At 62.2% G+C, this 53,720-nt stretch carries 50 protein-coding genes and 1 pseudogene (1 of these 51 running past the window's edge); 31 read left to right on the top strand and 20 right to left on the bottom strand.

Translation table 11 applies throughout. The annotated features are described in order from the left end of the window. Nucleotides 1–686: pseudogene (locus VM94_RS29070) on the top strand (MFS transporter); the annotation flags it as partial. 54 nt (nucleotides 687–740) lie between these two features. Here the strand turns inward: VM94_RS29070 and bfr are convergent. Next, nucleotides 741–1,217, bottom strand: coding sequence for a bacterioferritin (bfr, locus tag VM94_RS17450; protein WP_010401839.1), 477 nt, complete (start codon nucleotides 1,215–1,217; stop codon nucleotides 741–743). 422 nt (nucleotides 1,218–1,639) lie between these two features. Between bfr and VM94_RS17445 the strand changes: the two genes are divergently transcribed. After that, nucleotides 1,640–2,320 carry a Fe2+-dependent dioxygenase gene (locus VM94_RS17445; protein WP_046684505.1) on the top strand — a complete coding sequence of 227 codons (681 nt, stop codon included), beginning with the start codon at nucleotides 1,640–1,642 and terminating at the stop codon, nucleotides 2,318–2,320. Nucleotides 2,321–2,534: 214 nt separating this feature from the next. Here the strand turns inward: VM94_RS17445 and VM94_RS17440 are convergent, their stop codons facing one another. Both VM94_RS17440 and VM94_RS17435 read right to left on the bottom strand, forming a co-directional pair. Further along, nucleotides 2,535–3,236 (bottom strand): energy transducer TonB, encoded by a 702-nt coding sequence (locus VM94_RS17440; protein WP_046684673.1) that lies wholly within the window; start codon nucleotides 3,234–3,236, stop codon nucleotides 2,535–2,537. Between the two features lie 17 nt (nucleotides 3,237–3,253). Next, nucleotides 3,254–3,469 (bottom strand): (2Fe-2S)-binding protein, encoded by a 216-nt coding sequence (locus VM94_RS17435; protein WP_034745611.1) that lies wholly within the window; start codon nucleotides 3,467–3,469, stop codon nucleotides 3,254–3,256. 413 nt (nucleotides 3,470–3,882) lie between these two features. Between VM94_RS17435 and VM94_RS17430 the strand changes: the two genes are divergently transcribed. From VM94_RS17430 to VM94_RS28555, 4 genes are all read left to right on the top strand, one after another. Continuing rightward, nucleotides 3,883–4,167: a FeoA family protein gene (locus tag VM94_RS17430; protein ID WP_046684504.1), complete on the top strand. Its 285-nt coding sequence runs from the start codon at nucleotides 3,883–3,885 to the stop codon at nucleotides 4,165–4,167. A 2-nt stretch (nucleotides 4,168–4,169) separates the two neighbouring features. Then, nucleotides 4,170–6,071, top strand: coding sequence for a ferrous iron transporter B (feoB, locus tag VM94_RS17425; protein ID WP_046684672.1), 1,902 nt, complete (start codon nucleotides 4,170–4,172; stop codon nucleotides 6,069–6,071). 9 nt (nucleotides 6,072–6,080) lie between these two features. Next, nucleotides 6,081–6,356: a hypothetical protein gene (locus VM94_RS17420; RefSeq protein WP_046684503.1), complete on the top strand. Its 276-nt coding sequence runs from the start codon at nucleotides 6,081–6,083 to the stop codon at nucleotides 6,354–6,356. Between the two features lie 64 nt (nucleotides 6,357–6,420). Further along, nucleotides 6,421–6,582 (top strand): hypothetical protein, encoded by a 162-nt coding sequence (locus tag VM94_RS28555; protein ID WP_157814699.1) that lies wholly within the window; start codon nucleotides 6,421–6,423, stop codon nucleotides 6,580–6,582. A gap of 49 nt (nucleotides 6,583–6,631) precedes the next feature. Here the strand turns inward: VM94_RS28555 and nagZ are convergent, their stop codons facing one another. The 4 genes from nagZ to VM94_RS17400 all read right to left on the bottom strand — a co-directional run bounded on the left by nagZ (nucleotide 6,632) and on the right by VM94_RS17400 (nucleotide 12,125). Continuing rightward, nucleotides 6,632–8,173, bottom strand: a complete 1,542-nt coding sequence (gene nagZ / locus VM94_RS17415; protein WP_046684502.1) for a beta-N-acetylhexosaminidase — start codon at nucleotides 8,171–8,173, stop codon at nucleotides 6,632–6,634. A 170-nt stretch (nucleotides 8,174–8,343) separates the two neighbouring features. Then, nucleotides 8,344–9,954 (bottom strand): FMN-binding glutamate synthase family protein, encoded by a 1,611-nt coding sequence (locus VM94_RS17410; protein ID WP_046684501.1) that lies wholly within the window; start codon nucleotides 9,952–9,954, stop codon nucleotides 8,344–8,346. A 103-nt stretch (nucleotides 9,955–10,057) separates the two neighbouring features. Continuing rightward, nucleotides 10,058–11,071, bottom strand: coding sequence for a M48 family metallopeptidase (locus VM94_RS17405; protein WP_046684500.1), 1,014 nt, complete (start codon nucleotides 11,069–11,071; stop codon nucleotides 10,058–10,060). 1 nt (nucleotide 11,072) lies between these two features. Then, nucleotides 11,073–12,125, bottom strand: coding sequence for a YjgN family protein (locus tag VM94_RS17400; protein ID WP_046684499.1), 1,053 nt, complete (start codon nucleotides 12,123–12,125; stop codon nucleotides 11,073–11,075). A gap of 165 nt (nucleotides 12,126–12,290) precedes the next feature. On the opposite strand from VM94_RS17400, the gene VM94_RS17395 reads away from it, so the two are divergent. The 3 genes from VM94_RS17395 (at nucleotide 12,291) to VM94_RS17385 (ending at nucleotide 14,507) form a co-directional block, all read left to right on the top strand. Continuing rightward, nucleotides 12,291–12,962 carry a glutathione S-transferase gene (locus tag VM94_RS17395; RefSeq protein WP_046684498.1) on the top strand — a complete coding sequence of 224 codons (672 nt, stop codon included), beginning with the start codon at nucleotides 12,291–12,293 and terminating at the stop codon, nucleotides 12,960–12,962. Nucleotides 12,963–13,178: 216 nt separating this feature from the next. Continuing rightward, nucleotides 13,179–13,952, top strand: a complete 774-nt coding sequence (locus VM94_RS17390) for a 5'-3' exonuclease (RefSeq protein ID WP_034778849.1) — start codon at nucleotides 13,179–13,181, stop codon at nucleotides 13,950–13,952. 147 nt (nucleotides 13,953–14,099) lie between these two features. Beyond that, nucleotides 14,100–14,507: a response regulator gene (locus tag VM94_RS17385; RefSeq protein WP_046684671.1), complete on the top strand. Its 408-nt coding sequence runs from the start codon at nucleotides 14,100–14,102 to the stop codon at nucleotides 14,505–14,507. A gap of 155 nt (nucleotides 14,508–14,662) precedes the next feature. Here the strand turns inward: VM94_RS17385 and mnmA are convergent, their stop codons facing one another. Further along, on the bottom strand, nucleotides 14,663–15,778 hold the full coding sequence (gene mnmA / locus VM94_RS17380; protein ID WP_046684497.1) for a tRNA 2-thiouridine(34) synthase MnmA: 1,116 nt from the start codon (nucleotides 15,776–15,778) through the stop codon (nucleotides 14,663–14,665). Nucleotides 15,779–15,820: 42 nt separating this feature from the next. Further along, a complete protein-coding gene (locus VM94_RS17375) occupies nucleotides 15,821–16,300 on the bottom strand; it encodes an NUDIX hydrolase (protein WP_034745637.1) in 480 nt (159 codons plus the stop codon). Nucleotides 16,301–16,712: 412 nt separating this feature from the next. On the opposite strand from VM94_RS17375, the gene VM94_RS17370 reads away from it, so the two are divergent. From VM94_RS17370 to VM94_RS17360, 3 genes are read left to right on the top strand one after another with little or no spacing between them, the layout of a single operon-like run. Next, nucleotides 16,713–17,825, top strand: coding sequence for a Re/Si-specific NAD(P)(+) transhydrogenase subunit alpha (locus tag VM94_RS17370; protein ID WP_046684496.1), 1,113 nt, complete (start codon nucleotides 16,713–16,715; stop codon nucleotides 17,823–17,825). A gap of 24 nt (nucleotides 17,826–17,849) precedes the next feature. Beyond that, nucleotides 17,850–18,164: an NAD(P) transhydrogenase subunit alpha gene (locus VM94_RS17365; RefSeq protein ID WP_034745644.1), complete on the top strand. Its 315-nt coding sequence runs from the start codon at nucleotides 17,850–17,852 to the stop codon at nucleotides 18,162–18,164. 8 nt (nucleotides 18,165–18,172) lie between these two features. Then, nucleotides 18,173–19,627: an NAD(P)(+) transhydrogenase (Re/Si-specific) subunit beta gene (locus tag VM94_RS17360; RefSeq protein WP_046684495.1), complete on the top strand. Its 1,455-nt coding sequence runs from the start codon at nucleotides 18,173–18,175 to the stop codon at nucleotides 19,625–19,627. Between the two features lie 45 nt (nucleotides 19,628–19,672). Here the strand turns inward: VM94_RS17360 and VM94_RS17355 are convergent, their stop codons facing one another. From VM94_RS17355 to ltrA, 6 genes are all read right to left on the bottom strand, one after another. Beyond that, the gene (locus tag VM94_RS17355; protein ID WP_082127759.1) at nucleotides 19,673–20,626 is read right to left on the bottom strand and encodes a GGDEF domain-containing protein; all 954 of its coding nucleotides are present in this window, start codon (nucleotides 20,624–20,626) and stop codon (nucleotides 19,673–19,675) included. A 115-nt stretch (nucleotides 20,627–20,741) separates the two neighbouring features. After that, a complete protein-coding gene (locus VM94_RS17350) occupies nucleotides 20,742–21,884 on the bottom strand; it encodes a UbiH/UbiF/VisC/COQ6 family ubiquinone biosynthesis hydroxylase (RefSeq protein WP_046684494.1) in 1,143 nt (380 codons plus the stop codon). A 9-nt stretch (nucleotides 21,885–21,893) separates the two neighbouring features. Then, on the bottom strand, nucleotides 21,894–23,216 hold the full coding sequence (locus VM94_RS17345) for an aminopeptidase P N-terminal domain-containing protein (protein ID WP_046684669.1): 1,323 nt from the start codon (nucleotides 23,214–23,216) through the stop codon (nucleotides 21,894–21,896). After that, nucleotides 23,216–23,935 carry an N-acetylmuramate alpha-1-phosphate uridylyltransferase MurU gene (gene murU, locus VM94_RS17340; protein WP_046684493.1) on the bottom strand — a complete coding sequence of 240 codons (720 nt, stop codon included), beginning with the start codon at nucleotides 23,933–23,935 and terminating at the stop codon, nucleotides 23,216–23,218. The genes VM94_RS17345 and murU overlap by 1 nt, the downstream gene beginning before the upstream one ends. Before the next feature lie 62 nt (nucleotides 23,936–23,997). Next, nucleotides 23,998–25,065: an aminoglycoside phosphotransferase family protein gene (locus VM94_RS17335; protein ID WP_046684492.1), complete on the bottom strand. Its 1,068-nt coding sequence runs from the start codon at nucleotides 25,063–25,065 to the stop codon at nucleotides 23,998–24,000. A 124-nt stretch (nucleotides 25,066–25,189) separates the two neighbouring features. After that, the gene (ltrA, locus tag VM94_RS17330) at nucleotides 25,190–26,893 is read right to left on the bottom strand and encodes a group II intron reverse transcriptase/maturase (RefSeq protein WP_046684668.1); all 1,704 of its coding nucleotides are present in this window, start codon (nucleotides 26,891–26,893) and stop codon (nucleotides 25,190–25,192) included. 1,145 nt (nucleotides 26,894–28,038) lie between these two features. Between ltrA and VM94_RS17325 the strand changes: the two genes are divergently transcribed. The 4 genes from VM94_RS17325 (at nucleotide 28,039) to rsmA (ending at nucleotide 33,729) form a co-directional block, all read left to right on the top strand. After that, on the top strand, nucleotides 28,039–30,276 hold the full coding sequence (locus tag VM94_RS17325; RefSeq protein ID WP_046684491.1) for an LPS-assembly protein LptD: 2,238 nt from the start codon (nucleotides 28,039–28,041) through the stop codon (nucleotides 30,274–30,276). A gap of 103 nt (nucleotides 30,277–30,379) precedes the next feature. Continuing rightward, nucleotides 30,380–31,774 (top strand): peptidylprolyl isomerase, encoded by a 1,395-nt coding sequence (locus VM94_RS17320; RefSeq protein WP_235432933.1) that lies wholly within the window; start codon nucleotides 30,380–30,382, stop codon nucleotides 31,772–31,774. Nucleotides 31,775–31,793: 19 nt separating this feature from the next. Further along, entirely contained in the window at nucleotides 31,794–32,849 is a 1,056-nt protein-coding gene (gene pdxA / locus VM94_RS17315) for a 4-hydroxythreonine-4-phosphate dehydrogenase PdxA (RefSeq protein ID WP_046684489.1), read from the top strand. A gap of 100 nt (nucleotides 32,850–32,949) precedes the next feature. Further along, nucleotides 32,950–33,729 carry a 16S rRNA (adenine(1518)-N(6)/adenine(1519)-N(6))-dimethyltransferase RsmA gene (gene rsmA / locus VM94_RS17310; protein ID WP_046684488.1) on the top strand — a complete coding sequence of 260 codons (780 nt, stop codon included), beginning with the start codon at nucleotides 32,950–32,952 and terminating at the stop codon, nucleotides 33,727–33,729. Between the two features lie 86 nt (nucleotides 33,730–33,815). Here the strand turns inward: rsmA and VM94_RS17305 are convergent, their stop codons facing one another. Next, complete coding sequence (locus VM94_RS17305; protein WP_034745670.1) at nucleotides 33,816–34,733, bottom strand: LysR family transcriptional regulator; 918 nt, start codon at nucleotides 34,731–34,733, stop codon at nucleotides 33,816–33,818. 225 nt (nucleotides 34,734–34,958) lie between these two features. Between VM94_RS17305 and VM94_RS17300 the strand changes: the two genes are divergently transcribed. Genes VM94_RS17300 through VM94_RS17270 form a run of 7 tightly spaced genes read left to right on the top strand, consistent with a single transcriptional unit; the run spans nucleotide 34,959 to nucleotide 41,879 of the window. Further along, nucleotides 34,959–36,074 (top strand): porin, encoded by a 1,116-nt coding sequence (locus VM94_RS17300; protein WP_235432932.1) that lies wholly within the window; start codon nucleotides 34,959–34,961, stop codon nucleotides 36,072–36,074. 56 nt (nucleotides 36,075–36,130) lie between these two features. Further along, the gene (locus VM94_RS17295) at nucleotides 36,131–37,153 is read left to right on the top strand and encodes an ABC transporter substrate-binding protein (protein WP_235432931.1); all 1,023 of its coding nucleotides are present in this window, start codon (nucleotides 36,131–36,133) and stop codon (nucleotides 37,151–37,153) included. 21 nt (nucleotides 37,154–37,174) lie between these two features. Continuing rightward, a complete protein-coding gene (locus VM94_RS17290; RefSeq protein WP_046684486.1) occupies nucleotides 37,175–38,014 on the top strand; it encodes an ABC transporter permease in 840 nt (279 codons plus the stop codon). After that, the gene (locus VM94_RS17285; RefSeq protein ID WP_034778814.1) at nucleotides 38,011–38,790 is read left to right on the top strand and encodes an ABC transporter permease; all 780 of its coding nucleotides are present in this window, start codon (nucleotides 38,011–38,013) and stop codon (nucleotides 38,788–38,790) included. The genes VM94_RS17290 and VM94_RS17285 overlap by 4 nt, the downstream gene beginning before the upstream one ends. Before the next feature lie 13 nt (nucleotides 38,791–38,803). Next, the gene (locus tag VM94_RS17280) at nucleotides 38,804–39,835 is read left to right on the top strand and encodes an ABC transporter ATP-binding protein (protein WP_034745685.1); all 1,032 of its coding nucleotides are present in this window, start codon (nucleotides 38,804–38,806) and stop codon (nucleotides 39,833–39,835) included. An 18-nt stretch (nucleotides 39,836–39,853) separates the two neighbouring features. Further along, nucleotides 39,854–40,798, top strand: a complete 945-nt coding sequence (locus VM94_RS17275) for a nucleoside hydrolase (RefSeq protein ID WP_046684485.1) — start codon at nucleotides 39,854–39,856, stop codon at nucleotides 40,796–40,798. Nucleotides 40,799–40,823: 25 nt separating this feature from the next. Beyond that, nucleotides 40,824–41,879, top strand: a complete 1,056-nt coding sequence (locus VM94_RS17270; RefSeq protein ID WP_046684484.1) for an adenosine deaminase family protein — start codon at nucleotides 40,824–40,826, stop codon at nucleotides 41,877–41,879. Between the two features lies 1 nt (nucleotide 41,880). Here VM94_RS17270 and VM94_RS17265 read toward each other — a convergent pair whose 3' ends face one another. Then, nucleotides 41,881–43,263, bottom strand: coding sequence for a short-chain fatty acyl-CoA regulator family protein (locus tag VM94_RS17265; RefSeq protein ID WP_046684483.1), 1,383 nt, complete (start codon nucleotides 43,261–43,263; stop codon nucleotides 41,881–41,883). A gap of 157 nt (nucleotides 43,264–43,420) precedes the next feature. On the opposite strand from VM94_RS17265, the gene VM94_RS17260 reads away from it, so the two are divergent. The 5 genes from VM94_RS17260 to mmsB are packed head-to-tail and all read left to right on the top strand — an operon-like array spanning nucleotide 43,421 to nucleotide 48,942. Further along, nucleotides 43,421–44,929, top strand: a complete 1,509-nt coding sequence (locus tag VM94_RS17260; protein ID WP_046684482.1) for a CoA-acylating methylmalonate-semialdehyde dehydrogenase — start codon at nucleotides 43,421–43,423, stop codon at nucleotides 44,927–44,929. A gap of 9 nt (nucleotides 44,930–44,938) precedes the next feature. Next, nucleotides 44,939–46,099, top strand: a complete 1,161-nt coding sequence (locus VM94_RS17255; protein ID WP_046684481.1) for an acyl-CoA dehydrogenase family protein — start codon at nucleotides 44,939–44,941, stop codon at nucleotides 46,097–46,099. Beyond that, the gene (locus VM94_RS17250; RefSeq protein ID WP_046684480.1) at nucleotides 46,096–46,881 is read left to right on the top strand and encodes an enoyl-CoA hydratase; all 786 of its coding nucleotides are present in this window, start codon (nucleotides 46,096–46,098) and stop codon (nucleotides 46,879–46,881) included. The genes VM94_RS17255 and VM94_RS17250 overlap by 4 nt, the downstream gene beginning before the upstream one ends. Further along, a complete protein-coding gene (locus tag VM94_RS17245) occupies nucleotides 46,874–48,016 on the top strand; it encodes an enoyl-CoA hydratase/isomerase family protein (RefSeq protein WP_082127756.1) in 1,143 nt (380 codons plus the stop codon). Before VM94_RS17250 ends, VM94_RS17245 begins: the two co-directional genes overlap by 8 nt. 23 nt (nucleotides 48,017–48,039) lie before the next feature. Continuing rightward, nucleotides 48,040–48,942, top strand: coding sequence for a 3-hydroxyisobutyrate dehydrogenase (gene mmsB / locus VM94_RS17240; protein WP_034778800.1), 903 nt, complete (start codon nucleotides 48,040–48,042; stop codon nucleotides 48,940–48,942). A 187-nt stretch (nucleotides 48,943–49,129) separates the two neighbouring features. On the opposite strand, the gene VM94_RS17235 is transcribed toward mmsB, so the two are convergent. Both VM94_RS17235 and VM94_RS17230 read right to left on the bottom strand, forming a co-directional pair. Further along, entirely contained in the window at nucleotides 49,130–49,711 is a 582-nt protein-coding gene (locus tag VM94_RS17235; protein WP_046684478.1) for a hypothetical protein, read from the bottom strand. A gap of 41 nt (nucleotides 49,712–49,752) precedes the next feature. Then, the gene (locus VM94_RS17230; protein ID WP_046684477.1) at nucleotides 49,753–50,352 is read right to left on the bottom strand and encodes a hypothetical protein; all 600 of its coding nucleotides are present in this window, start codon (nucleotides 50,350–50,352) and stop codon (nucleotides 49,753–49,755) included. A 244-nt stretch (nucleotides 50,353–50,596) separates the two neighbouring features. Between VM94_RS17230 and VM94_RS17225 the strand changes: the two genes are divergently transcribed. Together VM94_RS17225 and hrcA are read left to right on the top strand one after the other, a co-directional pair. Beyond that, nucleotides 50,597–51,322 (top strand): HAD family hydrolase, encoded by a 726-nt coding sequence (locus tag VM94_RS17225; RefSeq protein ID WP_046684476.1) that lies wholly within the window; start codon nucleotides 50,597–50,599, stop codon nucleotides 51,320–51,322. 101 nt (nucleotides 51,323–51,423) lie between these two features. Continuing rightward, on the top strand, nucleotides 51,424–52,440 hold the full coding sequence (gene hrcA, locus VM94_RS17220) for a heat-inducible transcriptional repressor HrcA (RefSeq protein ID WP_034745713.1): 1,017 nt from the start codon (nucleotides 51,424–51,426) through the stop codon (nucleotides 52,438–52,440). Nucleotides 52,441–52,491: 51 nt separating this feature from the next. Here hrcA and fur read toward each other — a convergent pair whose 3' ends face one another. Beyond that, nucleotides 52,492–52,923 carry a ferric iron uptake transcriptional regulator gene (gene fur / locus VM94_RS17215; protein ID WP_034745717.1) on the bottom strand — a complete coding sequence of 144 codons (432 nt, stop codon included), beginning with the start codon at nucleotides 52,921–52,923 and terminating at the stop codon, nucleotides 52,492–52,494. Between the two features lie 196 nt (nucleotides 52,924–53,119). Here fur and VM94_RS17210 point away from each other — a divergent pair, with 196 nt between their 5' ends. After that, on the top strand, nucleotides 53,120–53,720 hold the 5' portion of the coding sequence (locus tag VM94_RS17210; RefSeq protein ID WP_235432943.1) for an outer membrane protein assembly factor BamE. Its footprint extends 35 nt past the window's final position; the window shows 601 of its 636 coding nt (coding positions 1–601); it begins with the start codon at nucleotides 53,120–53,122; its stop codon lies beyond the right edge, outside the window.

Here is a 53,720-nt window from a genome sequence, read left to right as displayed (position 1 = left end):
CCGAACTGGCGGCCATCCGCAGCCGCCCGCCGGGCTGGCGCCACACGCTGGCCGATATCGGCGCGGCCCTGCGCGACATGCCGCCGACGATGAAGCAGCTGGCCCTCGTCAACCTGTTCCAGTGGTACGCCATGTTCTGCTACTGGCAATACATCGCGCTGTCGCTGGCGGCGACCCTGTTTCACACGACGGACCCCGCGTCGCAAGGCTTTCGCGACGCGGCCCTGCTGAACGGGCAGGTGGGCGCCTTCTACAATTTCGTCGCCTTTGTCGCCGCCTTTGCGCTGGTGCCGTTCACGCGCCGCTTCGGTCCCAAGCGCATGCATAGCCTGTGCCTGTGCGCCGCCGGCGTGGGCATGCTGAGCATCCCGCTGATCCACAGCCCGGCGCTGCTGTTGCTGCCGATGCTGGGCGTGGGCCTGGCCTGGGCCAGCATCATGGGCAATCCCTACATCATGCTGGCCGGCTGCATTCCGCCAGAGCGCACGGGCGTCTACATGGGCATTTTTAACATGTTCATCGTCATCCCGATGATCATCCAGATCTTCACCTTGCCCCTGTATTACCGCAGCTGGCTGGGCGGCAATCCGGAGAACGTCATCCGCCTGGCCGGCGCCCTGCTGCTGTGCGCGGCGGTGGCCGTGCTGTTCGTCAAGCTGCGCCCGCCGCAGACCGGCAAGGCTTGACGGCAGGCGTAAAAAAACCGGCAAGCCTGCCGGTTTTTTGTTGGGTGCTGCAGATTATTCTTCCACGGCCATTTGGCTCTGGAGATAATTCTGGATGCCGACTTTGGCGATCAGGTCGATCTGCGTTTCGAGCCAGTCGATATGCTCTTCCGTGTCTTCCAGGATCATCAGGAACAGGTCGCGCGAGACGTAGTCGCCCGCTTTTTCGCTGATGGCGATGCCTTCCTTGACGGTGGCGTGCGCGGCGCGTTCCAGCTTCAAGTCGCATTCCAGCATTTCCGGCGTGTTCTCGCCGATCAGCAGCTTGTGTAGTGCTTGCAGGTTCGGCAGGCCGTCGAGCATCAGGATGCGGTCGATCAGCTTGTCGGCGTGTTTCATTTCGCCGATCGATTCTTCGTATTCCTTCTTGCCCAGCTTTTCCAGGCCCCAGTGCTTGTACATGCGCGCATGCAGGAAGTACTGGTTGATGGCCGACAGTTCGTTGGTGAGCTGTGCGTTGAGCATGCGGATGACTTCTTTATCGCCCTTCATGGGATTTCCTTTGTTCTGTGTCGCGTTCGATGATGAAACCGCAGGCTGCTGGCGTTCACTGCCGGGTGGCGTTGGCTGCCTGGTGGCGCGCAGGTTGCCGGTTTCGCTATGCCCGCATGATAGCGCAAAATGCCGGCGATTTCCGGTGCTAAACGGCATTTTTCCGTCTTTTTAACGTAAATATCGTGCGAATAAAACCCATTCTCAAGTGGATTGCCCACTTGCGCCGTTTTTTATTTGTTAAGGAAAATGAAGGCCATTCTCATTCGCGTTCCCGGCGCTGTTTTGCCGCTGCTGGCACGCGTGCATGGCCGCGCTGAAAAGGCGGGAAATGTTTGGTCGTTCTTGCTTTTGTATCTTCTTGGCCGCTGCCCGCGATGCGATAATCGGGCAGCGATATTTACGGAAAAAAGGATAGCAAGATGATGCTGCATATACCCGGCGTGCTGACGCCGGAACAGGTGACGCAGTTTCGCCAGCGCCTGGCGCAGACGGACTGGGTCGACGGACGCGCCAGCGTCGGGGCGCAAGGCGCGCAAGTCAAGCGCAACCGCCAGCTGGCCGAAGGTTCGCCGCTGGCGCTGGAGCTGGGCGAAATCGTCAGCCGCGCGCTGATGGCCAATCCGCTGTTCTTTGCCGCCGTGCTGCCGCTGCGCATCCTGCCGCCATTCTTCAACAGCTATGCGGGCGGCGAGCACTATGGCCTGCACATCGACGGCGCCATCCGCACGCCGAAAAACGGCATGCAGTCGATGCGCGCCGACGTCTCGTCGACCGTCTTCCTCAGCGAGCCGGACGAATACGAAGGCGGCGAGCTGGTGGTGGTGGACTCCTACGGCACGCATGAAGTGAAACTGCCGGCCGGCGACGTGATCGTGTACCCGTCGAGCAGCGTGCATCAGGTGCTGCCCGTCACCAGCGGCGAGCGTATCTGCTCCTTCCTGTGGACGCAAAGCATGGTGCGCGAGGACTGGAAACGCAGCATGCTGTTCGAGCTCGATCAGAACATCCAGAGCGTGCGCGCGGAGCATGGCGATTCACCGGCGACGGTGGGGCTGACGGGGCATTATCACAACCTGCTCAGAATGTGGGCGGAGATGTAAAAAGGGTCAGTCGCTGCGCGAGCGGAATGGGCCCCATTGGGGCCCATTCCCCCCTCGGGTCTGCCCCCCCCAAAAAAAAAGTCTGCCTGGCCCGGGGATGTAGGCTGGCAGACTGAAACAAGCAAATCGCTTGACTAAAACGGGCGCAAAAAAGCAAGCAGGGCACATGGTGCGGTGCTTGCGGGCTGGCAGCGGCGAAAGGGCCGCCGGAAGGCTAGCTCAGTTGGAAGGTCAGCGGTACTAAAACGTACACGGGTACGGGCTTGCCGTTTTCGATCATCGGCTTGAACAGCGCGCGCTGCGCGGCCTGGCGGCCCGCTTCATCGAGGTTGGTGTAGCCGGTCGATTTCTGGATCAGGATTTGCTCGGGCAAACCCTTTTCATTGATCAGGATGCGCAACACCACGGTGCCGCTTTCGCCCAGGCGGCGCGACAGATTCGGGTAGATCAGTTGCGGCGCCTTGATGTATTCGACGCTGCTGACGGTGCGCGGCGTCGACGGTGCCGGTGGCGTCGGCGACGGTGCTGCTGGCGCCGTTGGCGAGGCGGTGGCGACAGGCGCCGCTTCGGCGCGCGTCGGCTGCGGCGGCGTGATCGTCGGTTCGCTCGGCGCCACGGCGATCAGCGGCAGCGGCGGGATCACGGCGCGCGGCACGGGCGCGCTCAGTTCCACGGTTTTCGGTACGGACGGTGCCGGCGGTTTCGGCGGCGCCGGCGGGGCGATGATGCTGATGGTCGTGATGGTCGGCATGGCCGCCGTGACGACGCGGCTCAGCAGGCCGCTCTGGATGGCGTAAAAGCCGGCGATATGCAGGACGACGATGGCCATCAGCGGCGCGAATTTGCTGCGCTTCTTGTCGAAGTCGGCAAATTGCTGCACGGCCTGCACCGTTACGGGCGGGGGCATCATCGTCATGGCATTCATCGCTTTCTTTAGTTTGTCAGTACAGCTCGCATCAATACGGTTTCTTGCAGCGCCACGGTGGCGTTCAGGTGATCGTTCAGCACTTCCCGTGCGCAGGTGTGGCATTTGCCGCAGCAGGTGGCCACGCCCAGGTCGCGGCGCAGTTCGGCCATGCTGGACAGGCCAAGATCGACGGCTTGACGGATTTCACGATCAGATATGTTGTTGCAGACACATACAATCATTGATACACCTTCTGGCTGGAGGATGAACAGACACTAGTGCTTGGAAGCATTGTTGCTAGTGTTTTAATGAGAATCATTATCATTAAGTTTCATTGTCGCGCAAAGTGCGGGACAATGCAAGCGATTTTGATCAAGTGTGCGGCAGTTGGCGGCATGGCGCGGCGCCTCGATATGCCGTTTTTTCGGATGGCGCAGCCCTTGACGGGGGCGGCTCTCCGGGCTAAATAAAAACTATTCGCATTCATGTTTATAATGCTGGTATTGTCTCGGACGGTCACCGTCCGGACAGTTTGAAAGGCCGCTTGTCGGTAATGCGCAACAGTTGCGTTTTACCTCACAACATCCAGGTCAAAGGCGATGCGCCACGCGCAGCAGTCTGTCCCCGGTGTTCTTAATTTGAACGGAATTTGCTCATGACTCTAGTTCCACCCATGATGACGCTCGACGCGCTGGCAGTCGGCCAGAGCGGCACGGTGTTGCATATCACGCCCCACGCGGCAGGACAGACGGAGGACGGCGTCGACCTCGTCCGCCGCTTGATGGAGCTGGGATTCGTTCCCGGCGAACGCATCCGCATGCTCAAGCGCGGCATTCCCGGCGGCGATCCGCTGGCCGTCAAGGTGGGCAATGCCACGTTCGCGCTGCGCCGCTTCGAAGCGGCGCTGATTACGATTCAACCGCTGCTTCAACCGGAATGACCATGGGTGCTGTCGAAACAATCATCGATGCGGGCGTGCACAAGCCGCTGCATCAGCCACAAATTGCCTTGCTGGGCAATCCGAACTGCGGCAAGACCGCCCTGTTCAACCGTTTGACGGGCGCGCGCCAGAAAGTGGCGAACTACGCCGGCGTGACCATCGAGCGCAAGGAAGGCCATTTCACGTCGCCCGCCGGCAAGCCCGTGCGCGTGCTCGACCTGCCGGGCGCCTACAGCCTGTCGGCCACCACGCCCGATGAAGCCATCACGCGCGACGTGGTGGGCGGGCTGCGCCGCGGCGACCCGCGCCCGGACGCCATCATCTGCGTCGTCGACGCCACCAATTTGCGCCTGAACCTGCGCTTGGTGCTGGAAGTCAAGCGCCTGGGCCTGCCCATGCTGCTGGCGCTGAACATGACGGACGTGGCGCGCAAGCGCGGCATGCTGATCGACACGGCCAGGCTGTCGGCCGAACTGGGCATGCCCGTGGTGGAAACCATCGCGGTGCAGCACGATGGCGAAAAAGCCCTGCTTGACGCCATCGACGCCATGCTGCCGCTGCCGGTGGTGGAAGCGAAACCGCTGGCGGCCATCGATGCCGTCACCGTTGAAGAAACGCAGCGCGAAGTGCGCCGCATCTTGGCCGCCGTCAGCAACGACACGCGCGACAGCGGCAACCTGACGGAAAAGATCGACGACGTGGTGCTGCATCCCGTCTTCGGCCCCATCATCCTGGCCGTGCTGATGTTCCTGATTTTCCAGGCCGTGTTTGCCTGGGCCGCCACGCCGATGGAAATGATCACCGATGGCGTGGGCCACCTGGGCGCCGTGCTGACGGCGAACATGCCCGACGGTCACCTGAAAAGCTTGCTGGTGGAAGGCATCATCGGCGGCGTCGGCAGCGTGCTGGTCTTCCTGCCGCAAATCCTGATCCTGTTCTTCTTCATTCTGAGCCTGGAAGACTGCGGCTACCTGCCGCGCGCGGCCTTTTTGCTGGACCGCCTGATGGGCGGCGTGGGCCTGTCGGGCCGCGCCTTCATTCCGCTGCTGTCGAGCTTTGCCTGCGCCATTCCCGGCGTGATGGCGGCGCGCACCATCCAGAATCCGCGCGACCGCCTCGTCACCATCATGATCGCGCCGCTGATGACGTGTTCGGCGCGCCTGCCCGTGTATGCGCTGATCATCGCCGCCTTCATCCCCGAACGTCAGGTGTGGGGCTACCTGAGCCTGCAAGGCCTGGTGCTGTTCGTCCTGTACTTTGCCGGCATCATCTCGGCCATGGCCGTGGCCTGGGTCATGAAGCGCAGCATGGGCGTGCGCGGCAACCAGCCGCTGCTGCTGGAACTGCCTGCCTATCACTGGCCGCACCTGCGCAACCTGGCCGTCAGCCTGTGGGAGCGCGCGAAGATCTTCCTCACGCGCGTCGGTACCATCATCCTGAGCCTGATGATCATCCTGTGGTTCCTCAGCACCTTCCCCGGCCCGCCGGACAACGCGATCCATCCGCCGATTTATTACAGCCTGGCCGGCATCCTGGGCCGCGGCCTGGAAGTGATCTTCGCGCCGATCGGTTTCAACTGGCAGATCTGCATCGCGCTGGTGCCGGGCATGGCGGCGCGCGAAGTGGCCGTCGGCGCCCTGGGCACCGTGTACGCGCTGTCGCAAACGGGCGATGCGCTCGCTTCCACCCTGGAGCCGCTGATCGCCCATTCGTGGTCGATGGCCACGGCGCTGTCCCTGCTGGCCTGGTATGTGTTCGCGCCGCAGTGCCTGTCGACCCTCTCCGTCGTGAAACGCGAGACGGGCGGCTGGCGCTATCCGTTGCTGATGGCCGGCTACATGTTCGCCCTGGCGTATGCCGCCTCGTTCATCACATACCGCGTCGCCCTGATGCTGGGCGCTTAGGAGAAAATCATGTGGCAAACCCTCATCGTCGCCCTGATCGTCGCAGCCGCGCTGCTGCATTTTTCGACCAAGTACCTGCCGGCCGGCCTGCGCCGCGCCATCGTGCGTGGCCTCGTGCGCTGCGGCCTCGATGAGGCGAAGATGTCGACCTTCTTCAAGGTGGCGCCCGGTTGCGGCAGCGGCTGCGGTTCCTGCGGCTCCTGCGACAGCCCGCCGCCCCCGTCCGCCACGCCGCCGGCCGACGGCAGCAGCAAGCGCGTGATCCTGATGCAGGTGCAGCGCTGATTTCAGTGTAGTCACGGGCGCGCCCGTGGGCTACACTGGGCTTTCCGCATGGCAAGGAGTGGCAATGGCGATACTGTTGATCTTCATGTTTCTGTTTGCGGTCGCCACCTGGCTGCTGGCCAGCCGGCGCGGCCGCCACGGGGGACTCTGGTTCGGCATCGGCCTGTTCCTCGGACCGTTTGCCTTGCTGGCGGTGGCGGCGTTGCCGCCCGTTGCACCAAGCTGAATGAAAAAAACCCGCGCATGCGGGTTTTTTTACGTCTGTAGCGCTGCGCTTACGCTTTGCCGGCCAGCTTGTCGACCACCGGCACCAGCGCGGCCGGGCGGCAGCCGAAGGCGGCCAGGCGGCCTTGCGCGTCGGGCGCCAGATCCAGGTCGTAGGGCAGACGGCCCGCCACCAGCCACAGTTTATCCTGTGGCAGGGCGTCCACCAGGCGGCGCTGGCCGTCGACGAACATGGCGTTATACGTTTGCAGCACGATCTGCCGCGCGCCTTGCGCAAAGGCGATGGCCTCGTTGACTTCGTCGTCCAGCGCCTCGGCCGACAAGGCGTACTCGCGCACGTCCAGGCCCGCTTCGAGTAGCGCCGGCAGCATCGAGCTGCGCGCTTCCTTGTTGCGGCCCAGCGCCACTTCGTCGATTTCGCTGCGCGAGCGCACTTCCACCGTCAGCAGGACCACGGGCAGGCTGGCGTCGAGCGGGCGGTAGTCTCCCTGCACGCGCAAGGCCGCTTTTTGCAGCAGCTGCGACAGGGCCATGGCGGCCGGCTGCATCAGCGCCGGCGGATTGACCGGGCGCTTGCGCCAGTCGCGCACGGCGCGGTTGCGTTTGAGTTCAGCCACGCGCGCACAAGCCGCGTCGATGCGCGAGACCGCAATGTCGCCGCGCTCCACTGCGGCGAGGACGGCGTCGATGGCCGCCGTCTGCTGCGCTTCGCGGTGCGAGATGAGGACGATGTCGGCGCCAGCCTGCAAGGTGGCGATGGCGCCCTGGGCGATGCCGACGCCGTCGGCAATCGCCGCCATTTCCAGGCAATCGGTGATGACGACACCCTGGTATTTCAACTCGCCGCGCAGCAGGTCCGTCAGCACGCCTTTCGACAGGGTAGCCGGCACACTGGTATCGGCCTCGAAGGCGGGGAAGACCACGTGCGCCGTCATGATGGCATCCACGCCGCCGGCAATGGCCGCGCGGAAGGGCGCCAGTTCCACGGCGCGCAGGCGTTCCTTGTCGTGCGGGACTAGGGCCATGGCGTAATGCGTGTCGGTGGCCGTGTCACCGTGGCCGGGGAAGTGCTTGGCCGTGACGGCCACGCCGCTGGCGCGCTGGCCGCGCATGGCCGCCATGCCGTAGTCGATGACGGTGGCGGCATCCTCGCCATATGCGCGCACGCCGATGACGGGATTGTTGCGGTTGTTGTTTACGTCCAGCACGGGCGCGAGCAGCATATTGATGCCCACCTGACGCATTTCATCGCCGCTGATCTGGTTCATGCGTTCGCAGTCGTCGATGGAACCGGCCGCCTGGAAGGCCATCGCCGCGGGAATCGGGGTGACGCCCTGTTCGATGCGCATCACCATGCCGCCTTCCTGGTCGATGGAGATCAGCAGTGGAATGTCGGATACTTCCGCATTGATTTCCTGCAGTTCGCGGCACAGGGCCGACACTTGCGCGGGCGTGTGCACGTTGCGGCGGAACAGGATTACGCCGCCCACCTTCTTTTCGCGTATCAAGGTCTTGATATGCTCGTCCGCCTGCAGGGCATCGAAGCCCACCATGAATAGCTGTCCTACTTTTTCGCGCAAACCCTGCTCCATGCTGCCACTCCTCCGGTATTCATTCTGATGACGACAAGTCCGTATTCTGGCCCCTGGTGACGCATCTGGACAATCACCGGAAAAGCTGCCTTTTTTTGGTATTGTATTGGATTTGTATTTTTGCGCAAGTGGTTATTAAGTGGTATTGCTCCACTTGCACAATGCCCGCATCAGTCCAGGCGCTGGAACGAGGCCGATTGCGCCTTCGGCCAGTACAGGCCGAACACGGGCGGCAGTTGCGGCAGCTGGCTCGGGTCGAGCAGCTGGCCCGCTTCCAGGAAGGGCAGCAGGGCCGAGGCCAGTTTCACCTGGTTCGGCGAGATTCTGCGCACCAGGTGGTGCGGGCGCAGTTCCTGCGGATGCGCCAGGCCGGCTGCGGCGATCAGTTCGGCCAGCGCCTTCATGGTGTTCTGGTGGAAGTGCGCCACGCGGGCGATCTTGTCGGGCACCACCAGCGCGCGCTGGCGCTGCGGGTCTTGCGTGGCTACGCCCGTGGGGCAGCGGTCCGTGTGGCAGCTTTGCGACTGGATGCAGCCCAGCGCGAACATGAAGCCGCGCGCCGAATTGCACCAGTCGGCGCCCAGCGCCAGCAGGCGGGCGATGTCGAAGGCCGTGATGATCTTGCCCGAGCAGCCGATCTTGATCTTCGCGCGCAGGTTGGCGCCCACGAGCGTGTTATGCACGAGCACCAGCGCTTCCTGCAGCGGCGTGCCGACATGGTCCGTGAATTCCAGAGGCGCGGCGCCCGTGCCCCCTTCGCTGCCGTCGACGACGATGAAGTCGGGCGTGATGCCCGTTTCCAGCATGGCTTTCACGATGGCGAAGAATTCCCACGGATGGCCGATGGCCAGCTTGAAACCCGTCGGCTTGCCGCCGGAGAGCGTGCGCAGGCGGTCGATAAAGTGCAGCATTTCCAACGGCGTGGAAAAGGCGCTGTGCGCGGCCGGCGAGACGCAATCCTCGCCCACCATCACGCCGCGCGTGGTGGCGATCTCGATCGTCACTTTCGGGCCCGGCAGCACGCCGCCGTGGCCTGGTTTCGCGCCCTGCGACATCTTCAGCTCGATCATTTTCACCTGCTCCGAGCTGGCGTTGGCGATGAAGCGTTCTTCCGAAAACGTGCCGTCCTGGTTGCGGCAGCCGAAGTAGCCGGAACCGATTTCCCATACCAAGTCGCCGCCGTTTTCGCGGTGGTAGGGACTGATGCTGCCTTCGCCCGTGTCGTGCATGAAGCCGCCGCTGCGCGCGCCGCCGTTCAGGGCCAGGATGGCGTTGGCCGACAGGGCGCCAAAGCTCATCGCCGAAATATTGAAGACGCTGGCCGAATACGGTTTTGTGCGCGGGCAGTCCGGATGGTTGCCGATCTCGATGCGGAAGTCGTGGCCCGTGACCTTGGCGGGAGCGATGGAATGGTTGATCCATTCATAGCCTGCTTCATACACGTCGAGCTGGGTGCCGAACGGGCGCTTGTCCGTCTGTTCCTTGGCGCGCTGGTAGACGATGCTGCGCTGGCTGCGCGAAAACGGCGTCGCCTCGCTGTCGCTTTCCAGGAAATACTGGCGGATTTCGGGGCGGATGCTCTCGAAGAAAAAGCGGAAATGCGCGAGGATGGGGTAGTTGCGGCGCAGGGCGCGCTTCGTTTGCAGCAGGTCGCTGATGCCGACCAGGGTCAGCGCACCGGCCAGCACGGGCAGCCAGTAATGATCGTAGTAAAACAGGGACAGGACAAAGATGGCTGCCGTCGCAATGAAGGTCAGGTAGCGAAATGGTACTAGGTGCATGGGCACTCCGGTAAAGTCAGACTGGTAACTGTCGAGTCTACCTTCGATTCGCCGAACGTGCTGGAGGGAAAGAACGCGGCGCCCGCTGGACGCCGCGTGAGGGTTATCGCTGCGCTGCGCGGATGCGCTCGACCCGTTCAGTGCTGGCCGGATGGCTCGATAGGTAAGGCGTACCCTGGTCCAGCTTGCCCAAGGCGACAAACACTTGCGCCAGGTGTTCCAGCGCGATGCCGTTCTGGCGCAGCATGGCAATGGCGTAGTCGTCCGCTTCGCGCTCGACGTCGCGCGAATACTTCAAGTCCAGCAGCAGCGGCGGCAGGGTCGCCACCACGGTCGACACGTCGCCGAACAGCAGCGCCGCGCCGGCACCCACGGCTGAAGTCTGGATCAGGCGGCGCGTCAGGTGGCGCTGCTGCAGATGCCCCAGTTCATGCGCCAGCACGCCCATGATGGCGTCGTCGTCCGGCATCAGTGCCACCATTTCATCGGTCAGCACGATGTCGCCGGACGGCAGGGCGAACGCGTTCGGACCGATCTTGCTCTTGCGGAAAACGATGCGGTGCTCGGGCGTGCTGTCGCCGGGCGTGGCCAGGCGCGCGAACCGGGTGCGCAAGGCTTGCTGGCGCGCGCCAGCGAGCTTGCTTGCCTCAAACACGTGCTCGTCGAGGAAATCAAGCACACCCTGGCCCAGCTGGCGCTCGACGGACTGGGGAATCGCATACGCGACGCCCTTCGCCACCACGGGCAGCAGGTACTGATAGCTGAGCCACAGGGCCAGCACGGTGGCGACCGTGGCCAGCAGGGCGCCGCGCCAGCTTTGCTGCAGCCGCACCACCCAGCCGTCGCGGTGTCCCGTGTCGTGCAGCAGGCTGTTGAAGGCCGCCTGGTCGGCGATTTCCAGGTAGGCGCCATCAGTAAAACTGACCTTGCGCACGGCGTGGCTGCTGCGTTCGGACACGTGCAGCTCGCCCAGCGGGCAGCTGCGCTCGATGTCGCCGGCCAGCACGGCCACGCCATCGCGCACGCTGAGCGTGACGTGGTACAGGCGCGAGGTCTGGCCGTCGAAATAGCGCGCGGGCACGGGAGCCGCGCCCGGCGCTTGATGGTCGAGCGTCATGCTACAGCGACAGGTCGAAGTCCAGCAGGTCGACCATGCCTTCGCCCGTGGCAGACACTTGCTCTCCGGTGGCGGCGACAAAGGCATCCAGGCTGCCATGCACCAGCATCGAAGTCGCTTCCAGGCGGTATTTCAGCCAGCGCACCTGGGCGAATGGCGAAAACAGGCCCAGGGTGACGACGATGCCCAGCAGGTTGGTCAGCATGATGAAGGTGGTGCGGCCCCACGTCAGCTGCGACTGGAACTGGTGCTGCTGCAGGCGCGTGTGATTCCAGATCAGGTTCTGGATCATGGTCAGGAACAGCGGCAGCACGATAAAGGCCCAGGCATACAGGGCGGCCACGGCGCCGAAGATGCTGCCGGCCTTGGTGACATCGTTGGCATCGGTGGCAAACGTGGCGAAGACGCTGGCGAAGACGACAAAGATCAGGACGAGGAAACCGGCCAGCAGCAGGGCGAAGAACAGCAAATAGGTTTTGTAGAAGCTGCCGACCGAGGCGTCGAAGCTGAAGTTGCTGCTGCCGAAGCGGCTTTGCGTGTGCTGGAAGCGCTTCAGGCGCTGGTGCAGGAACGGCGTCATCAGGCCAGCCGTGAAGGTGTTCAGGATGGGCAGCCACAGGAAGTATTTGTAGGCTTGCTTGGCGCTGCCGTCAAAGCCGAAGCGGATGCCGCGGTAGCTGGTGTTGTACAGCTTGAATTGCAGGCTTTTCCAGACCAGCCATGGCAGCACGGCCATCATCAGCACGAGCATGACCAGGCCGACGATGGGCGAGACCTGAAAGGCGATGTTGTAGCCGCCGATCAATACCACGGCCGCGATGCGGCCCTTCAGGATGGCGACGGCATTGCCGTGGTATTCGAAGCTGCTGCCAGCCAGGTGGGTGCTGGAATAGAAATAGCGGTTGCGGCGCACCTTGGCCCAGGCGGAATAAATGCCCAAGGTGACGATGCTCAGCAGCAGGTTGACGATCCAGATACGGAAGTATTCGCTGCCCGTGGCGCTGAAGGTAATGGCTTCGCGCTGGGGCGTGGTGTTGTTGGTGTCGAAATCCACAGGGGGTTTCCTTACTTATTGGAAACAAAACAAGATAAGGGAATACTGAAAAGTTATCAATTGAAAATACTGTTTTTCGCAATTATTTTTGCCGATTCCCTTGCGCCGCCCCGATCCGGCCGTCCCGGCTATACTGGAACTCAACCATCGCCTAACGGGAAAACCATGATCGTCGTCCACCATCTGAACAATTCGCGCTCGCAGCGCGTACTCTGGCTGCTCGAGGAACTGGGCCTCGACTACGAGGTCAAGCGCTACCAGCGTGACCCGAAAACCATGCTGGCGCCCGCCTCGCTGAAGGCCGTCCATCCGCTGGGCAAGTCGCCCGTGATCACGGATGGCGCCAACACCATCGCCGAATCGGGCGCCATCATCGAGTACCTGGTCGAGCGCTACGGCAATGGCCGCTTGATCCCGGCGGCGGGCACGCCGGAGAAGCTGCGCTGGACCTACTGGCTGCATTTCGCGGAAGGCTCGGCCATGCCGCCGCTGCTGATGAAGCTGGTATTCGACAAGGTCGAATCGTCGCCGATGCCGTTTTTCGTCAAACCGATCGCGCGCGGCATCGCCAGCAAGGTCAAGAGCAGCTTCATCCTGCCCAATATCAACAGCCAGCTGGCCTATATGGAAGCGGAACTGGAGAACAGCAAATGGTTTGCCGGCAATGAATTCACGGCGGCGGACATCCAGATGAGCTTTCCGCTGGAAGCGGCCGCCATGCGCGGCGGACTCGATGAGCGCCAGCCGAAGCTGACGGCGTTCCTGCAGCGCATCCATGCGCGGCCTGCCTACCAGCGGGCGCTCGAACGGGGCGGGCCCTACGATTTCGCCAAATGAGAACGCCTAACCAAACCTACTGCGCGTCGCGACTTGCGGCCTGCGATGCTCACCGTACTTGAGTACGGTTGCGCTTCTTAGCCACAATTCACTTCCGCTCGCTACGGTTTTGTTAGGCGTTGTTACGCCGCGTAAAACCTGCCAAGCGGAATTCGCGGGGAATAGTGCTTGCTCCATACGGTAAAATGATCAATTCAATCAGTATCCATTTACCGCATGGCCAGACTCCTCGCTATCGACGGCTTGAATATCGTACGCCGCGTCTACGAAGCCAGTCCTGAACCCGATTCCGACCTGAAGGCGGAGATCGCGCTGCGCCATGCGCTGTCGTCGTTCCGCACCCTCATCAACGACCACGAGCCGACGCACATCCTGCCGGCCTTCGACTTTGGCGGCCCGACCTGGCGCCACGCCCTGTATGCCGGTTACCGCGAGGGCCGCCAGCCGATGCCGCAGGTGCTGCGCGATGCCTTGCCGGGCTTCTATGCCACGTTGGCCAGCTTCGGCATGCACGTGGTCAGCATTCCCGAGGTCGAGGCCGACGACGTGATCGGCACGGCCGTCATGCGCTGGCTGCACGAGGGGCGCGGCGCGGCCGTCATCGCCACCACCGACAAGGATTTGCATGGCTTGATCGCCCACGGCGCGCTGGTATGGGACCACTTCAAGGGCGTCTGGCACGACCACGCCTGGGTCGAGAAAAAGTTCGGCGTGCCGCCGGAACTGCTGCCCGACCTCTTGGCGCTGATGGGCGACGTCACCGACAGCATCCCCGGCGTATCGAAGATCGGCCTGAAGACGGGGGCGAAACTGTTGCGCGCCTACGGCAATATCGACGCCGTGATGGCCGGCGCGGGCATTTTGCCCGGTGCGCTGGGCGAAAGCCTGCGAAAAGAGCGGGAAATACTGTATCTTTCAAGAAAGTTAGTTGCGCTGAAAACGGATGTCACGTTGGGCGTCACCTGGAACAAGCTGGTGTGGGAAAAGTAGAGCGCCCCAAAAAAGCTCATGGCGTTGTTGCCTTGCCTCGTCGTACATTCGTACTGCCTTCGGCAACGCGCCTAGCCCTGAGCATTTTGATGGGCGCTCTCTGAGTGGAACTCGCAATAGAAAATCAAGCAAGGGAAGTAAATCATGATGTTAAAGACAGTCCTGATCGATAGCAGCGCCGTGGCGCGCGGCCTGCTGAACACGGTCCTGACCGATGGCGGCTACGATGTCTGCGGGCAGACGCATACGAGCGCGCTGGGGCTGGCGCTGCTGGTCAAGCACCATCCGCATTTCGTCTGCATCGCGCGCGAGCAGGTGGAAGACGGGACCAATGTGGTGCAAACCATCCGCGCCCAGTATCCGAAGACGCTCATTTTCATGGTCTCGGGCGGCATCGACGCCGCCTCGCTGCAGGCGGCCCTCGCCATGGGGGTGTCGGGTTTTATCGTGAAACCGTTCATGGCCGACACGGTCCTGAAAACCGTGCGCAATACGGTGATTGCCATGGTGCGCAAGCAGCAGCAGGCGCTTGCCGCCGCCGCGAAAGACACCTGATAAAATCTACTGCGCGTCGCGATTTGCGGCCGGCGATGCTCACTGTACTAAAGTACAGTTGCGCTTCTCGGCCACAACTCACTGCCGCTCGCTACGATTTTCTCAGGTGTTGTTATTGAGTTGGATTAGTAAAAATCAACTTAACCAAGCTAACTTTAGGCCAGGCCCGTCGCGCTGGCGATGATGCCGCCGCCGAGGCACACGTCGCCGTCGTACAGCACGGCCGACTGGCCTGGTGTGACGGCCCATTGCGCCTGGTCGAAGGCCAGGCCGAAGTGCTCATTCCCATCCGGCAGCAGCTGGCAAGCCACGTCGGCCTGGCGGTAGCGCGTCTTGGCGCTCAAGGCGCCCGCCTGCGGCGCCACACCCGCGACCCAGCTGGCCTGGTCGGCGCTCAAGGCGGGCGACAGCAGCCACGGGTGGTCATGGCCCTGCACCACCCACAGGGTATTGTTGGCGATATCCTTGCGCGCCACATACCAGGCGTCGCTGCTGCCGTCCGCGTTCTGGTACGACTTCACGCCGCCGATGCCGATGCCCTTGCGCTGGCCCAGGGTATAAAAACTCAGTCCCACGTGTTCGCCCACGGTCTTGCCATCGGCCGTTTTCATCTGCCCCGGCTTGTACGACAGGTAGCGGTTCAAGAATTCGCGGAACGGGCGCTCGCCGATAAAGCAGATGCCCGTCGAATCCTTCTTTTGCGCGTTCGGCAGCGCCAGTTTTTCGGCGATCTTGCGCACTTCCGTTTTCGGGATTTCACCCAAGGGGAACAAAGTCTTGGACAACTGCGCCTGGTTCAATCGATGCAGGAAATAGCTTTGATCCTTGCTGGCGTCGACGGCTTTCAGCAGTTCATAGCGGCCCGCATCGGTGGGCGCCTGGCGCACGCGCGCATAGTGGCCGGTGGCGATCAGGTCGGCGCCCAGGGTCATGGCGTGGTCGAGAAAGGCCTTGAACTTGATTTCGGCGTTGCACAGCACGTCCGGGTTCGGCGTGCGGCCGGCCTGGTATTCGCGCAGGAAATCGGCGAACACGCGGTCCTTGTATTCGGAGGCGAAATTGACGGCTTCGATGTCGACGCCGATGACATCGGCCACGCTGGCCGCGTCGATCCAGTCCTGGCGCGTGGAGCAGTATTCCGAATCGTCGTCATCTTCCCAGTTTTTCATGAACAGGCCGATGACTTCATAGCCTTGTTCCTTCAGCATCCATGCCGCGACCGAGGAATCGACCCCGCCGGACATGCCGATAACGACTTTCTTCTTGCTCATCTTGCTTTCCAGTGTACTTTAATAATATGGCAATGCGTATTGCTATGCGCTATTGAAAACGGACGCATGCGTGTGCAGCAGGGCCAGCGGCGCACGCCGGCCAGCCAGGTATTCGTCCACGCACTGCAGCACCAGCGGGCTGCGGTGGCGCTCTTGGCACGCGGCCAGCTCGTCGCGCGTCATCCACAGGGTGCGGATGATGCCCTCGTCCAGCGGACGGTCATGTTCGGCGCCGGCCGTGCCGCAAAAGGTGAAGCGCAAATAGGTCACGTCCTCGCCCGTGCGCAACGACTGATAGCGCGACATGTACATGCCGACCAGTGCCGTGGGGATGAAATCGTAGGCCGCTTCTTCCAGCGTTTCGCGGATCACCGCCTGTTCCAGCGACTCGAACGGGTCGAGGTGGCCGGCCGGTTGATTGATTTTGATGCCTTCGCTGGTCTCTTCTTCAATCAGTAAAAACAGGCCATCGCGCTCGACGATGGCGGCAACGGTGACAGAGGGTTTCCAGATTCTCGGCATGATTCCATCCTTGAAAGAGCCGACATTTTATCTTGTTCTGCGCGCGCGGTTTGAAGCCGGCCTTTTGTTGCGCGGACATATTGATAAATGACAACGTTTTAGCAAATAGCGGTGGGAGGTACTTACGTCTTTCCCGGGGAGCGCACTAGCATGGGGGCTTAGTCAGCAAGATGGCAGGAAGCGCCCGCTAATATAGGCTTTCCCTGTGGTCAAAACAAGCGCGCACACGTGCTCGACTGTGGTGAGATTGACACACCTTTCCCACAATATGGTCGCCGCGCCGCATGGTGAAACAAATCATGGGATGCTGATGAAATTAGTGTCGTACGACTAAAAGTTGCTGGTTCACAAACGTTTAACGCGCTGCTTTCCGTGTTAGATTCTAGTCAGTTTATCAATTAGCGGAGGCATCATGAGGATAGGCATACCGGCCGAAACACGGCCTGGTGAAACGCGGGTGGCAGCCACGCCCGAGACAGTCAAGAAGCTGGCAGCCAAGCACCAGATCGTCGTGCAGTCGGGAGCGGGCTTGCAAGCGTCGATTCCCGACGACGCCTATGCCGCCGCCGGCGCGCAGATCGGCAGCGCCCAGGAAGCCTATGGCTGCGCCATCGTGCTCAAGGTGCGCGCGCCCGATGCCGAAGAACGAACCCTGATGGCCAGCGGCACCGTGCTGATCGGCATGCTCAATCCGTTTGATGCCGACAATATCGCCGCCATGGCCACGGCCGGCCTGTCCGCCTTCGCCCTGGAAGCCGTGCCGCGCATCACGCGCGCGCAGTCGATGGACGTGCTGTCCTCGCAAGCGAACATCGCCGGCTACAAGGCCGTGCTGGTGGCCGCGAATACCTACCAGCGCTTCATGCCGATGCTGATGACGGCGGCCGGCACCGTCAAGGCGGCCCGCGTGCTGATCATGGGCGTGGGCGTGGCAGGGCTGCAGGCGATCGCCACGGCCAAGCGCCTGGGCGCCGTTATCGAGGCGTCCGACGTGCGCCCGCCCGTGAAGGAACAAGTGGAGTCGCTGGGCGCCAAGTTCCTCGACGTGCCTTTCCTCACCGATGAAGAAAAAGAGATCGCCAAGGGCTCGGGCGGCTATGCGCGCGCCATGCCGGCCGACTGGATGCGCCGCCAGGCCGAACTCGTGCACGAACGGGCGAAACTGGCCGACATCATCATCACCACCGCGCTGATTCCCGGCCGCGCCGCGCCCGTGCTCATTTCCGAAGAAACGGTGAAAGCCATGAAACCCGGCTCCGTCATCGTCGACCTGGCCGTGGAGCAGGGCGGCAATTGCCCGCTGTCGGAGCTGGGCAAGACCGTGGTCAAGCACGGCGTCTACATCGTGGGCGAGCCGAACCTGGCGACTTTGGTGGCGGCCGACGCCTCGGCCCTGTATGCGCGCAACGTGCTGGACTTCTTAAAGCTCATCATCGACAAGGACGATCAATTGCTGATCGACCGCGAGGATGAAATCATCAAGGCCAGCCTGGTTTGCACTGGCAATGACATCCTCAGAAAATAACGCGGCGCCGGAGAGAACAACATCATGGAAATCAGTCATACCATCACCAACCTGATCATCTTCGTGCTGGCCATTTATGTCGGCTACCACGTCGTCTGGACCGTCACGCCGGCGCTGCATACGCCGCTGATGGCCGTCACCAATGCCATTTCCGCCATCATCATCGTCGGCGCCATGCTGGCGGCCGGCCTGACCGATGGCCCGCTGGCGCAAGTGGCCGGCACCCTGGCCGTCGCGCTGGCCGCCGTCAACGTGTTCGGCGGCTTCCTCGTCACGCAGCGCATGCTCGAGATGTTCCGTAAAAAAGAACCGAAGGCCAAGCAAGGAGCAAAAGAATGAGTCACGCCATGAGCTTCGTCACCATGAACCTGGTGACGATGATGTACCTGATCGCCTCGGTGTGCTTCATCCAGGCCCTGAAAGGCCTGTCGTCGCCATCGACGGCGCGCCGCGGCAATGCCTTCGGCATGAGCGGCATGGCCATTGCCGCCGTCACCACCGTGGCGCTGATCCTGAAACTGAAGGAACAGCAGACGGGCGGCATGGGCCTGAGCCTCGTCATCATCGGCATCGTCACGGGCGGCGCCATCGGCGCCTACCTGGCGAAAACCGTGGAAATGACGAAGATGCCGGAACTGGTGGCGGCCATGCACTCGCTGATCGGCCTGGCGGCCGTCTGCATCGCCGTGGCGGCCGTATCGGAACCGTGGGCTTTTAACATTGCCAAGCATGGCGAGGCGCTGCCCATCGGTAACCGCTTCGAGCTGTTCATCGGTACCTTCGTCGGCGCCATCACCTTCTCCGGTTCGGTGATCGCCTTCGGCAAGCTGTCGGGAAAATACAAGTTCCGCCTGTTCCAGGGCGCGCCCGTCAGCTTCAAGGGCCAGCACATGCTCAACCTGGTGCTGGCGCTGGTGATGGTGGGCCTGGGCCTGGCGTTTTGCTTCGCCGACGGCGTCGAACCGGCATGGACGCCGTTCATCGTCATGACCCTGATCGCCTTTGCGCTGGGCGTGCTGATCATCATCCCCATCGGCGGCGCCGACATGCCGGTGGTGGTGTCAATGCTCAACAGTTACTCGGGCTGGGCCGCGGCCGGCATCGGTTTTTCGCTGAATAACTCGATGCTGATCATCGCCGGGTCATTGGTCGGTTCGTCCGGCGCGATCCTGTCGTACATCATGTGCAAGGCCATGAACCGCTCGTTCTTCAACGTCATCCTGGGCGGTTTCGGCGGCGATGCACCGGCGGCCGGCGTGGCCGGTGCGCAGGAACAGCGTCCCGTGAAATCGGGTTCGGCCGACGACGCCGCCTTCATCATGAGCAATGCGGAAACCGTCATCATCGTGCCCGGCTACGGCCTGGCCGTGGCGCGCGCGCAGCACTCGCTCAAGGAACTGGTGGAAAAGCTCACGCACAAGGGCATCACCGTCAAGTATGCGATCCACCCCGTGGCGGGGCGCATGCCGGGCCACATGAACGTGCTGCTGGCCGAGGCGGAAGTGCCGTACGATCAGGTCTTCGAGATGGAAGACATCAACGGCGAATTCGGCCAGACGGACGTGGTGCTGGTGCTGGGCGCGAACGACGTCGTCAACCCGGCGGCGAAGGACCCGAAATCGCCGATCGCCGGCATGCCGATTCTGGAAGCCTATAAAGCCAAGAGCATCATCGTCAACAAGCGCTCAATGGCGTCCGGCTATGCGGGCCTGGACAACGACCTGTTCTATCAGCCGAACACGATGATGGTGTTTGGCGATGCGAAGAAGGTGATCGAGGATATGCTCAAGGCCGTCGAATAACCGCCGTTTGCTGCGACCGGACGGCCCGCCTTGCGCGGGCCGTTTTTATTCGGCTGCCGCTGCCGCCACGACTTTATTGCGCCCCTGGTGCTTGGCCGCGTACAGGGCCTTGTCGGCATCGGACATGGCCGCGTCCAGCGTGGCGCCGGCCGTCAGGGAGGCCACGCCGATGCTGATGGTCACCTGCAGCTGTCCGCCATCGGGCAACGGTGTGATGGCGGCGGCCACGGCGGCGCGGATGCGTTCGGCCACCACGTGCGCCTGCTGCAGGCTGGCGTCGGGGAACAGCAGGCCGAATTCTTCGCCGCCGAGGCGCGCGGCCACGTCGGTGATGCGTCCCGTGTCGCGCAGCGCCTGCGCCACCGTGCGCAGCACGGCGTCGCCCACGGCATGGCCGTAGCGGTCGTTGATCTTCTTGAAATGGTCGAGGTCGGCCACGCCCACGGTCAGGGCGGCGCCGCTGCGCGCCGCGCGCGCCATCGCCTGCGCGGCTTGCGCTTCATAGGCGCGCCGGTTCGGCAGCGACGTCAGCGCATCGTGCAGCGCCTGCTGTTCCAGCTGCGCCAGCAGGCTGGCATTTTTTGCCGCCAGTTCGCGCCGTTCACGCACGTCGAGCAGGAAGGCGCCGAAATAGCGGATGCCGTCGACCACGCCCAGATCCAGCGCCTTCATTTCGATGGGGATCATCTGCGTGTCGCGGTGGCGGATGGCGAATTCGCGTATCTTGCCCAGCACGCTGGAGGTGCGCGAGCTGCGGATGTAATTGATCACGTGGTTGTCGTGCTGCGCGCCGACGGCGTCGGGCAGCAGGCCGTTCAGGGTCTGGCCCAGCAATTCTCCGCTGGCATAGCCCGACAGTGCCTGCATGGCGCCATTGATATAGCGGATGCGGCAATGCTCATCGATGATGATGACGGCGTCGAGGGCGTCTTCCAGCAGGCGGGAAAAAAGCACTTCGGGAAGAGCGGCAGGCGGTGCTGCGGGCAATGCATCTGTCATGGAACGGTCGCCAGAAACCAGGTGACAGCCATTGTCGCATCCGCGGGCCGTTTATTCCATGCCGGATCGCCTGCCTGTTTCTTTTTCGCCCGTTCCCTTTCCTTATTGTCAAGCCTTATCGGCGGCCGTACATCATCAGTCCAGCCAATGCCTTGCGTGCTGGGGAAAATGCGTCCAGCAAACCCAGCGACAGGCCCAGCAAGCCTTGCGTGGGGGCGCTGCCCGTGAAGATGCGCGCCATGGTGTCGGTGACGCGCACGGTCAGCCCCCTGTCGGCCTGGCGCAGGCTGGCGTAGCGTGCTAGTCCGGCCGGGCTGCTGTCCTGCGCCAGCACGCGGGCCAGCACGGCGGCGTCGCGCAAGCCCAGGTTCAAGCCCTGTCCCGCCACCGGGTGCAGGGTTTGCGCGGCATTGCCGATGGCGATCGTGCGCGCCGTGCCGTTCGCCTGTGCGTTCAGGCCCAGCGGATAGGCCAGGCGCGGCGTCGTGTGGGTAAAACGTCCCAGGCGGCTGCCGAAGGCGGCGCCCAGGCGGGCCAGGAAGGCAGTGTCGTCCAGTGCCAGCAATTGCTCGGCGCGCGTGGGCGGCACGCACCACACGAGCGCGTAGCCGTCGTCCTGCGGCAGCAGCGCCAGCGGGCCTTCGTCAGTGAAGCGCTCATACGCGCGGTGCGCGATGGGGCTGCTGACGCGCACATGGGCGATGATGGCGCTCTGGCCATAGTCGCGGCTGACGGCGCGTTCCGGCTGCTGGCCGAACAGGCCGCCCTCGGCTTGCACCAGCAGGCTGGCGCGCAAGCTCGACGCGGCACCCGCCTGGTCGATCTGCACGCTGACACCCTCGGCGTCTTCCACGCTGCCCGTCACCAGGGCGGGGCGCAGGCTGGCCACGCCCAGGCGCTCGCACACGTCGGCCAGCGCGCTGACGACGGCGCCGTAACGGGCCACATAACCGAGCGCTTCGACGCCATGCTCGCTGCGGTCCATCAGGCTGCGCCCGAACTGGCCGCGGCGCGACACGTGGATCTGGTAAATCGGGGTCGCTGCCACGGGCCAGGCGCCCGCTTCCTCGAGAATCTGGCGGCTGCCGTGCGACAGGGCGATGGTGCGCGGATCGCGCCTCGCTTGTTCGATGGATTTGGCGTCGAGCAGGACGATGCCGGCGGCGCGGCTGCCGCGCTGCACCAGCAGGGCGGCCAGCGCCATGCCGACGGGGCCGGCGCCGCAGATGGCGAGATCGAAAGGGGACGGTGTATGCATGCGGCGGCGTTAATCCTGTGACATCAGTTGTTCGATTTCAGCGACGTTTTTGGGCGCCGTGCTGAAGACTTCATGGCCTTGCGGCGTGACCAGCACATCGTCTTCGATGCGGATGCCCGTGTGCCAGAACTGCTCCGGCACGCCCGCGCCGGGGCGCACGTAGATGCCCGGTTCCACCGTCAGCACCATGCCCGGTGCCAAAGCGCGCCACGGCTTGCCGGGCGCGCCCGTGTCGCGGTAGGCGCCCACGTCGTGCACGTCCATGCCCAGCCAGTGGCTGGTGCCGTGCATGTAGAAGGGCATGTAGGCCTTGTCGGCGATGACGTCCTGCGCGCTGCCGCTTTTTTGCCGGTCCAGCAAACCCAGGTCCAGCATGCCCTGCGCCAGCACTTGCACGGCCGCTTCGTGGATGGCGCTGTGCGGCAAGCCGGGGCGCACCATGTCCAGCGACGCCTGCTGCGCCGCCAGCACCAGTTCATACAGCGCCCGCTGGGGGCCGCTGAAACGGCCGTTGACGGGCCAGGTGCGCGTGATGTCCGAGGCGTAGCCATCGAGTTCGCAGCCGGCGTCGATCAGCACTAACTGGCCGTCTTGCAGGACCGCGTTGTTGGCGCTGTAGTGCAGGATGCAGGCGTTGCCGCCGCCCGCCACGATGGAGGAATACGCGGGGAACTGCGCGCCGCTGCGCCGGAATTCGTACAGCAGCTCCGCTTCGAGCGCATATTCGTGCATGCCGGGACGCGTGGCGCGCATGGCGCGCACGTGGGCGGCGCTGGAAATGGCGGCCGCGCGGCGCATCAGCTGCTGTTCCTGCGTGTCTTTCAGCAGGCGCATGGCGTCGAGCATGCCATGGATATCATGCGCGATGGCGGGCGCCGTGACGCCGCTGCGGGCCTTTTGCCGCACGTTGTGCCGCCAGAGCTTCACTTGCGCATCGAGGCTGCCGCCCAGCGCATAATAAATGGCGGGCGAGTCGGCCAGCAGGCGCGTCATTTCCACGTCGAGTTCCTCGATGGGGAAGGCGCTGTCAAAGCCGAACGTGGCGCGGGCCGCCTCGGGGCCGTGGCGGAAACCGTCCCAGATTTCGCGTTCCGTGTTCTTGGCGCGGCAAAACAGGATGGCGCGCGCGGGCGCCGTGGCGCTGGCGGCCACGAGGGCCACTGCGCTGTCGGGTTCCGTGAAACCGCTCAGGTAATAGAAATAGCTGTCGTGGCGATATGGATAATCGCAATCGCTGTTGCGCGGCACTTCGGGGGCCGTGGCGAGGATGGCCACGCTGCCCGGCAGCATCTGCGCCAGCAGCGCCGCGCGCCGTGCCGCGTAATTGGCCATCATGTCGTGCTTGCCTTGGCCGTGACGCCATTGAGCACGTCGAGCTGCTTTGGGGTGCCCACATTCGTCCACTCGCCCGGATAGACCTCGCCGCCCACGCGGCCCTGGTCCGCATACCGGCGCAGCAAATCGCCCAGTTTGGCGTGGCTGCCGGGCGCGATGCCGTCGAACATTTCAGGACGGTACACGCCGATATTGGCGAAGGTCCACTTGGTGTCGTCCGTATTGTTAATCGCGAACAAGGTCAGGCCGAAGTCGCCCTTCGGGTGGAAATCCGGATTGGGCACCAGGTAAGTCCAGGCGATGTCGCGCTGGTCGGCCGGGTACGGCGTGCCCAGCACATCCTTGTCGGCCAGCACGTCGAGCACCTGCTTGAAGTCGAAATAAGGGCAATAGATGTCGCCGGAAATGGCGAGGAACGGTTCCTCGCCCAGCAAGTGGCGCGCCTGGGCGATGCCGCCCGCCGTTTCCAGCGGCGTGGTCTCGGGCGAATAGGCGATGCGCGCGCCGTATGCGCTGCCGTCGCCCAGGGTTTCCTCGATCAAATGGCCCAGGTGCGAATGGTTGATGACGATGTCCGTGATGCCGGCGCGCACCAGGTTCAGCACATGCCAGACGATCAGCGGACGGCCGCGCACTTTCAGCAGCGGTTTGGGACAGGTATCGGTAAGCGGACGCATCCGTTCACCGCGGCCTGCGGCAAAGATCATGGCTTTCATGGGGATTCGTTTTCAGTATCGGTAAGTCGGCTGCGCGGACAGGCCGCGCAGCGGAAAAGTGCCTAGAATGTATAGCCAACTTGCGGCGTCTTGTTTTCGAGTGCGTCCAATAAGCGCACCAGCGGCTTGAGTTCCGTATAGCGGTTGGCTGTCTTGCGCACGTAGTCGAGCACGGTTGGCAGGTCGCCCATGTACAGATCCTTGCCGTCGCGGTAATTCAGGCGCGCGAACAGGCCGAGGATTTTCAGGTGGCGCTGCAGGGCCGTGAATTCGAAATCGCGGTAGAAGGCGTCGATGTCGGGGTTGACTGGCAAGCCCAGCTGCTTGGCGCGCTGCCAGTAGCGGATCACCCAGTCGAGCACCAGTTCTTCATCCCACTGGATATACGCGTCGCGCAGCAGCGAGGCGATGTCGTAAGTGACGGGGCCGAAGACGGCGTCCTGGAAGTCGAGAATGCCGGGATTCGGGATGGAGCCATCGTTGATGTGCATCAAATTGCGCGAATGGTAGTCGCGGTGCATGAATACTTGTTGCTGCGACAAGATGTTCGCCGTGATGGCTTCGAAGACCTTGTCCAGCTGGGTTTGTTGCACATCCGTCAAGGTGGCGCCCAGGTGCTTGCCGATAAACCATTCCGGGAACAGATTCATTTCGCGCAGGATGAAGGCGCGGTCGAATTCGGGCAAGACGTCGGGCTGGCTGGCCAGTTGGATTTTCATCAACGATTCCAGCGCTTCGGCGTACAGCACGCTGGCGTTGTCGTGGTTCAGGGCGTCGAGATAGGTGGTCGTGCCCAGGTCGGACAGCAGCAGGAAGCCCTGCTCCAGGTCTTGCGCAATGATGTCGGGCACGGACACGCCGGCGCCTTTCAGCAAGCCGGCCACCTTGATATAGGCAGGCACGTTTTCGCGCTCGGGCGGCGCATCCATGGCGATCAGTGTACTTCCTGGCAATGTTGTGTTGCCTGGCAGAACATCGAGACGATAGTAGCGACGGAAGCTGGCATCGCTGGAAGCGGGGCGGGCGGATTCGGGCGCGACGAGGTTAAGCGAGGTCAACCAGGCTTTCAACAGGGTCAGGCGAGCGTCGGCGGAGGCCGGCGCGATGGAGGAATTGGGGGAGAATGACATTAAGCGGCCTGTGGAATCGGGTTGATGGTGCGGAGGGTAGGAGAACCCCATTGCTGGAAGCTCTCCCCCCTAAGAACCGTGCGTGCGACTTTCACCGCACACGGCTCAAGCATAATAAAAGTCCCTATACAGGGACCGGCTTCGCAACGTGTAAATCGTTTGCGTGCACATTTATATGGCAATTTGGGTGCAATAATACGCGATTTCCAAGGGCCTCGGAACCACCTGCCACACGGTATTCCATGTGGTGGTCATGCCATCCGGTTTCCATGTTCATCTCGTATCCACACAGAGCGCACAAGCCACGTTGGTCGAGGTAGAGCTTGGCCCACTCACGCCGGTAAGACATGTTTTTCAACATGCGTTCCTGCCGAAGGGTTTCGCCGTACAGTTCCCATTGCGGATCGTAGGGGTGATAGCCGCCCTTGATTTTCGTGTGACGCAGAATCGCTGTACCTGGTAACGAGTACAGTTCCTTCATGGCCTTATTGCCATTCTTTGTGACAACGTCCGCTGCAAACACCCGATTTCCACTCTCGGTTGGGCGCCAGTATCGGTCGCGTATCCAACTGTCGTTTTTCTTCGGATGCCTGCGCATGGCCCAGCGACGAAGCCGCCAGTACAGCAGCGACTCCATCGTCGAACACGCCTCCTTGGCGACTACAGGGCTGTGATATTGCGCCCAGCCCCGCAGCATGGGGTTTAGCAATCGAATGAGATTCTCCTGCTTCGCCCCGATGTTTTCGCTGATCGTCTTCCTCAGCTTTTCATAGAACGTTTTCATGTTCTTCTTACTTGGCTTGATGAGTAGTGTCCCGGAATATTTTCGGAAGTTCCACCCCAGGAAGTCGAAGCCCTCATCGATGTGCACGAGCTTGGTTTTGGCACTGGACAGTCGCAATCCCCTGACTGCAAGGAATGCTTCGATCCATGGCCTGATTTCCGTTTCCAGCAATTCCTTCGATCCACTGGTAACGACAAAATCGTCCGCATATCGCACGACACCGACTTTGAGCTTGCCTGCCTTTGACTTGCCGAATTTCGCACCGAGGTGCGCAATCAGTTCAGTCTCCAGCCCGTTCAACGTCCAATTCGCAAGGGCAGGGCTGATGATGCCGCCCTGTGGCGTTCCAGCTGTGGTTGCCATCAATTGCTTCCGGTCAATTACCCCGGATTTCAGCCATTTAGACAGGATCGACTTATCCATGAAGACATTGTCGACCAGCCATTGATGGTTGATATTGTCGAAAAAACCTTCGATATCCGCATCCAACACCCAGGTTGCCGAGACTTTCCGGCAGGTCTGGAGAAAAATTTGCGACATCGCATCGGCCGTTGAGCGATTTCTGCGAAACCCGTATGAGTTGGGATCACTCAGCGTTTCCAAGACCGGATCCAATGCCAGCAGGTGAAGCGCCTGCATCGCCCGGTCCCGCATGGTAGGGATGCCCAGTGGGCGCATCTTTCCATTTGACTTGGGAATAAAGACCCTCCGTAATGGCAGGGGCCGATAGCCTTGTTTCTTCAACTGCGCAATGGCAGCGAACTTCTGCGTTGCTGAGTCCCACAACTGCTGGTCCACGCCTGCGGTTCGTTTGCCTTGATTCTCTGTCACTCGTTTGACTGCCAGCGCCTTAGCGCTGAACGAGTGGGTTAGCCACCTTTGCAGCGCTTTCGCCCTGCGCCAGTCGCCTTCCTGTGTAGCCTTCGTTAATCGATGCTGCATGGCTCTCACGTTGCGTTGTACGAGCCGCCAGTTGATGGCGACCCATTCGGTTGGCACGTGCGAGGACGCAGAACCGGCAAGACTGCTGGCGGTTACTTTCATGCTGAACCTCGTGTAGTTGTTCCGACGAGACACAGCGCATCCCCGAAGGGTGAGCTGCATCCCTTCGGGGTGGTTGAAAATGATGACTGCCTGGAGCCAGTACAGTCGTATGACGACTATTACACCAGATGGAAGTGGGCACCCTTTCAGGCCGGGACAAATCTTGAATCCCTATCCGGACCATTACAGCCCGGCATTCGCTTTCTCCATCCTCCTCTACCCGCTCCCCCAAGGGCGTGCCTTGCGGTTTGCTTGCCGCTATCTCGGTTCTTTGATCGAGCGGCAGGGAATCGGGCTTACCACGTTCCCAACGATATCGACGCGACAGCTACATCGCGACTGGCTGTTTAGGGCCCATCTTTCCCCCGGTGGCTGAATGACGACGTATCCCCAGAATCCACGGAGGTAACCAGCCACGTACCGTTTGGTTTAGGCCTGCCAGCAGCTTTGGCCTATTAATATTTACGAGGGTTCAGACGATGGTTCACATAACATTGCCCTTGCAGCACTCACCTAGCCCCTGGACCGCATCGCTGCTCGCAGTCTCCAGCCAAGCGTTCGCACGCCGGGCTGCCGAAAAAGAATGGGGGTACGTTGTCCCTGAGGCTTTGCACCCCGCCGTTACCGGCGACGCACACTCAAGTAGGTGACAGATGGTCGTACATCCGGTCATGGCAGCAGTTGCAGAACTGAAGCATGACAAGATATCGAAGAGTTTCACTCGGGTATGACTCGGCTGAGAGAAAACCGAGTCTTGCAGAAAACTGTTGAAATATAGAAAATTGTAAGCAAATGTAAAATATCCACAAGCTTTGCAAATAAACTACAGTTTCAATGTTTTGTGTAAACAAAAACAGGCAAAGGGATAGCTACTCGCCGGTGATGCGGCGGGCGTATAAGACTGACAAGCCACGTTCTCGCAGCGTGTCTTGTCTTGCCAAGAATGGGTACTCCGGGGAGCCCCTCACTGTTTTATCACTGGTAAACCAGCGATTTGCCTGCGCAGTTCCTGCGCTGCTAGTCGTTACTGCTACGTTGCGACCGGGGCCAGCTACCCGAGCTTTAAGGCGTGTCGCACAGATTCCCATATAATAAGGGATTCAAATCAAAAAATCGCCTGTCATGGTGCTTGCCCCTTCCAATTCATGAGCTGGTTTTCGGCCTCCCCCCCTTCGCAGCGCTGGGCTTTCGCCATCAGCGCGCTCGTCGCCGCCACGACGGTGCCTGTCCACGCCCAGAAAGCACCGCGTCCGGTGCATGTGGAAGATCCCGACGCGCCCACCGTCATGACGGCGAACAGCATGAACGGTCGTCCCGAAAGGGAGGTCAATCTCGACCAGAATGTCGTGATTGAGCGCGGAAAAACCACAAAAATGACGGCCGATACAGCTTGTTACAAACAAGTTGAAGATCAGTTCGATGCCGAGGGCCATATCAAGATGTGGCGTTTCGGCGATTACTATACGGGCGACGTCTTGAAACTGAACATGGAGACCGGCAAGGGTTTCCTGCTCAACCCGACGTACCGCTTTGAAGTGGGCGGCGGCCAGGGCAAGGCCGAACGCGTCGATTTCATCAATCCCGACGAAGCCACTGTCATCGACGGCACGTACAGTACCTGCGAAGGGCCGAATCCGGACTGGTACTTGAAATCGAGCACCTTGAACCTCGACACGGGCCGCGACGTGGGCACCGGCAGCAAGACCATCATCTATTTCAAGGACGTGCCGATCCTGGGCACGCCGGGCATTTCGTTTTCGCTGTCGGGTGCGCGCCGCTCGGGCTGGCTGGCGCCCACGCCGGGCTTTGCCTCGAAGAACGGTTTCGAGCTGCTGATGCCGTATTACGTGAACATCGCGCCGAACCGCGACCTGACCCTGTTCCCGCGCTATATCCAGCGACGCGGTATCCAGCTCGGTGCGACGGGCCGCTACATGGGCGAGACGGATGCCGGCCTGTACCAGGGCGAAACGTCGTTCGAGTTCTTGCCTAACGACAAGCAAACCAAGACCAACCGCTACATGATCAAGTCCAAGCATGAGCAGGCGCTGGCCAAGGGCTGGAGTTACAGCTGGGATCTGCGCGAGGCGTCCGACAATAATTACCCGAACGATTTCTCGAAAACCGTCGCCACCGCCACCGAGCGCCAGTTGCTGCGCGAATTGCGCACCGATTACCGCACCGAGGACTGGAACCTGACGGCGCGCGTGCAGAATTACCAGGTGCTGCAGGATCCCGATCCCAACGTGGTCGTGCCGCGCCCGTATGACCGTTTGCCAGCGGTAAACTTCCACGCTGGCAAATACGACGTCTGGGGCGGCTTCGACTGGAGCTTCGATGCGGAAGCGACGCGCTTCGCGCATCCGACCCAGGTGCAAGGCTCGCGCTTTGTAGCCGTGCCGCAGGTGAGTTTCCCCATCATGCGCCCTGGTTACTTCGTCACGCCCAAGCTGATGCTTAATGCGAGCGCGTATCAGCTCGACAATGACGCCAGGACCAAGGCGCTGTTTAAAACCACCTCGTTTACGCGCGCCGTGCCGACGTTCTCGGTCGACAGCGGCCTGGTGTTTGAACGCGACACGAATCTGTTCGGCACCAAGGGTGGCACGCAAACCCTGGAGCCGCGCCTGTTCTATGTCTACACACCGTACCGCGACCAGTCGCAGTTTCCGAACTTCGATACGGCCGAGGGCACGTTCAACCTGACGCAGATTTTCACGGAAAACCGTTTTGTCGGCAGCGACCGCATTGGCGACGCCAACCAGGTCACGGCCGCCGTCGTCTCGCGCTTCCTGCAGTCGGACGGCACGGAGCGCATGCGCCTGACCTTCGGCCAGCGTTTCTATTTTGCCGACCAGCGCGTGCAGCTCAATTCGACGACGCCCGTTAACCAGTCGCGCTCGGATATCCTGCTGGCCGCGACGGGCCGCGTGTCCGAGACTTGGACCGCCGACAGCCTGGTGCAGTACAATCCCAGCGATCGCCGCCTGATGAGCTACAACTACACCTTGCAATATCAGCCAGGGCCGAAGAAGGTATTGAATTTCAGTAACCGTTTTCAGCGTGATGTGCTGCGCAATGCGGAAGTGTCGACGCAATGGCCGTTGACGGACCGGCTGTATGGCGTAGGGCGCATCAGCTACTCCATCAAGGATCGCAGCATGCTGGAAAGCCTGGTCGGCCTGGAATACAAGGGCGACTGCTGGGTGTTCCGCATGGGTGCGCAGCGTTTCGTGACGACGACCAAGACTGTCTCGACGCCGATCTTCTTCCAGCTGGAATTGACGGGCTTGTCGAATGGCCTGGGTCTGGGCGCGAATGGCCTGGAAACTTTTACAAAAACCATCCCTGGTTACCAGACACTGAGCCAGCCACTCCGTTAAGATAGGCACCGTTGCCGCCGCCGGTGTTCCCGGCGCCGGCACAAACCGGTTTTTTTATTCACCTGAACTCATGAGCGCTCTACACATTATGCGTAATGCCAGTATGCACCAACTCAAAATTGCAACGGTTTTGTTGTGCGCCATTTCCGGCGCCACGACCAGTAGTGTCTGGGCGCAACAGGCTGCGCCAGCTCCTGCGGCCAAGCCCGCTGCCGCTGCCCCAGCGCCGGTCAAGGGCTTCACGCCCCCCGCGTCGAGCAGTGGCCAGACCATCGACTCCATCGCCGTCGTCGTCAATGACGATGTGATTACGCGCAATGAAGTGGCGGCCCGTATCAAGAGCGTGGAGCAGCGCATGAAAGCGCAGAACGTGCCCTTGCCCGATCCGGCCGACCTGCGTCGTCAATTGCTTGAGCGCATGATTGTCGAGCGCGCACAAATGCAGCTGGCCAAGGAAATGGGCGTCCGCGTGGATGACCTGACCCTGGACCGCGCGATTGGCCGTATTGCGGAACAGCAAAAGATGACGGTGCAAGAGCTGCGCAACCAGATGGAAAAGGAAGGCACGCCGTTTGCAACCTTCCGCGAAGAAATCCGCGATGAAATCATCATGCAGCGCCTGCGCGAACATGAAGTCGACGCGAAGATCCAGATTTCCGATTCCGAAGTGGATAACTTCCTGGAGGCGGAAAAAGCGGCGGCCAGCGAACAGGTCGAGCTGAACCTGGCGCAGATTCTCGTGCGCATCCCTGAAAACTCGAGCCCTGAACAGATCGCCGCCCGCCGTGCGCGCGCCGAAGAAGTCAGCCGCCAGCTGCGCACGGGCGCCGATTTCGCCAAGATGGCAGCCACCTATTCCGACGCCAGCGATGCGCTGAGCGGCGGCGATATCGGCTGGCGCCATAGCGACCGTCTGCCGCCATTGTTCACGGAACAGTTGCTGAAATTGAAGCCGGGCCAGATCACGCCTATCATCAAGAGCAACACGGGCTTCCATATCCTGAAGCTGGTGGACCGCCGCAGCGCTGCCGAGGCGCAAGCCGTCGCCGCCGTGCAGCAGACGCATGCCCGTCACATCCTGCTGAAAGTGACGCCGACCCTGTCGGCGGCCGAAGCCAAGCGTAAATTGCTGGAATTGAAAGAGCGCCTCGACAACAAGGCCGCCAAGTTCGAAGACCTGGCCCGTTTGTTCTCGAACGACGGTTCCGCGGCCAAGGGCGGCGACCTGGGCTGGCTGTATCCAGGCGACACCGTGCCGGAATTCGAGACGGCGATGAATGCGCTGAAGCCAGGCGAAGTGAGCGAGCCGATTGAATCGAGCTTTGGCTTCCACCTGATCGAAGTGCTGGAACGCAAGAGCGACGACGTATCGAAAGAGAAGCAGCGCGCTGCGGCACGCAACGCCTTGCGCGAACGCAAGCTGGAAGAAGCGACGGAAAACTGGGCGCGCGAAGTGCGCGACCGTGCTTACGTCGAATTCCGCGCGGAAGACCAGTAATGCGGCTGACTGATTGCGCATGAGTAACTTGCCCCTTGCACGCCGCCCGGCCATCGCCATTACCTGTGGCGAACCGGCCGGTGTCGGCCCGGAAATTTCCATCCGCGCCGCCTGGGCCATGCGGCATGACGTCAACTGCATCTTGCTGGGCGACGCCGCCTTCCTGGCGCTGACGGCCAGCCTGATCGACCCGGACATCCATCTGGCGGCGCTGTCGCTGCAAGCCGTGCGCAACAGCGGCCTGCCCCAGTTCGGTCCCGGCCGCCTGGCCGTGATCGATATTCCCACTGTCAACAATGTCATTCCCGGCGTGCTGGACAAGGAAAACGGGCGCTCCGTGCTCGCCACCCTGGACGCGGCCGTGGAAGGCATCGAAGCGGGCTGGTTTGGCGCCATGGTCACGGCGCCCTTGCAAAAGAGCACGATCAACGACGCCGGCGTGGCCTTTTCCGGCCACACGGAATACCTGGCAGAAAAAACCGGCACGCCGCAAGTGGTGATGATGCTGGCCGGCGAACCCGGTCATGGCGAACCGACCCTGCGCGTGGCGCTGGCCACCACGCATCTGCCTTTGAAGGACGTGTCCGCCGCCATCACCATGGGTAGCCTGGCCGTCACCCTCGATATCCTCCAGACGGACCTGCAACAGAAATTCGGCATCGCCGCGCCGCGCATCCTCGTCACCGGCCTGAACCCGCACGCGGGCGAGGGCGGCTATCTGGGACGCGAGGAAATCGATGTCATCGCTCCGGCGATTGCAGCGGCGCAAGCGCGCGGCATCGATGCGCGCGGACCGTACCCTGCCGACACCTTGTTCCAGCACAAATACCTGGCAGACGCCGACTGCGTGCTGGCCATGTACCACGACCAGGGCTTGCCTGTGCTGAAATATGCGACCTTCGGGCGCGGCATCAATATCACCCTGGGCTTGCCGCTGATCCGCACCTCGGTCGACCACGGCACGGCGCTGGACCTGGCCGCGCAAGGGCTGGGGCTGGCCGATGGCCACAGCATGGAGCAGGCGCTGCAAACGGCGCTCGACATGTTGCGCGCCAGCACTCCGACCAGAGCATAGCGCGTAGGTCGGGTTAGCCGGCACGGCGTAACCCGACACTGCTTGCCCAACCGATCCCGCCGGCCTGTGCCGGCTTTACCGCATTGATAGAAAACACATTATGAAACACGTTGCCCGCAAACGCTTTGGCCAGAACTTCCTGCATGACCGCTTCGTCCTCGACGACATCACGGCCGCCATCGGGCCGCAGCCGGACGATGCCATGGTCGAGATCGGTCCTGGCCTGGGCGCCATGACGGAGCAATTGCTGCGCCACCTGAAGCAGATGCACGTGGTCGAGCTGGACCGCGACCTGATCGTGCGCCTGGAAAAGACCTTCAATCCGGCCAAGCTGACGATCCACTCGGGCGATGCGCTGAAATTCGATTTCGCGCAAATCCCCGTGCCGGCCGGCCAGAAGCTGCGCATCGTGGGTAACTTGCCATACAACATTTCCAGCCCGCTGCTGTTCCACTTGGCGGACTTCGCGCCGCTGGTGCAGGACCAGCATTTCATGCTGCAAAAGGAAGTGGTCGAGCGCATGGTGGCCGAGCCGGGCAGCAAGGCCTATGGCCGCCTGTCCGTGATGCTGCAGTGGCGCTACAAGATGTCGCTGCTGTTCATCGTGCCGCCGACGGCCTTCGATCCGCCGCCGAAAGTGGAGTCGGCCATCGTGCGCATGATCCCCGTGGCCGAGCGCCTGGCATGCGACCAGGCGACCCTGGAAGCCGTCGTCATGAAGGCCTTCTCGCAGCGCCGCAAGGTGATCCGCAACTGCCTGGCCGGGATGTTTACGGAAGAGCAGATCAAGGCGGCAGGCATCGACCCGACCCTGCGTCCGGAAACCGTGGGCCTGGAGCAGTATGTGGCCTTGGCGAATTTGCTCAAAGCAGCGCAGTAATCGCAAAGGCTGGGGTCAGACCCTCTCCACCACCAGCGTCTGAGCAGGCGTCGACGCGAGCGGGGGTCTGACCCCGGCAGTGGCAATCAAAACCACTGGTCGACCTGCTGCAAATCCTGCCGCAGCGCTGAAAAACAGTCGTCCACGTGGTGGTTGCGGCTGATTTCATTGCGCCGCATCAGGGCGATCTTGCGCTTGCATGTGGGCTGGCGCAGCGGCGCCACGTGCAGGTCCTCGTCGTTGAGGAAGGTCGTGTACAGGCTGGGCATGATGCCCACGGCGATGCCGGCGCGCACCACGCCGTACAGCGATTCGCTGTGTATCATCTGGTACAGGCTCGACGGGCTCAAGCCATGCTGGCGCAGCGCGCTGGAGGCGAACTCCCAGATGCTGCCCTTGGTGAACACGACGATTTCCTGGCCTGCCAGCTGGTCCCAGCGCACTTCCTTCAGCGGCGCCAGCGCATGGCGTCCCGCCGTCACCAGCACCAGCTCGTCTTCGAACAGGCCCACGCTTTCCAGCGACACGGAACCGGGCACTTCGATGCCCACGCAAAAGTCCAGCTGGCCTGAATGCAGGGCGTGCAGCAAGCCGTCGTTGGGCATGTCCGACAGAACGATTTCCACTTCATCGCCATGCTGCTCGCAGTAGCGCGCCACCACGACGGCCGTCATCGCCATGGCAGAGGGAATCGCGCCGATGCGGATGCGGTGCCGGCCGCTGCCGATGGCGCGCTGGATATCGGCAAAAGTGTTGCTTGCCGTATTCAATAAATGCGTGGCGTAGTCGAGCGCCAGCTTGCCTTCGCGCGTCAATTCCAGCTGGTGGGTTGTGCGGTTAAACAACTTTTTTCCCAGCTGATTTTCCAGCAGCTTGATCGACGCGCTGAGGGCCGGCTGGGTCACGCACAATTCCTGTGCAGCCTTGCTGAAGCTGTTTACCCGGGCGAGGGTGGCAAACGCTTGCAAATGTCGTAAGGAAATCTTCTTGCTCAGTTCATGCATGGGTTTGCTTATTAGAAAAAGTAATGGATTTATAAAAATAAACAAATTTTCTTATCCTGCAATTTACCATATTCTGGACTGGTCTTAACTTGTCTTGAAGGCAACAATCTTCGGAGAAGCGCTTGCCAGGCGGCGCCGGTACTCGCGGCAGCGGGCCATGCAAGGGACGCATCAATAAAATAATTCCAAAAAAACTCAGGGTTTATTCTTTTTAGGGTGGCGGCGATGAACAAATGGATGACGGGAACGATGGTAGTGGGGGGCTTGCTGGCGGCGCACGGCGTGGCGCAGGCGCAAAGCAGCGTGCAAGTGTATGGCTTGCTGTCGGCCGGTATCGGCTATGTATCGGATGAGGGTAACGGCAGCCGCACGCATGCGCTGAGCGGCACGAACCAGAATCCCCGCATCGGTTTCCGCGGCCAGGAAGACCTGGGCAACGGCACCAAGGCCGTCTTCGTGCTGGAAAACGGTTTTAACGTCATGACGGGCACGGCCTCGCAAAGCGGCCGCCTGTTCGGCCGCCAGTCGTATGTGGGTTTGTCCAGCAACGACAAGGGCACCTTGACCTTGGGGCGCCAGTACGAAGCCGTCAAGGATCTGCTGGGTCCCGTGGTCATCGCCAGTAACGGCGTGCACATCGGCGATAACGACAATGGCTACAACAACCTGCGCGTGCAAAACGCCGTCAAGTATGTGAGCCCGAACATCAGCAACCTGTCGTTTACGGGCTTGTACGGCTTCAGCGAAAACCCGGAAGACTCGAACCGCAACCGCGTCTACAGCATGGGCGCCGGCTACAAGGTCGATGCCTTCAGCTGGGCCGTCGCCTACACCAAGATGGATCGCCCGAACAGTCCGGACGCGCCGAATGGCGCCATCGGCAATGACTACGGCAGTTCCCTGTTGATCTTCAACAAGAGCGCCGTCAAGGGCGCCGGCGTGGACAGCCAGGCCATCGCCGGCACGGGAGGCTTTTATAATGTGGGCAAGACCAAGTTTGGCGCGCTGTACACCAACGTGCGCTACCACTACCTGGATCAAAGCAATCTGACCTTGCAAAACGTGGACTTGAACGTGAACCACAAGCTGACGGAAGCGCTGAACCTGGGCGCCTCGTATTTCTATACCACCGGTAAATATGACGTGATCAACAAGACGCCGAAATGGCATCAGGTCAACTTCCAGGCCGATTACTTCCTGTCCAAGCGCACCGATGTCGCCATCACCTGGAGCTACCAGAAAGCGGCCGGCGATGCGACGTTCGCCCGCGTGTTCGGCTTTGGCGCCTCGGGTGGCAAGACGCAGAGCGTCCTGATCGCTGGCATGCGCCATTATTTCTGACACTGATTCATCTTTACAGGCGCTGTCCCCCAGCGCCGTTCCTGAAAGGAAGCATCTTGAAAAAGCACCTCATGTTGGCGTTGAGCCTAGGCTTGCTGGCCAACGCCGCCCACGCGGAAAAACGCGAGCTGGTCATTTCGGCCTACCCGATTGCCCAGCCCTTGTTCATGAAGTATGTGTACGAGCCGTTCAAGGCCAAATGCGGTTGCGATATCAAGGTGGAAACGGGGAATAACGCGGACCGTATCGCCAAGCTGGTGGTGCACGCCAAGAACCCGGTGATCGACCTGGTGCTGCTGTCCGATTCCGGCATGCTGGAAGCGGCGCAAAAAGGCGTCATCCAGCCCATGGATTACTCCAAGCTGAGCAATTACAAAGCCTTGTACGACGTGGCGAAAAACCCCATCGGCGGCAATTTCGCCGTCGGCTACACCCTGTATTCCGTGGGCCTGGTCTACCGCAGCGACAAGGTCGCCCCGCTGACGTCCTGGAAGGACCTGTGGCGCCCTGAACTGAAGGGCCGCGTGGCCTTCCCCGACGTGAGCACCACGCAGGGGCCGTTGATGCTGCGCATGGCCGATGCGGCCTGGGGCGGCAAGACGGACGACTACGCGACCGGCTTTGCCAAGATCGTCGGCATGAAGGGCAACGTCGTCACGTTCTCGAAAAACAGCGCGCAGCTGGCGGCATTGTTCGCCCAGGATGAAATCTGGGCCGCGCCCGTGGCGCGCTTTACGTGGTCGCAAATGCTCAAGACGGGCCTGCCCCTGAAGTGGAGCATCCCGGCCGAAGGCCAGGCGGCCGGCATGAACGTGATGGGTATCGTCGCCGGCTCGAAGAACGCGGACCTGGCCTACCAGCTGATGGATTTCTGGCTGTCCAAGGAAGTGCAGACGCAGCTGGCGACCAACCTGGTCGACTCGCCCGTCAACAAGGACGTGCGCCTGTCGGTGGCGGCCACGCAATTCAATACCTATGGCGCAGACCAGATCAATTCGCTGAAATTCGTCAAGCCGGAAACCATCATCAAACAGCGCAGCAACTGGATGACGCAGTGGAACAAGGCCATGAGCAAATAGTGGTGACGAGGAGAGAACACCATGTTTGCTGATCCAAAAAAGCGTCTGGGACTGTTGCTGGTCCTGCCGGCGCTGATCTTTATCGTCGTCTGCTTCCTGCTGCCCGTGCTGGCCTTGCTGGTCGACGCCTTCCGCGTCGGCGACGGCATGCAGTGGGGCGTGGACCGCTTCGTCGACTTCTTCTCGCAGGAATTCAACCGCACCATCTTCTGGCGCACCTTGCGCATCGCCGCGCTGGTGACCCTGGCCTCCATCATCCTCGGCTACCCAGCCGCGCAAGCCGTGGCGCGCGTGTCGCCGAAATGGCGCGGCCTGGTGGTGGGCATGATGATTCTGCCGCTGATGGTCTCGCCGATCGCGCGCACCTACGCCTGGATCGTGCTGCTGGGCCGTAACGGCGCCCTCAACGCGGCGCTCGTCAACATGGGCTTCACGGAAGAGCCGCTGCGCTTGCTGTTCAGTGAATTTGCCGTCTTTGTCGGCCTGCTGCAACTGCTGCTGCCATTGATGCTGATGTCCTTGGCGGGCGCGCTGGAAAACCTGCCGCGCGACGTGGAACCGGCTGCCGCCACCCTGGGCGCCAATCCTTGGCAAGTGTTTTGCAAGGTCACCCTGCCGCTAACGCAGGAAGGCCTGGTCGTCGGCGGCACGCTCGTCTTTACGGGCTGCGTGACGGCTTACGTGACGCCGGCCCTCCTGGGCGGCACCAAGGTGCTGATGCTGGAAACGCTGCTGTACCAGAAGGTCAGCGTGGAGAGCGATTTCGGCGCCGCGAATGTCATCGCCGTCATCCTCGTCTGCATGACCCTGCTGGTCAACGCCGGCCTTAAACGTATTTCCTCGAGCCGGAGTTCCGTATGAAAGAAAGCTTGTTTTCACGTGCCGTTTTATGGCTGGTGTTCCTGTTCCTGCTGGGGCCTTTCGCCATCGTTGTGCTGGCGGGCTTTTCCGGCGGCGAAACCCTGGCCTTCCCGCCCGAGTCGTACTCGCTGCGCTGGATCATCGAAGTATGGTCGGCGCCCGAGTTCCGTCGCGCCTTCCAGACCAGCCTGGAAATCGGCCTGATCGCTACCGTCATCGCGCTGCTGCTGGGCATCCCCGTCGCGTATGCATTTTCGCGCATGCCGCCGCCTGGCATCGGGGCCATCCGGCAAATCCTGACGTCGCCGCTGATCATTCCCGCCATCCTGGTCGGCCTGGGCTTGCTGCACCACCTGGTCCTGACCATCAATGCGCCCGTGTATGTGGGCCTGTTGATCGGCCATATCGCGCTCTTGATTCCGTATTCGGTGCGCGTCGTGTACGCCAGCCTGGTCAACCTGCGCGTGGATATCGAAGATGCGGCCATCACCCTGGGCGCGTCGCGCCTGCGGGCGTTTTTCATGATCGTGCTGCCGAATATCCGCAACGCCGTGATCGCCGCCTTCTTCCTCGCCTTCGTCACCTCGTTCAACCAGGTGCCCGTCTCGCTGTTCCTGACGGGACCCGGCATCAGCACCTTGCCGATCGAGATGCTGGGCCACATGGAAAACAGCTTCGACCCGTCGATCGCTGCCCTGTCGACCTTGCTGGTCTTGTTCACCATGGCCTTCGTGATGGTGACCGAGAAGGTGCTGGGCATTTCTAAATACATGTAAGAGGCAACACACCATGAGTTATCTGGAACTGCACAAGCTGAACCTCGGCTACGCCAAGAACACGACGTCCGTGAAAGACCTGGACCTGCACGTCGAGCAGGGCGAACTGATTTCCCTGCTGGGCCCCAGCGGCTGCGGCAAGACCACCACCATGCGCGCCATCGCCGGCCTGATGCCGCTGCAGTCGGGCCGCATCGTGCTCGACGGCCGCGAGATCGGCAAGCTGGCGCCGAACAAGCGCAATATCGGCATGGTGTTTCAGTCGTATGCGCTGTTCCCGCACTTGAACGTGTACGACAACATCGCTTTCGGTTTGCGCCTGCGCAAGGTGGCGCCAGCCCTGCTGAAAACCAAAGTGGAAGCCGTGATCGCCGCCGTGGGCCTGACCGGTTTTGAAACCCGCTTGCCGGCGCAGATGTCCGGCGGCCAGCAGCAGCGCGTGGCGCTGGCGCGCGCCATCGTCGTCGAACCGGCCCTGCTGCTGCTCGATGAACCGCTGTCGAACCTGGACGCCAAGCTGCGCGTGCAGATGCGCGCCGAGCTGCGCCGCATCCAGCGCGAACTGGGCATCACCATGCTGTACGTGACGCATGACCAGGAAGAGGCGCTGGCCCTGTCCGACCGCATCGTCGTCATGAATGGCGGGCGCATCGAGCAGCTGGCCGCGCCGGAAGCCGTCTTCAATACGCCGTCGACGCGCTTCGTTGCCAACTTCATGGGTTTTGAAAACCTGTTCGACTACCGCGACGGCGCGCTGCACCACGCGGGCGCCAGCCTGCCGTACACGTCACCCGTCGCTGCCGGCACCACGGTGCTGGGCTGGCGTCCGGACAAGGTGCGCGTCTGCGCCGCCGACGACGCGGCAGGTAACTACCCTGGCACCGTGCTGGCGCGCGGCTTCCTGGGCGACACCGTCGAATACCTGCTGCAAACACCGCTGGGCCAGGTCAAGGGCATCTGCGCGGCCGGCGGCGCCGCCTGGCGCGAAGGCACGGCCGTCTCCTTCGTGCTGCCTGCCGACAGCGCCCTGTGGCTGGGTGCCTAACTTCGACTGGAAATCATCATGGACAAACCCTTGAAAAAAATCTGGCTCGATACCGATCCCGGTTTTGACGACTGGCTGACGATGCTGCTCCTGGGCAGCAATCCCGGCATCGAGTGGCTGGGCGTGAGCGTGGTGGCGGGCAATGCACCCGTCGCCATCACCTACGACAACGCCTTGCGCATCAAGGCCCATGACGGCTTGACGGTGCCCATCTACCGCGGCTGCGAAGAGCCGCTGGCCGGCGTCATCGAAACGGCGCAGCGCATCCTCGGCGACAGCGGCATGCCGACGACAGGCGAGATCCTGCCGCCCGGCGCGGCCACGGACGCTGCCGGCCACGCCGTCGATGCGCTGATCGCCGCCGTGCGCAAGTATCCTGGCCAGATCACCATCATGGCGATTGCGCCCATGACGAACCTGGCAACCGCCTTGAGCCGCGCGCCTGACATCGCCGAGAAAATCGTCGAAATCATTTTGATGGGCGGCTCCACCGACCAGGGCAACCACACGGCGGCGGCCGAATTCAATATCTATGCGGACCCGGAAGCGGCCGCCCAGGTGTTCCAGGCCGGTATCCCGCTGCGCATGTTCGGCTTGAACCTGTGCCGCCAGCTGCTGGTGACGAATGCGGAAGTGCGGCAGCTGCGCGCCATCGGCACGCCGCGCGCGCAGCGTCTGGCCGGCTACCTGGAAGCGTACGTGCGTATCCGCAGCGCCGACGGTTCCGTGCCCATGCCCATGTACGACCCCGTGGTGGCCCTGTACCTGGAAGCGCCGCAGCTGTTCCAGTTCCAGAGCGCCCACGTGGCCATCGAATTGACGGGCGAACTGACGCGCGGCATGACGGTGTGCGAGTTCCGCGTGCCGCGCCGCGCCGCCATCAACACGCAGGTGGCGATGCTGGCCGACGGCCCGGCCGCCATCGCACTGCTGATGCAGCGCCTGGCCGGCATTCTCGCCTGATCCACTTCATTACGAAACGAGCTTCATGTCTAATTCCCCCCTGAGCATCGAACAGTTTTTACGCGCCATGCCGAAAGTGGAGCTGCATTGCCATTTGTTCGGCACGGTGCGCCAGGCTACTTTCCGCGCGCTGGCCGCCAAGACGGGCAATGTCGTCACGCCCGAGGAAATCGACTCTTTCTACACGCGCGGCGACAAGCCCGTCGGCGTGCTGCGCGTGCTGCGCGCGCTCGACGCGCACCTGATCGTCTCGCCGACGGACCTGTATTGCCTCGCCTACGAATACCTGGAAGACGCGCATGGCCACGGCGTGCGCTATGCGGAATTTTTCTGGAACCCCACCGGCACCGTGCGCGTGTCAGGCATCCGCTACGAGTCGGCGCAAGACGCCATCGTGGCCGCCATCCGCGACGCACAGCGCGACTTTGGCGTGATCGGCCGTTTGATCCCCAGCATCGACCGTGAAGCGGCTCCCGCCGAAGCCGTGCAGATGGTGGAATGGATGAAGGCCTACCGCGCGCCGGAAGTCATCGGCATCGGTATCGACTACCGCGAAAACGACCGCCCGCCGGAACTCTTCATCGAAGCCTACCGCGCCGCGCGCGCAGCCGGTTTCAAGTGCACGGCGCATGCGGGCGAATTCGGCATGCCGTGGATGAACGTGGAGACGGCGGTTGACGAGTTAAAGGTAGACCGGGTCGACCACGGCTACACGATTGTCGACAATCCGGAACTGGCGCAGCGCTGCGTGGAGCGGGGACTTGTCTTCACCGTGGTGCCCACCAATTCGTATTATTTGCGCACTCTGGCGCCAGAGCGCTGGGCCCTCGATCACCCGATCCGCGCCATGGCCAAGCTGGGCCTGAAACTGCATCCGAACACGGACGATCCGACCCTGCACCACGTGACGCCGACGGGCGCCTGGATGCTGATGCGCGAGTTCGGTTTCGGCCTCGATGACATGCGCGGCTTCATGTTGAATGGCCTCGACGCGGCCTGGATCGACGAGAGCACGCGGCGCGACTGGCGCGTGGAGTTTGCGCGCGAGTTCGACGCATTGCGCACCCGGGTCGTCGAATAAATCAGGCTGACGCAGGCGGTGGCGCCAGCAGCGACGGAAACGCCCGCTGCGGGCAGCTTTGGCGTTCGCACACCTTGCAGCCCGTGCCGATCGGTGTGGCGCTGGAGGGGTCGTGCAAATCGAGTCCCTTCGAATAGATCAAGCGGTGCGCCTGCGAGATGTCGCAGCCCAGCGCCACGGCAAACGTCTTGCCGGGCGCGCGAAAGCCCGGCGACGCCGTGCTGACCTGGCGCGCGATCCACAGATAGGTGCAGCCGTCCGGCATGCTGGCCACTTGCGTGAGCACCTGGCCCGGATGGCTGAAGGCGTCGTAGACGATCCACAGCGGGCAGGTGCCACCCACTCTTGAGAAATGAAAGTCCGTGGCCGACTGGCGCTTCGAGACATTGCCTGCGCGGTCCACGCGCACGAAGAAAAACGGCAAACCGGCCGCATCGGGGCGCTGCATGGTGCTCAGGCGGTGGCACACGGCTTCGAAGCCCACGCCGAACTGGTGCGCCAGGCGCTCGATATCGTAGGCGCGCGTTTCCGCCGCCTGCAGGAAGCGCTGGTAGGGCATCAGCAGGGCGCCCGCAAAATAATTGGAAAATGCCAGGCGCGCGCCCGTTTGCGCGGCCGCGCCGGACAATCCTGCCGCCAGCACGAGAGCGTCGATTAACTCGCTGTGCTCGAGCAGGCTGATTTGCGCCGCCATCTGGAAGGCGCGCTGGCCGCCCGTCAGGGTGTCGGGTAGCCACAATATCTGTTGCTGGGCGTCGTAGCGGTGCTTGCGCACCATGCCCGCGTCGCCGTCGGACAGGCGCACTTCGATGCCGTGGCGTTCCAGCAGCCGTCCTTGCAGCGCGTCGAGCGTGCGCAGGGCGGGATCGAGTTCGCCCGCCACCAGTTCCGCCGCCCGGTCCAGTTCGTCGATATAGTTTTGCCGCCGGTTCAGGTATTCGCGCACTTCCTCGTCCGTGGACGGGGCCGCCGAGCTGGCGCCGCGGCTGCCATCGTCGAGGCGCGCGGCCAGGGTATCCGCCCGTTCCGCCATCACCCGGTAGCGCCGCTGCAGCAGCAAGATCGAGCGGGCCAGTTCCGGCATGTTTTCCACCAGCATTTTCAATTCCGCCATCGAGGTGGGCGGCGCGTCGGGCAATTCGCCGAACACGTCGCGCACGTCGGCCACGAGGCTGGCGCTGTCGTGTTCGGAAAAGATTTGCGGATCGACACCCAGCACCGTGCCGATGCGCAGCAAAATCGGCACCGTCAGCGGGCGCTGGTTGCGTTCCATCTGGTTCAGGTAGCTGGGCGAAATGCCCAGGGACTTGGCCAGCGCCACCTGCGTCATGCGCCGTTCCTCGCGCAGCCGCTGCAGGCGCACGCCCATGAAAACCTTTGCCATCGCGTTTCCTCTTCGCCGGTTTGTGGAATCTGCAAATTTACAACATTTGCAGATTAACAGATTCAGCTTTGCATTATCTCGCATTTTCACGCCTTGTTCGCGGCGGCGATTGTGCGAATAATGCAAAGAGACTTATACCCACACAAGGAGACACTGAGTGACCACGCAAACAACAATTCCGACCGTTCCCCTCTTGATCAACGGCGAGTGGGTTGAATCCCAAACCACCATCTGGCGCGACGTCGTCAACCCTGCCACGCAGGAAGTCCTGGCCAAGGTACCGTTCGCCACGCCGGATGAAGTCAATGCGGCCATCGCCTCGGCCCAGCGCGCCTTCAAAACCTGGCGCAAGACGCCGATCGGCGCGCGTGCCCGCATTTTCCTCAAATTGCAGCAGTTGATCCGCGAAAACATGGCCGACCTGGCCGCCACCTTGACGATGGAACAGGGCAAGACCCTGCTCGACGCGGAAGGCGACGTCTTCCGCGGCCTGGAAGTGGTGGAGCATGCGGCCAATATCGGCACGCTGCAAATGGGCGAATATGCGCAAAACGTGGCCGGCGGCGTCGATACCTACAGCGTGATGCAGCCGCTGGGCGTGTGCGCCGGCATTACTCCGTTCAATTTCCCCGCCATGATTCCCCTGTGGATGTTCCCGATGGCGATTGCCTGCGGCAATACGTTTGTCTTGAAACCATCGGAACAAGATCCGCTCGTGACGGAAAAACTCGTGCGCCTGGCCTTGCAGGCGGGCATCCCGGCCGGCGTGCTGAATGTGATCCACGGCGGCGAAGACGTGGTCAACGCCATGTGTGACCACCCGGACATCAAGGCGATTTCGTTCGTGGGCTCGAGCAAGGTGGGTACGCATGTGTACCAGCGCGCCAGCCTGAACGGCAAGCGCGCGCAATGCATGATGGGCGCCAAGAACCACGCCGTCGTCTTGCCGGATGCAAATAAAGAACAGACCTTGAACCAGTTGCTGGGTGCGGGTTTCGGCGCGGCCGGCCAGCGTTGCATGGCCGCCTCGGTCGCCGTGCTGGTGGGCGAAGCGCGCGAATGGCTGCCGGAATTGGCCGTCAAGGCGCAAGGCTTGAGCGTCGGTGCCGGCAAGGACAATCCGGACCTGGGCCCCGTCATTTCCTGCGCCGCAAAAGAGCGCGTGCACAGCCTGGTCGCCAAGGGCATCGAGCAGGGCGCCGTGCTGACCCTCGATGGCCGCGACGTCAAGGTCGATGGCTATCCGAACGGCAACTTCGTGGGACCGACGATTCTCTCCGGCGTGAAGCCCGGCATGGTCGTGTATGACCAGGAAATCTTTGGCCCCGTGCTGATCGTCGTCGAAGTCGACACGCTCGACGAAGCGATTGCCCTGGTCAACGCGAATCCGAACGGCAACGGCACGGCGCTGTTCACGCAAAGCGGCGCTGCCGCCCGCTACTTCCAGGAAGAAATCGACGTGGGTCAGGTCGGCATCAACGTGCCCATTCCCGTGCCCGTTCCCCTGTTCAGCTTTACGGGTTCGCGCGGTTCGAAACTGGGCGACCTGGGTCCGTTCGGCAAGCAAGTCGTGCTGTTCTACACGCAGACGCAAACGATTACCCAGCGCTGGTTCACGGACGCGGCCTCGGTGGGCAAGGTCAACACAACCATCAGCCTCAAATAAGGAGCTGGCATGGACTTTGAACTGAGCGACGAGCAGCGCGAGTTCCAGCAGGCGGCGCGCGCGTTTGCCGAAGGCGAACTGGCGCCGCACGCAGCCCATTGGGACGCGGAATCGATCTTCCCCGTGGAAACCATCGCCAAGGCGGGCGAGATGGGCTTTTGCGGCCTGTACACGCCGCAGCGCTGGGGCGGCCTGGGCTTGAGCCGCCAGGACGCGGCCATCGTCTTCGAGGAGCTGGCCGGTGGTTGCACCTCGACCACGGCTTACATCACCATCCACAACATGGCCACCTGGATGCTGTCGCGCTGGGGATCGGAAGCCCTGTGCGACGAATGGGTGCCGGCCTTGGCCGCCGGGCAGAAGCTGGCCAGCTATTGCCTGACGGAACCGCAATCGGGTTCCGACGCGGCGTCCTTGCGCACCAAGGCCGTCAGGGATGGCGACTTTTATGTGCTGGATGGAACCAAGGCCTTCATTTCGGGCGCGGGCCAGACGGACATGCTGATCGTCATGGCGAGAACCGGCGGCGAGGGCGCGGCCGGTATTTCCGCGTTTGCCGTGCCGGCCAACTTGCCCGGCATCGTGTATGGCAAGAAGGAAGAAAAGATGGGCTGGAACAGCCAGCCTACGCGCATCATCAGTTTCGACCAGGTGAAAGTTCCTGTCGGTAACTTGCTGGGCGCGGAAGGTGAAGGCTTTACCATTGCCATGAAGGGCATCGATGGCGGGCGCATCAATATCGCCGTGTGCTCGGTGGGCACGGCGCAGGCGGCCTTGACGCGCGCGCAAGCGTACATGAAGGAGCGCACGCAGTTTGGCCGCGAGCTGGCGCAATTCCAGGCTTTGCAATTCAAGCTGGCCGACATGCTGACGGAACTGGTGGCGGCGCGCCAGATGGTGCGCCTGGCTGCCTGGAAACTCGACCAGGAAAGCCCGGACGCCACGGCCTACTGCGCCATGGCAAAGCGTTTCGCCACGGATGTTGGTTTCAATGTGGCCAACGATGCGCTGCAATTGCATGGCGGCTACGGCTACATCCGCGAGTATCCGCTCGAGCGCCACGTGCGCGACACGCGGGTGCATCAAATCCTGGAAGGGACGAATGAAATCATGCGCCTGATCGTCGCGCGAGCGATTTTGAAAGACGGCGCCACGGAGACCTTACGATGAGCAAAGTGTATACAAATTTACTGCTGGAACGCCGTGGCCATACGGCCCTGGTGACCCTCGATAATCCTCCGGCCCACACGTGGACCCTGGCCAGCCTGAACGGGCTGACGCAGCTGGTGGCCGACCTGAACGCGGATCCCGACGTGTATGCGCTCGTGATCACGGGCGGCGGCGCCAAGTTCTTCTCGGCCGGCGCCGACCTGAACGTGTTCGCCGACGGCAACAAGGACACGGCTTTCGCCATGGCCGCCGCGTTTGGCGAGGCGTTCGAGGCGCTGTCCGCGTTTCGCGGCGTCAGCATCGCCGCCATCAATGGCTATGCCATGGGCGGCGGACTTGAGTGCGCGCTGGCCTGCGACATCCGCATCGCGGAAGAACATGCGCAGATGGCCTTGCCGGAAGCGTCCGTCGGCTTGCTGCCGTGCGCGGGCGGCACGCAGCATTTGCCGTGGCTGGTGGGCGAAGGCTGGGCCAAGCGCATGATTTTATGCGGCGAGCGGGTCGATGCGGCCAAGGCCCTGGCCATCGGCCTCGTCGAGGAGGTCGTGCCAACCGGCAAGGCTGCCGCCACGGCGCTGGCCCTGGCCGCCAAGGTGGCGCGCCAGAGCCCCAGCAGCGTGACGGCGTGCAAGACCCTGATCCAGGGTGCGCGCAGCCATCCACTCGTCAATTCCTTGCCCGATGAACGCACCCTGTTCCTGGGCCTGTTCGATACGCAAGACCAGAAAGAGGGCGTGCAAGCGTTCCTGGAAAAACGTCCGGCGGAGTGGAAGAATGGCTGAAACTACTGTGGCTGAAACCTTGCTTGAAACAGTGAAACTGGAAGAGCGTGACTGTCCCGGCGGCATGAAGCTGGGCGTCATCACGCTCGATGCGCCAAAGTCCTTGCACGCCCTGAACCTGGACATGATACGCACCATCGATGGCGCCCTCGTGCGCTGGTCCAGCGACGCTGCCATCGCCTGCGTGGTGCTGCAATCGTCGACCGACAAGGCCTTTTGCGCGGGCGGCGACGTGCGCAGCCTGCGCTCGGCCGTTGCCGAGCAGCCAGGTGTCGTGCCCAATCCGCAGGCGCTGGCCTTCTTTGCCGAGGAATACCGGCTCGACCACCGCATCCATACGTATGCAAAGCCGCTGCTGGTGTGGGGCGGCGGCATCGTCATGGGCGGCGGCCTGGGCCTGATGGCCGGTGCCAGCCACCGGATCGTGACGGAAAGCACGCGCATCGCCATGCCGGAAATCACCATCGGCCTGTTCCCTGACGTGGGCGGCAGCTGGTTCCTGGGCCGCATGCCGGGGCGCAGCGGCCTGTTCCTGGGTTTGACGGGCGCGCCGATGAACGCAGCCGACGCCCTGTTCGCGGGCCTGGGCGACTATTTCCTGCGCCAGGAAGAGCGCGCCATGGTGCTCGACGCGCTGGCGCTGGCGCAATGGCAAGCCAGCCCGCAGGCGAACAGCGAGCAGCTGGACCGCTTGCTGCGCGGTTTCTCGGCGCCGGCCTCCGTGCTGCCCGTCTCTGAAGTGCGCGCCAACTTCGACGCCATCACCGCGCTGACGCAAGCGCCCACCTTGCCCGAAGTGGTGGCCGCCATTGCCGCGTACGACGGCGATTCGGCGTGGCTGCAAAAGGCGGCCCACTCGCTGGACAAGGGCGCGCCCACTTCGGCCGCGCTGGTCTGGGCCATGCGCGACCGCACGCGGCACATGAGTTTGACCCAAGTGTTCCAGCTGGAACTGATCGTTGCCGTGCAATGCTGCGCCCACGCGGACTTCAGCGAAGGCGTACGCGCCTTGCTGATCGACAAGGACAACGCGCCGCAGTGGCAGCCAGCCAGCCTGGTCGACGTCAGCGATGCGTATCTGAATGAATATTTCGCGGCGCCATGGGATAGCCATCCTTTGCGCGACCTGCATTAAAAGAACAACAGGAGATTTTTACCATGCAACATATCGCTTTCATCGGCCTGGGCAACATGGGCGCGCCGATGGCCCGCAATCTGGTGGCCGCCGGCTTCCACGTGTCAGTGTTCGACCTGGCGCCAGCGGCCGTGGCGTCGCTGGTCGAGGCGGGCGCCACGGCGGCTGCTTCCGCCAGCGCGGCCGTGCAGACGGCCGACGCCGTCATCACGATGCTGCCAGCCAACAAGCACGTGCAGGAACTGTACTTGGCGGCCGGCGGCGTGCTCGACTCGGCCAAGCCCGGTGCCCTGTTCATCGATTGCAGCACCATCGCCGCCGATGTGGCGCGGCAAGTGGCGCAGGCGGCCAGCGAGCGCGGCTTTGCCATGATCGATGCGCCCGTCTCGGGCGGCACGGCGGGCGCGGCAGCCGGCACTCTGACTTTCATCGTTGGCGGCAGCGAAGCGGCCTTGCAGCAGGCGCGTCCTCTGCTGGAAAAGATGGGCAAGAATATCTTCCATGCGGGCGAGGCGGGTGCGGGCCAGGTGGCGAAGATTTGCAACAACATGCTGCTGGGTATCTTGATGGCGGGCACGGCCGAGGCCTTGAACCTGGGCGTGGCGCATGGCCTCGATCCGAAAGTCCTGTCCGACATCATGGCCAAGAGTTCGGGCCGCAACTGGACCCTGGAAGTGTACAACCCGTGGCCCGGCGTCATGGACGGTACGCCCGCTTCGCGCAATTACACGGGCGGCTTCGGCACGGCGCTGATGCTGAAAGACCTGGGTTTGGCGCAGCAGTCGGCCCTGTCGGCGAACGCGCCCACGCCCTTGGGAGGCTTGGTGCGCCAGTTGTACCAGATGCATGCGCAAGCGGGGTATGCGCAGCAGGATTTCTCCAGCATCGTGCAGATGCTGCAGCCCGGCTTGAATAAACCTGCCTGAGGAATTTTGGGCAAAAAAAAGCCCGCTGGTAAAAGCGGGCTAAATCCAATTCTTGGAAGAGTTGGAGGAGACAGATGCATTATGCTGCATCGCCACATATAACTCCAATTTATCTTTAGAATATCAACTATAGATTTCTGTGATATCTCTTCCTGGCAGCCGCGTGGCGGCTGCCAGCGCTACAGCGTTAGCCCGGAGTGCAGGCGATCTGCACGGTGGTGACGTTCGCTTCGCCCATGACGCCGACGCCGGTGTCTCCTACCACGTTGCATTTCAAGCCAGTTGGCTGGGCAAATACGCTGATGCCATAGGTGTCGCCATAGGGGACACGCGTTCCCATGGTGAAGGTCGTGCTGTCCTTGGCCACAGCGGTTTGCGCATTGCCGTAGATCAGGATCAGGCCGTCGGCTGTCAGGCCAGTCACCGTGCCGCCTACCGTATAACTATTTTGCGTGCATGAGACCGCTGCCTGGATGCTCAGGTAGTGACCGGCCGAACCGGTGCCGCCGCTGACGGCGCAAGTCATGTGGGCTGGCTGGCTCTGCACGGTGATGTTGTAGTCGGTGCCATAGTCGATGCGCTTGGCAAAGGTAAACGAGGTCTGGCCCGATTTAATCGGGAGATTGACGCCGCCGTTGGCCAGGACCAGGCCGTCGGTGTTCAAATTGCTGATGGTGCCACTGACATCATACGAGGCCTTGCCGCCGCAAGCAGCCAGTCCCAGGGTCAACAGCAGCGCGGCGAGTGGGCGCAGGCAGGATAACTTCATGTATTTCTCCAATCCAATATAGTGGTGACGAATCGCGTGGCTTACAGCGCCGTGCAGTTCAGTGCGGCGCCGGTCGTGGCGGCTGAACCCATGGTGCCGACGACATCGCGGCCGTTGGCGCTGGCAGAGCCTACGAACTTGCACGTCTGGCCCGTTGGATACGTCGCGATGGAAATATTGTAGGCAATGCCGTCATTGACATTCGGGAACGTATAGCTCGTGCTGCCTTTCAGCGGGCTGGTGGTGGTGCTGCCAATGGCCAGGGTCAAGCCGTCCGCGGTCAGGCCTGTGATCGTGCCGCTCAGCGGGTAGGTATTGGTTTCGCAGCTGACGAAAGCCGTGGTCACGGAATAGCTCGATGCCTTGCCTGCGCCATTGGTAATCTTGCAAACGGCGCCTTTTGGCTGCTGCGCGATGCTGATGTCGTAGCGGTCATCGGTATTGACCAGCTTGGTGAAAACAAAGGAGGTCTGGCCTGCGGAGACAGGCAAGCGTTCGCCATCATTCAGGAGAATCAGGCCATCTTTTGCCAGATTGGACACTTGGCCACTCAGATACAGGTTGCCGCCGCTGCCGCCGCAGGCTGCCAATGTGACGGCGCAAGCCGCCGCCAGCATCGAGCGCAGGTACAAATTTTTCATACATTCTCCAAAACGAATTAGGTTGGGTAGCGCAACGCGGACGCTGGCGCCGCATTGGAATGGCGCCTATTTTAGTCTATCTGGCAAGCTGAATGATCTTGCCTTGTATCACCCTGTAACAATTTTTCGCCGGGAAGCGCTGGCCCGGCCCCATTTCACGGGGGCGCAGCCATGTCGGCGGCGGCGATCAATGCGACAATAGACGCAGGCTGCGCACTGTGGCGCGGCATCCACCGTGAATCCCATGTCCCTTGCCCCTGTAAAACCTGCCGTGCCGCCCAAGGCCATCCTGTTCGACCTCGACGATACCTTGTGGCCCATCGCGCCCGTGATTGCCGCCGCCGAAACCTTGCTGCACGACTGGCTGGCCGCGCATGCGCCCAAGGTGGCGCAGCAGTTTTCCATCGAGGTGCTGCGCCAGCACCGCCTGGCCATGCTCAATGATCAACCGCATTTCCATGGCAACCTGATCGAGTTGCGCCGCGCTGGCCTGCTGACCGCCTTCGAAGCTGCCGGCGAGGATCCCGCCCTCGTCGACGGCGCCATCGCGCAGTTCCTGGCGGCCCGTCATCGCGTCCAGCCGTATGACGATGTCTTGCCGGGCCTGGCCTGGATGGGCCAGCGCATGCTGGTCGGCTCCATCTCGAATGGCAATGCGGACCTTGAAATTATCGGCCTGGCACAGCATTTTAAAGTGTCGATTGCCGCCAGCGACTTTGGCGTCGCCAAGCCTGACGCCAGCATCTTCCTGGCCGGTTGCGCCGCGCTGGGCGTGGCGCCCCACGAGGCCGTGTATGTCGGCGATGACCTGTATTTCGATGTGACGGGGGCGCAAGGGGCGGGCATGCGTGCCGTGTGGATGAACCGCAAGGGCAGCGACGCCAACCTGGCCGCCGGCGTGCAGCCCGACGCCATCTGCGCCAACTTTGATGAATTGCTGCTGTGGCTGCAGGGGCAACTGGAAGATTGATCGCCGCGGGACGGGCGAACGTGCATAATAGGCGCTGTTGCTGCACGTTCGGCCGCTTTCGTTGCCGCTTGCTTAACAAAATACTTTCTAAATAGAACACCATGCAACTCGATACACGTGCCCAAACACTGCTGAAAGCCCTGGTCGAGCGATATATCGCCGACGGCCTGCCGGTCGGTTCGCGCGCCTTGTCGAAAATTTCCGGCCTCGACCTGTCGCCGGCCACGATCCGCAACATCATGGCCGATCTGGAAGAGCTCGGTTATGTGTCCAGTCCGCATACCTCGGCCGGACGCATCCCCACGCCGCGCGGCTACCGCATCTTTGTCGACACCTTGCTGACCGTCCGGCACCTGGACGAGCATCTGGTGGAGTCGCGCATGCGCCTGCAGACGCCGCAGCCGCAAAAAACCATCGCCAACGCGGCGCAGATGTTGTCGTCGCTGTCGCAGTTTGCCGGCGTCGTGCTCAGCCCGCGCCGCGAATCCGTGTTCCAGCAAATCGAATTCCTGCGCCTGTCCGAAAAACGCATCCTGCTCGTCATCGTCGCGCCCGGCGGCGACGTGCAGAACCGCCTGCTGTTGACGGAGGCCGACTATACGCCGGCGCAACTGGTGCAATCGGCCAATTACATCAATCAGAATTATGGCGGCTTGTCATTCGACGCCGTGCGCGTGCGCCTGCAGGGCGAATTGCGCCAGTTGCGCGACGACATGGGCAGCCTGATGCAGGCGGCCGTGGAAGCGGGCAGCGAGGCGATGGCCGACCATAGCGACGACATGGTGATTTCCGGCGAGCGCAACTTGCTCAGCGTGAGCGATCTGTCATCGAACATGCATTCGCTGCGCCAGATGTTCGACATGTTCGAGCAAAAGACGGGCTTGATGCAGCTGCTCGACGTGTCGAGCAAGGCGACGGGCGTGCAGATTTTCATCGGCGGCGAATCGAACCTGGTGCCGATGGATGAAATGAGCGTGGTGACGGCGCCGTATGAAGTCAACGGCAAGATCGTGGGAACGTTGGGAGTGATCGGACCGACGCGCATGGCTTACGAGCGCGTCATCCCGATTGTCGATATCACGGCCAAGTTGCTGTCAAGCGCACTCAGCCATCATTGATGCGGTTCAATGCTGCGCCGGCCGGCCCCTTGCGGGAATGGCCGGCGTGGGTCAGGCTGTTTTGTGCGGGCAAGCTGTCTTGGTGCAGTTGCCGTAGATGGCCAGGGCGTGTTCGGCGATCTTGAAGCCGCGCTCTTCGGCCACTTTTTGCTGGCGGATTTCGATTTCTTCGTCGAAGAATTCTTCGACCCGGCCACAGTCGAGGCATACCAGATGATCGTGGTGGGAGCCTTCGTTGAGTTCGAAAATCGCCTTGCCGGTTTCAAAATGGTTGCGGTTGAGCAAGCCTGCCTGTTCGAATTGGGTCAGAACGCGGTAGACAGTTGCCAAGCCGACATCCATATTATCGGCCAGCAGAATTTTATACACGTCTTCCGCGGTCAGGTGGCGTACCGGGCTACTCTGGAAGATATCGAGTATCTTCAGCCGTGGCAGGGTGGCTTTCAGGCCGCTTGCCTTGAGATCACTAGGATTGTTACTCATGTTTGTTGCTCGTATGTGGGTCAGGTGCTTTATCATATAGCGTTTTGTCGGGGAGTGCCAAAATATGCTTTTTTTTGGCGGGCCGGTCACTCCTGGCGTTTTGTTCATCCAATTGAGGTCATTTATGCGCGTAACACCGGCTGTATTGCCATCTCTCTGGCACCGTATTTCATTTCGAGCACCAGTCGTGGCAGGCATGGTCTGTGTCGCGCTGGCCATGTCCGGCTGCGCCAGCCGTGGCATCCTGGGCGAAAAGCCGGCAGCTGCTCAAAAAGAAGGCAAGGAAGTAGTCCCGGAACAGGGCGCACAAACGACGACCATTACGCCGCTGCAAAAATTCATGTGGTTCTTCTCGCCCTACCGTCCTGACATTCAACAAGGCAACTTTGTCTCGGAAGAGATGCTGGCCCAGTTGAAAGTGGGCATGACGCGCGACCAGGTGCGTTTCGTCCTCGGCACCTCGCTGCTGACCGATATCTTCCATGCCGACCGCTGGGATTATCCATTCCGCCTGGCCCGGGGCAGTGGCGAAACCACCAGCAGCCGCGTGGTCGTGTACTTCGGCAAGGATGGCAAGGTTGAACGTTTCGAAGGCGGAAACTTGCCGACGGAGAAAGAATACATTGACCGCATCGCTGGTCCGTCGCCGTTCGCCAAGGTCGCCAAGGCCGACGTGCCTGCCGCCGTCGTCCCATCGCCCGTGGCGCCAAGCGCCGTGCCGGTGCCGGCCGATGCCGCCCCTGCCATTCCTGTGAGCAAGCCTGACGTTGCACCTGCACCCGCAACGGCGCCTGCCG

The sequence above is a fragment of the Janthinobacterium sp. KBS0711 genome (genome assembly GCF_000988085.1).
GTDB lineage: Bacteria > Pseudomonadota > Gammaproteobacteria > Burkholderiales > Burkholderiaceae_D > Janthinobacterium > Janthinobacterium lividum_E.
The sequence above is the reverse complement of the archived record's forward strand: the minus strand, read 5'-3'. Positions and strand labels throughout refer to the sequence as shown.

Bases quoted from the DNA above. Each gene is read 5' to 3' on its own strand.
- bfr (WP_010401839.1), bottom strand. From the start codon at position 1,217: ATGAAGGGCGATAAAGAAGTCATCCGCATGCTCAACGCACAGCTCACC.
- VM94_RS17445 (WP_046684505.1), top strand. From the start codon at position 1,640: ATGATGCTGCATATACCCGGCGTGCTGACGCCGGAACAGGTGACGCAG.
- VM94_RS17440 (WP_046684673.1), bottom strand. From the start codon at position 3,236: ATGACGATGATGCCCCCGCCCGTAACGGTGCAGGCCGTGCAGCAATTT.
- VM94_RS17435 (WP_034745611.1), bottom strand. From the start codon at position 3,469: ATGATTGTATGTGTCTGCAACAACATATCTGATCGTGAAATCCGTCAA.
- VM94_RS17430 (WP_046684504.1), top strand. From the start codon at position 3,883: ATGACTCTAGTTCCACCCATGATGACGCTCGACGCGCTGGCAGTCGGC.
- feoB (WP_046684672.1), top strand. From the start codon at position 4,170: ATGGGTGCTGTCGAAACAATCATCGATGCGGGCGTGCACAAGCCGCTG.
- VM94_RS17420 (WP_046684503.1), top strand. From the start codon at position 6,081: ATGTGGCAAACCCTCATCGTCGCCCTGATCGTCGCAGCCGCGCTGCTG.
- VM94_RS28555 (WP_157814699.1), top strand. From the start codon at position 6,421: ATGGCGATACTGTTGATCTTCATGTTTCTGTTTGCGGTCGCCACCTGG.
- nagZ (WP_046684502.1), bottom strand. From the start codon at position 8,173: ATGGAGCAGGGTTTGCGCGAAAAAGTAGGACAGCTATTCATGGTGGGC.
- VM94_RS17410 (WP_046684501.1), bottom strand. From the start codon at position 9,954: ATGCACCTAGTACCATTTCGCTACCTGACCTTCATTGCGACGGCAGCC.
- VM94_RS17405 (WP_046684500.1), bottom strand. From the start codon at position 11,071: ATGACGCTCGACCATCAAGCGCCGGGCGCGGCTCCCGTGCCCGCGCGC.
- VM94_RS17395 (WP_046684498.1), top strand. From the start codon at position 12,291: ATGATCGTCGTCCACCATCTGAACAATTCGCGCTCGCAGCGCGTACTC.
- VM94_RS17390 (WP_034778849.1), top strand. From the start codon at position 13,179: ATGGCCAGACTCCTCGCTATCGACGGCTTGAATATCGTACGCCGCGTC.
- VM94_RS17385 (WP_046684671.1), top strand. From the start codon at position 14,100: ATGTTAAAGACAGTCCTGATCGATAGCAGCGCCGTGGCGCGCGGCCTG.
- mnmA (WP_046684497.1), bottom strand. From the start codon at position 15,778: ATGAGCAAGAAGAAAGTCGTTATCGGCATGTCCGGCGGGGTCGATTCC.
- VM94_RS17375 (WP_034745637.1), bottom strand. From the start codon at position 16,300: ATGCCGAGAATCTGGAAACCCTCTGTCACCGTTGCCGCCATCGTCGAG.
- VM94_RS17370 (WP_046684496.1), top strand. From the start codon at position 16,713: ATGAGGATAGGCATACCGGCCGAAACACGGCCTGGTGAAACGCGGGTG.
- VM94_RS17365 (WP_034745644.1), top strand. From the start codon at position 17,850: ATGGAAATCAGTCATACCATCACCAACCTGATCATCTTCGTGCTGGCC.
- VM94_RS17360 (WP_046684495.1), top strand. From the start codon at position 18,173: ATGAGCTTCGTCACCATGAACCTGGTGACGATGATGTACCTGATCGCC.
- VM94_RS17355 (WP_082127759.1), bottom strand. From the start codon at position 20,626: ATGACAGATGCATTGCCCGCAGCACCGCCTGCCGCTCTTCCCGAAGTG.
- VM94_RS17350 (WP_046684494.1), bottom strand. From the start codon at position 21,884: ATGCATACACCGTCCCCTTTCGATCTCGCCATCTGCGGCGCCGGCCCC.
- VM94_RS17345 (WP_046684669.1), bottom strand. From the start codon at position 23,216: ATGGCCAATTACGCGGCACGGCGCGCGGCGCTGCTGGCGCAGATGCTG.
- murU (WP_046684493.1), bottom strand. From the start codon at position 23,935: ATGAAAGCCATGATCTTTGCCGCAGGCCGCGGTGAACGGATGCGTCCG.
- VM94_RS17335 (WP_046684492.1), bottom strand. From the start codon at position 25,065: ATGTCATTCTCCCCCAATTCCTCCATCGCGCCGGCCTCCGCCGACGCT.
- ltrA (WP_046684668.1), bottom strand. From the start codon at position 26,893: ATGAAAGTAACCGCCAGCAGTCTTGCCGGTTCTGCGTCCTCGCACGTG.
- VM94_RS17325 (WP_046684491.1), top strand. From the start codon at position 28,039: ATGAGCTGGTTTTCGGCCTCCCCCCCTTCGCAGCGCTGGGCTTTCGCC.
- VM94_RS17320 (WP_235432933.1), top strand. From the start codon at position 30,380: ATGCACCAACTCAAAATTGCAACGGTTTTGTTGTGCGCCATTTCCGGC.
- pdxA (WP_046684489.1), top strand. From the start codon at position 31,794: ATGAGTAACTTGCCCCTTGCACGCCGCCCGGCCATCGCCATTACCTGT.
- rsmA (WP_046684488.1), top strand. From the start codon at position 32,950: ATGAAACACGTTGCCCGCAAACGCTTTGGCCAGAACTTCCTGCATGAC.
- VM94_RS17305 (WP_034745670.1), bottom strand. From the start codon at position 34,733: ATGCATGAACTGAGCAAGAAGATTTCCTTACGACATTTGCAAGCGTTT.
- VM94_RS17300 (WP_235432932.1), top strand. From the start codon at position 34,959: ATGAACAAATGGATGACGGGAACGATGGTAGTGGGGGGCTTGCTGGCG.
- VM94_RS17290 (WP_046684486.1), top strand. From the start codon at position 37,175: ATGTTTGCTGATCCAAAAAAGCGTCTGGGACTGTTGCTGGTCCTGCCG.
- VM94_RS17285 (WP_034778814.1), top strand. From the start codon at position 38,011: ATGAAAGAAAGCTTGTTTTCACGTGCCGTTTTATGGCTGGTGTTCCTG.
- VM94_RS17280 (WP_034745685.1), top strand. From the start codon at position 38,804: ATGAGTTATCTGGAACTGCACAAGCTGAACCTCGGCTACGCCAAGAAC.
- VM94_RS17275 (WP_046684485.1), top strand. From the start codon at position 39,854: ATGGACAAACCCTTGAAAAAAATCTGGCTCGATACCGATCCCGGTTTT.
- VM94_RS17270 (WP_046684484.1), top strand. From the start codon at position 40,824: ATGTCTAATTCCCCCCTGAGCATCGAACAGTTTTTACGCGCCATGCCG.
- VM94_RS17265 (WP_046684483.1), bottom strand. From the start codon at position 43,263: ATGGCAAAGGTTTTCATGGGCGTGCGCCTGCAGCGGCTGCGCGAGGAA.
- VM94_RS17255 (WP_046684481.1), top strand. From the start codon at position 44,939: ATGGACTTTGAACTGAGCGACGAGCAGCGCGAGTTCCAGCAGGCGGCG.
- VM94_RS17250 (WP_046684480.1), top strand. From the start codon at position 46,096: ATGAGCAAAGTGTATACAAATTTACTGCTGGAACGCCGTGGCCATACG.
- VM94_RS17245 (WP_082127756.1), top strand. From the start codon at position 46,874: ATGGCTGAAACTACTGTGGCTGAAACCTTGCTTGAAACAGTGAAACTG.
- mmsB (WP_034778800.1), top strand. From the start codon at position 48,040: ATGCAACATATCGCTTTCATCGGCCTGGGCAACATGGGCGCGCCGATG.
- VM94_RS17235 (WP_046684478.1), bottom strand. From the start codon at position 49,711: ATGAAGTTATCCTGCCTGCGCCCACTCGCCGCGCTGCTGTTGACCCTG.
- VM94_RS17230 (WP_046684477.1), bottom strand. From the start codon at position 50,352: ATGAAAAATTTGTACCTGCGCTCGATGCTGGCGGCGGCTTGCGCCGTC.
- VM94_RS17225 (WP_046684476.1), top strand. From the start codon at position 50,597: ATGTCCCTTGCCCCTGTAAAACCTGCCGTGCCGCCCAAGGCCATCCTG.
- hrcA (WP_034745713.1), top strand. From the start codon at position 51,424: ATGCAACTCGATACACGTGCCCAAACACTGCTGAAAGCCCTGGTCGAG.
- fur (WP_034745717.1), bottom strand. From the start codon at position 52,923: ATGAGTAACAATCCTAGTGATCTCAAGGCAAGCGGCCTGAAAGCCACC.